At 73.1% G+C, this 57,671-nt stretch carries 48 protein-coding genes and 1 CRISPR repeat array (2 of these 49 cut by a window edge); of the genes, 14 read left to right on the top strand and 34 right to left on the bottom strand.

Annotated elements, in window-relative coordinates; all coding sequences use genetic code 11:
* From OOK41_RS13240 to OOK41_RS13200, 9 genes are all read right to left on the bottom strand, one after another.
* Positions 1–1,014: the 5' portion of a glycosyltransferase gene (locus OOK41_RS13240; protein WP_117669612.1), read on the bottom strand. It extends 270 nt beyond the left edge of the window; the window shows 1,014 of its 1,284 coding nt (coding positions 1–1,014); its start codon is at positions 1,012–1,014; its stop codon lies off the left edge, out of view.
* 503 nt (positions 1,015–1,517) lie between these two features.
* Positions 1,518–2,546, bottom strand: coding sequence for a phosphotransferase (locus OOK41_RS13235; protein ID WP_266264946.1), 1,029 nt, complete (start codon positions 2,544–2,546; stop codon positions 1,518–1,520).
* A gap of 98 nt (positions 2,547–2,644) precedes the next feature.
* Positions 2,645–3,238, bottom strand: a complete 594-nt coding sequence (locus OOK41_RS13230) for an NTP transferase domain-containing protein (RefSeq protein WP_117669615.1) — start codon at positions 3,236–3,238, stop codon at positions 2,645–2,647.
* Positions 3,239–3,674: 436 nt separating this feature from the next.
* The gene (locus tag OOK41_RS13225; protein WP_266267807.1) at positions 3,675–5,381 is read right to left on the bottom strand and encodes a bifunctional 3'-5' exonuclease/DNA polymerase; all 1,707 of its coding nucleotides are present in this window, start codon (positions 5,379–5,381) and stop codon (positions 3,675–3,677) included.
* Between the two features lie 123 nt (positions 5,382–5,504).
* Entirely contained in the window at positions 5,505–6,308 is an 804-nt protein-coding gene (locus tag OOK41_RS13220) for a carbohydrate ABC transporter permease (RefSeq protein WP_243639825.1), read from the bottom strand.
* Positions 6,309–6,476: 168 nt separating this feature from the next.
* Positions 6,477–7,418, bottom strand: coding sequence for a carbohydrate ABC transporter permease (locus OOK41_RS13215; protein ID WP_117669617.1), 942 nt, complete (start codon positions 7,416–7,418; stop codon positions 6,477–6,479).
* Between the two features lie 42 nt (positions 7,419–7,460).
* On the bottom strand, positions 7,461–8,873 hold the full coding sequence (ngcE, locus tag OOK41_RS13210; RefSeq protein ID WP_117669618.1) for an N-acetylglucosamine/diacetylchitobiose ABC transporter substrate-binding protein: 1,413 nt from the start codon (positions 8,871–8,873) through the stop codon (positions 7,461–7,463).
* A gap of 26 nt (positions 8,874–8,899) precedes the next feature.
* On the bottom strand, positions 8,900–9,649 hold the full coding sequence (locus OOK41_RS13205) for an SIS domain-containing protein (RefSeq protein ID WP_266264942.1): 750 nt from the start codon (positions 9,647–9,649) through the stop codon (positions 8,900–8,902).
* Positions 9,646–10,602 carry a MurR/RpiR family transcriptional regulator gene (locus OOK41_RS13200; RefSeq protein ID WP_266264940.1) on the bottom strand — a complete coding sequence of 319 codons (957 nt, stop codon included), beginning with the start codon at positions 10,600–10,602 and terminating at the stop codon, positions 9,646–9,648. Before OOK41_RS13200 ends, OOK41_RS13205 begins: the two co-directional genes overlap by 4 nt.
* Before the next feature lie 202 nt (positions 10,603–10,804).
* On the opposite strand from OOK41_RS13200, the gene OOK41_RS13195 reads away from it, so the two are divergent.
* Both OOK41_RS13195 and OOK41_RS13190 read left to right on the top strand, forming a co-directional pair.
* A complete protein-coding gene (locus OOK41_RS13195; protein WP_266264937.1) occupies positions 10,805–11,821 on the top strand; it encodes an N-acetylglucosamine kinase in 1,017 nt (338 codons plus the stop codon).
* A 398-nt stretch (positions 11,822–12,219) separates the two neighbouring features.
* A complete protein-coding gene (locus OOK41_RS13190; RefSeq protein ID WP_266264934.1) occupies positions 12,220–14,706 on the top strand; it encodes a tetratricopeptide repeat protein in 2,487 nt (828 codons plus the stop codon).
* Here OOK41_RS13190 and OOK41_RS13185 read toward each other — a convergent pair.
* The 3 genes from OOK41_RS13185 to ngcE (OOK41_RS13175) are packed head-to-tail and all read right to left on the bottom strand — an operon-like array spanning position 14,699 to position 17,921.
* Positions 14,699–15,604: a carbohydrate ABC transporter permease gene (locus tag OOK41_RS13185; RefSeq protein ID WP_266264932.1), complete on the bottom strand. Its 906-nt coding sequence runs from the start codon at positions 15,602–15,604 to the stop codon at positions 14,699–14,701. The two genes, OOK41_RS13190 and OOK41_RS13185, sit on opposite strands and share 8 nt — an antisense overlap.
* Positions 15,601–16,509: a carbohydrate ABC transporter permease gene (locus tag OOK41_RS13180; RefSeq protein WP_266264930.1), complete on the bottom strand. Its 909-nt coding sequence runs from the start codon at positions 16,507–16,509 to the stop codon at positions 15,601–15,603. Before OOK41_RS13180 ends, OOK41_RS13185 begins: the two co-directional genes overlap by 4 nt.
* The gene (ngcE, locus tag OOK41_RS13175) at positions 16,506–17,921 is read right to left on the bottom strand and encodes an N-acetylglucosamine/diacetylchitobiose ABC transporter substrate-binding protein (protein ID WP_266264928.1); all 1,416 of its coding nucleotides are present in this window, start codon (positions 17,919–17,921) and stop codon (positions 16,506–16,508) included. Before ngcE (OOK41_RS13175) ends, OOK41_RS13180 begins: the two co-directional genes overlap by 4 nt.
* Positions 17,922–18,076: 155 nt before the next feature.
* On the opposite strand from ngcE (OOK41_RS13175), the gene OOK41_RS13170 reads away from it, so the two are divergent.
* Positions 18,077–19,450: an acyltransferase gene (locus tag OOK41_RS13170; RefSeq protein WP_266264926.1), complete on the top strand. Its 1,374-nt coding sequence runs from the start codon at positions 18,077–18,079 to the stop codon at positions 19,448–19,450.
* Here OOK41_RS13170 and OOK41_RS13165 read toward each other — a convergent pair.
* Positions 19,422–20,918 carry a CoA-acylating methylmalonate-semialdehyde dehydrogenase gene (locus OOK41_RS13165; protein ID WP_266264924.1) on the bottom strand — a complete coding sequence of 499 codons (1,497 nt, stop codon included), beginning with the start codon at positions 20,916–20,918 and terminating at the stop codon, positions 19,422–19,424. The genes OOK41_RS13170 and OOK41_RS13165 overlap by 29 nt on opposite strands.
* Positions 20,915–22,222, bottom strand: coding sequence for an aspartate aminotransferase family protein (locus OOK41_RS13160; RefSeq protein WP_266264922.1), 1,308 nt, complete (start codon positions 22,220–22,222; stop codon positions 20,915–20,917). The genes OOK41_RS13165 and OOK41_RS13160 overlap by 4 nt, the downstream gene beginning before the upstream one ends.
* Positions 22,223–22,490: 268 nt before the next feature.
* Here OOK41_RS13160 and OOK41_RS13155 point away from each other — a divergent pair, with 268 nt between their 5' ends.
* Positions 22,491–23,510 carry a hypothetical protein gene (locus OOK41_RS13155; RefSeq protein WP_266264920.1) on the top strand — a complete coding sequence of 340 codons (1,020 nt, stop codon included), beginning with the start codon at positions 22,491–22,493 and terminating at the stop codon, positions 23,508–23,510.
* A 59-nt stretch (positions 23,511–23,569) separates the two neighbouring features.
* Here the strand turns inward: OOK41_RS13155 and OOK41_RS13150 are convergent, their stop codons facing one another.
* Positions 23,570–24,247 carry a Tat pathway signal sequence domain protein gene (locus OOK41_RS13150; protein WP_117669629.1) on the bottom strand — a complete coding sequence of 226 codons (678 nt, stop codon included), beginning with the start codon at positions 24,245–24,247 and terminating at the stop codon, positions 23,570–23,572.
* A gap of 448 nt (positions 24,248–24,695) precedes the next feature.
* Here OOK41_RS13150 and OOK41_RS13145 point away from each other — a divergent pair, with 448 nt between their 5' ends.
* The 4 genes from OOK41_RS13145 (at position 24,696) to OOK41_RS13130 (ending at position 27,970) form a co-directional block, all read left to right on the top strand.
* Positions 24,696–25,478 carry a TetR/AcrR family transcriptional regulator gene (locus tag OOK41_RS13145; protein WP_266264916.1) on the top strand — a complete coding sequence of 261 codons (783 nt, stop codon included), beginning with the start codon at positions 24,696–24,698 and terminating at the stop codon, positions 25,476–25,478.
* A gap of 229 nt (positions 25,479–25,707) precedes the next feature.
* Positions 25,708–26,337 carry a DUF6230 family protein gene (locus OOK41_RS13140; protein ID WP_266264913.1) on the top strand — a complete coding sequence of 210 codons (630 nt, stop codon included), beginning with the start codon at positions 25,708–25,710 and terminating at the stop codon, positions 26,335–26,337.
* A 1-nt stretch (position 26,338) separates the two neighbouring features.
* A complete protein-coding gene (locus tag OOK41_RS13135) occupies positions 26,339–26,857 on the top strand; it encodes a DUF6114 domain-containing protein (protein WP_266264911.1) in 519 nt (172 codons plus the stop codon).
* 162 nt (positions 26,858–27,019) lie between these two features.
* A complete protein-coding gene (locus OOK41_RS13130; RefSeq protein ID WP_207892796.1) occupies positions 27,020–27,970 on the top strand; it encodes an NAD(+)/NADH kinase in 951 nt (316 codons plus the stop codon).
* A gap of 17 nt (positions 27,971–27,987) precedes the next feature.
* Here the strand turns inward: OOK41_RS13130 and murD are convergent, their stop codons facing one another.
* Positions 27,988–29,337: a UDP-N-acetylmuramoyl-L-alanine--D-glutamate ligase gene (murD, locus tag OOK41_RS13125; RefSeq protein ID WP_266264909.1), complete on the bottom strand. Its 1,350-nt coding sequence runs from the start codon at positions 29,335–29,337 to the stop codon at positions 27,988–27,990.
* 87 nt (positions 29,338–29,424) lie between these two features.
* Here murD and OOK41_RS13120 point away from each other — a divergent pair, with 87 nt between their 5' ends.
* The gene (locus tag OOK41_RS13120; protein WP_117669634.1) at positions 29,425–30,774 is read left to right on the top strand and encodes a hypothetical protein; all 1,350 of its coding nucleotides are present in this window, start codon (positions 29,425–29,427) and stop codon (positions 30,772–30,774) included.
* 33 nt (positions 30,775–30,807) lie between these two features.
* Here the strand turns inward: OOK41_RS13120 and OOK41_RS13115 are convergent, their stop codons facing one another.
* From OOK41_RS13115 to OOK41_RS13105, 3 genes are read right to left on the bottom strand one after another with little or no spacing between them, the layout of a single operon-like run.
* Positions 30,808–32,676 (bottom strand): PucR family transcriptional regulator, encoded by a 1,869-nt coding sequence (locus OOK41_RS13115; protein ID WP_266264906.1) that lies wholly within the window; start codon positions 32,674–32,676, stop codon positions 30,808–30,810.
* Between the two features lie 42 nt (positions 32,677–32,718).
* Positions 32,719–32,967, bottom strand: a complete 249-nt coding sequence (locus OOK41_RS13110; protein ID WP_266264903.1) for a flavin reductase — start codon at positions 32,965–32,967, stop codon at positions 32,719–32,721.
* Positions 32,964–33,245 carry a hypothetical protein gene (locus OOK41_RS13105; RefSeq protein ID WP_266264901.1) on the bottom strand — a complete coding sequence of 94 codons (282 nt, stop codon included), beginning with the start codon at positions 33,243–33,245 and terminating at the stop codon, positions 32,964–32,966. The genes OOK41_RS13110 and OOK41_RS13105 overlap by 4 nt, the downstream gene beginning before the upstream one ends.
* 456 nt (positions 33,246–33,701) lie before the next feature.
* Between OOK41_RS13105 and OOK41_RS13100 the strand changes: the two genes are divergently transcribed.
* The 3 genes from OOK41_RS13100 to helR all read left to right on the top strand — a co-directional run bounded on the left by OOK41_RS13100 (position 33,702) and on the right by helR (position 37,914).
* A complete protein-coding gene (locus OOK41_RS13100; protein WP_117669637.1) occupies positions 33,702–34,508 on the top strand; it encodes a helix-turn-helix transcriptional regulator in 807 nt (268 codons plus the stop codon).
* A complete protein-coding gene (locus tag OOK41_RS13095) occupies positions 34,495–34,683 on the top strand; it encodes a DUF397 domain-containing protein (RefSeq protein WP_266264898.1) in 189 nt (62 codons plus the stop codon). The genes OOK41_RS13100 and OOK41_RS13095 overlap by 14 nt, the downstream gene beginning before the upstream one ends.
* A 204-nt stretch (positions 34,684–34,887) precedes the next feature.
* Positions 34,888–35,222: direct repeats of the CRISPR family, unit length 28 nt; unit sequence CTGCTCCCCGCGCACGCGGGGGTGATCC.
* 502 nt (positions 35,223–35,724) lie between these two features.
* Positions 35,725–37,914 carry an RNA polymerase recycling motor ATPase HelR gene (helR, locus tag OOK41_RS13090; RefSeq protein WP_266267806.1) on the top strand — a complete coding sequence of 730 codons (2,190 nt, stop codon included), beginning with the start codon at positions 35,725–35,727 and terminating at the stop codon, positions 37,912–37,914.
* A gap of 146 nt (positions 37,915–38,060) precedes the next feature.
* On the opposite strand, the gene OOK41_RS13085 is transcribed toward helR, so the two are convergent.
* The 10 genes from OOK41_RS13085 to OOK41_RS13040 all read right to left on the bottom strand — a co-directional run bounded on the left by OOK41_RS13085 (position 38,061) and on the right by OOK41_RS13040 (position 51,700).
* Complete coding sequence (locus tag OOK41_RS13085; protein WP_266264896.1) at positions 38,061–39,338, bottom strand: MFS transporter; 1,278 nt, start codon at positions 39,336–39,338, stop codon at positions 38,061–38,063.
* A complete protein-coding gene (locus tag OOK41_RS13080; RefSeq protein ID WP_353962215.1) occupies positions 39,335–40,966 on the bottom strand; it encodes an ATP-binding cassette domain-containing protein in 1,632 nt (543 codons plus the stop codon). Before OOK41_RS13080 ends, OOK41_RS13085 begins: the two co-directional genes overlap by 4 nt.
* Before the next feature lie 316 nt (positions 40,967–41,282).
* A complete protein-coding gene (locus OOK41_RS13075; protein WP_266264894.1) occupies positions 41,283–41,753 on the bottom strand; it encodes a dihydrofolate reductase family protein in 471 nt (156 codons plus the stop codon).
* A gap of 171 nt (positions 41,754–41,924) precedes the next feature.
* Complete coding sequence (locus OOK41_RS13070) at positions 41,925–43,454, bottom strand: RtcB family protein (RefSeq protein WP_266264892.1); 1,530 nt, start codon at positions 43,452–43,454, stop codon at positions 41,925–41,927.
* A gap of 846 nt (positions 43,455–44,300) precedes the next feature.
* Positions 44,301–45,752, bottom strand: a complete 1,452-nt coding sequence (gene argG, locus OOK41_RS13065) for an argininosuccinate synthase (RefSeq protein WP_266264890.1) — start codon at positions 45,750–45,752, stop codon at positions 44,301–44,303.
* 61 nt (positions 45,753–45,813) lie between these two features.
* Positions 45,814–46,665, bottom strand: a complete 852-nt coding sequence (locus OOK41_RS13060; protein WP_266264888.1) for an RNA methyltransferase — start codon at positions 46,663–46,665, stop codon at positions 45,814–45,816.
* A gap of 134 nt (positions 46,666–46,799) precedes the next feature.
* A complete protein-coding gene (locus tag OOK41_RS13055) occupies positions 46,800–49,067 on the bottom strand; it encodes a transglycosylase domain-containing protein (protein WP_266264886.1) in 2,268 nt (755 codons plus the stop codon).
* A 77-nt stretch (positions 49,068–49,144) separates the two neighbouring features.
* The gene (locus tag OOK41_RS13050; RefSeq protein WP_266264885.1) at positions 49,145–49,963 is read right to left on the bottom strand and encodes a hypothetical protein; all 819 of its coding nucleotides are present in this window, start codon (positions 49,961–49,963) and stop codon (positions 49,145–49,147) included.
* A gap of 151 nt (positions 49,964–50,114) precedes the next feature.
* The gene (locus tag OOK41_RS13045; RefSeq protein WP_266264883.1) at positions 50,115–51,221 is read right to left on the bottom strand and encodes an SPFH domain-containing protein; all 1,107 of its coding nucleotides are present in this window, start codon (positions 51,219–51,221) and stop codon (positions 50,115–50,117) included.
* A 5-nt stretch (positions 51,222–51,226) separates the two neighbouring features.
* Entirely contained in the window at positions 51,227–51,700 is a 474-nt protein-coding gene (locus tag OOK41_RS13040; RefSeq protein ID WP_117669651.1) for an NfeD family protein, read from the bottom strand.
* Positions 51,701–51,813: 113 nt separating this feature from the next.
* Between OOK41_RS13040 and OOK41_RS13035 the strand changes: the two genes are divergently transcribed.
* A complete protein-coding gene (locus OOK41_RS13035) occupies positions 51,814–53,130 on the top strand; it encodes a serine hydrolase (RefSeq protein ID WP_266264880.1) in 1,317 nt (438 codons plus the stop codon).
* Between the two features lie 112 nt (positions 53,131–53,242).
* On the opposite strand, the gene OOK41_RS13030 is transcribed toward OOK41_RS13035, so the two are convergent.
* Positions 53,243–54,058: a DUF3097 domain-containing protein gene (locus OOK41_RS13030; protein WP_117669653.1), complete on the bottom strand. Its 816-nt coding sequence runs from the start codon at positions 54,056–54,058 to the stop codon at positions 53,243–53,245.
* A 183-nt stretch (positions 54,059–54,241) separates the two neighbouring features.
* Here OOK41_RS13030 and OOK41_RS13025 point away from each other — a divergent pair, with 183 nt between their 5' ends.
* The gene (locus OOK41_RS13025) at positions 54,242–55,036 is read left to right on the top strand and encodes a hypothetical protein (protein WP_117669654.1); all 795 of its coding nucleotides are present in this window, start codon (positions 54,242–54,244) and stop codon (positions 55,034–55,036) included.
* Between the two features lie 82 nt (positions 55,037–55,118).
* Here the strand turns inward: OOK41_RS13025 and OOK41_RS13020 are convergent, their stop codons facing one another.
* From OOK41_RS13020 to fabI, 4 genes are all read right to left on the bottom strand, one after another.
* A complete protein-coding gene (locus OOK41_RS13020; RefSeq protein WP_266264877.1) occupies positions 55,119–55,289 on the bottom strand; it encodes a hypothetical protein in 171 nt (56 codons plus the stop codon).
* A gap of 272 nt (positions 55,290–55,561) precedes the next feature.
* Positions 55,562–56,341, bottom strand: coding sequence for an HAD-IIA family hydrolase (locus tag OOK41_RS13015; RefSeq protein WP_117669655.1), 780 nt, complete (start codon positions 56,339–56,341; stop codon positions 55,562–55,564).
* Between the two features lie 76 nt (positions 56,342–56,417).
* The gene (locus tag OOK41_RS13010) at positions 56,418–57,446 is read right to left on the bottom strand and encodes a ferrochelatase (RefSeq protein WP_266264874.1); all 1,029 of its coding nucleotides are present in this window, start codon (positions 57,444–57,446) and stop codon (positions 56,418–56,420) included.
* A gap of 123 nt (positions 57,447–57,569) precedes the next feature.
* Positions 57,570–57,671: the end of an enoyl-ACP reductase FabI gene (gene fabI, locus OOK41_RS13005; RefSeq protein ID WP_266264872.1), read on the bottom strand. The gene runs 666 nt beyond the window's last position; only the last 102 of its 768 coding nucleotides appear in the window; its start codon lies off the right edge, out of view — the gene reads right to left on this strand; its stop codon occupies positions 57,570–57,572.

Here is a 57,671-nt window from a genome sequence, read left to right as displayed (position 1 = left end):
CGGCAGTTCGCCGCCGCAGCCGAACACGGCGACCCGGGTGCCCGGCGGCAGGGTGTCGCGCAGGTGGGCCAGCTCCGCCGTCACGTCCAGGCTGCGGGCCCGGTTGACCGCCCGGCGGACGGCGGGCAGTTCCAGCCTGACGTGCCAGTCGCGGGTGTCCTCAAGCTGGGGCAGGTGCTTGGAGTACCAGGCCCAGAGCAGTTCCAGCACCGGCTCGGGATGCTTGTGCAGGAACGTGAGCATGTTGCTGCGGTTGTCGCTGAGGTCCGGGTCCGACCGACGCGGATGCGGCGAGTCCACCGCCCAGCCCTCGCGGCTGACCTCGAACGACAGGCCGTGCCGGTACAGGCGGAAGCCCAACTCCGTGTCCTCGGCGCCCCAGGAGCGGAAGTCCTCGTCGAAGCCGCCGACGGCCCAGAACTCCGCCGCCGGGACGGAACAGTTGCACGTCCAGAACAGCTGCCACGGCAGCGCCGTACGGGCGAGGTAGAAGCGGGCGGTCGCGAAGAGGGAGTGCCGGGAGTCCTGGAATGCCGGGACGGCGCCGTAGTCGCGCACGACCTCCTCGGGGGTGTGCGTCCGGAGGATCTCCTCCAGTCCTGGTGTCGGGTGCTCGGGACGGAACCCGTAGGTGTAGCCGACCACCGCCCGGGCCGGGCCGGGCTCGCGGTGCGCGGCCAGGTGCCCGGTGACGAAGTCGGGGCCGGGGAGGATGCCGCTGTCCACGAAGGCCAGGATCGCGCCACGGGCGAGCCGGGCACCGGCGTTGCGGGCGGCGCCGGCGCGGAAGCCCAGGTCCTCCTGGAAGTGGTACCGCAGGCGGAGCCGGTCGGTGAAGTCCTCCACCGTCTGGCGGGTGTCGTCGGTCGACCCGTCGTCGGCGACGACGACCTCGAAGACGTCCGTCGATGCATGCTGGTCGGCCAGTGCCGTCAGCGTGCTGCGCAACAGACGGGAGCGGTTGTAGGTGGGAATAATGACGGAGATCATCGGCGTTGCGGCGCCAGAGGACATTGTGGCGACTCCGTGTGGTCGGGGCGTAACAACGTAGCTGTCGCCGAATGCCGGGGACCATCATCCATGAGGGTCATTCGTATTCCTCCCCCGCGATCCGTCCCGACCGACTCCCGCCGAGCGGGCGATCACGCATCGTCGGGCGTGATCCGCGCGGGGCGGCCCGAGCACGCGGGGCGGCCCGATCACGCGGGTCGGGCCGGGCGGCGGGTCGCCGCAGCGCCGCTCACCGAGCGTGCCGCACCACCGGTGATCGAGGGGGCGGCCGGTCTGCCGAAACGCTTCGTCGAAGCGTTTCGACACAGCCCGCGAGGCTCGCCGGCCCACCGCTGGAGGAGGTGCGCGATGGCCACCATGCACGACGTCGCCCGCCTCGCGCGGGTCTCCGTCAGCACGGTGTCATGCTGCGCCGACTGCACGAGCGCGGCGCTCCTGACCGTCCCCACGCTGCGCAGCCGTCCGCGCGCTCCACAGCCGCCCCTCCGGGGCGGCGGCCGGCGCGCTCAGCGGAGCTGCTCGTCCGCCCAGCGGGCGAGCAGCTCCAGCACCGGCCGGCGGCCGGCGAACATCTCGATCTCGCCGCGCCGGTCGTAGCTCTGCACCGTGCCGCCCCCGGCCCGGCAGAGCATCAGCGGGGCCAGCCAGAGGTACTTCGCCGCCCCGGTGAGCCGGACCGCGCGGACGACCACGTCCGGGCTGACGGCCCCGGCCAGGCCGGCGGCGTACCGGTCGACGACCGTCGCCGCCACCTCGTCGAGCAGGGCGACGTCGACCAGCCCGTCGAGGAAGGTGTCCAGCACCAGGTTCGCGGCGTCCTCCCCGACCGGCCCGGGGCCGACGAACGACCAGTCCAGCAGCACCGGGCCGGCGTCGCCGAACACCAGGTTCATCGGCCAGCAGTCGTGGTGGCACAGGGTGCCCGGCAGCCCGTCGACGGCGGCCAGCAGCGCGTGCCGGTGGTCCCAGAGCCCGCGCAGGGCGGCGCGCAGCGGCGCGGGCCACGCGGCCACGGCGACCGGGTGGTCCCACGGCACCGGCTCGACGACCGGCCGGGTCAGGGTGTAGTCGCGCAGCCAGTCCCGGGCCAGCCAGTCGTAACCGGGCGACCGGCCGAGCCAGGCGGCGTGCCCGGCGCCGAGGCGGCGCGCGGCGTCACCGAGGTCGGCGACCGTGCCGGCGGTGCCGGGCCGCCCGCCGACGTCGGCCAGCCAGAGCGCCACGGTGCCGTCCGGACGCTCGTCGACCGCCAGCGTCTCGGGCGCGGCCAACCCGGCGTCGGCGAAGGCCCGGCCGGCCAGGCCGCTGCGGTACGCCTCGACCTCGCGCCGCCAGTAGTTCCAGTGCCCGGGGTCGGTGCTGCCGGCCCAGTGCGCCGGCCCCTCGCGGCCGGGCGGGGTGATCAGCTTCAGTACGGCCGGGCGGCCGTGCCGGCGGGTCCGCCAGATGCCACCGGTCACCGCGTTGAACGGGTTGTGGGTCAGTTCCTCGGCCGGCTCGTCGGCGGGCACCAGGTCGACGGGGGGACGGGGCACCCGTTCGACCCTACGTCCTGCCGACCCGCCCGTGGCACGGCACCCGTCGCCTTGATCACCCGGCCGGGGTGGTGGGGTGGGGTGGGGCGGGGTGGGGGTCAGGCGCCGATGCGTTGGGGTGGGACGGTCAGGCCGTACAGGGCCATCAGTTCGGGGGTGTCGACCCGGCTGCCGTCGGCCACCGAGTCGCAGGAGATGTCCACGATCTGGTCCTTGTGCGCCAGCAGGTAGGGCCGGGCGCCGACGTCCGCGCTGGCCAGGGTGGCGATACCGGCCCAGTGCCGGCGGCCGAAGATCATCGGGTACCCGCGCAGCCCGCTGTAGGTGGCGCAGGCCAGCACGTCGGGGTACGGCAGCGCGGCCACCCGCCGGACCGCTGCCGGCGTGAGCCCCGGCATGTCCACCGGCACCACCACCACCGCCTCGACCGCCTCGTCGGTCAGCGCGGCCAGGCCCGCCCGGATCGACGAGCCGACCCCGGTCCCCCACGCGCGGTTGACCACCACGGTGGCCCGGCTCAGGTCGGCGGTCTGCCGGACCTGGTCGGCCGCCGCGCCCAGCACCACCACGAGCTGTTCACAGCCCGCCTCGGTCATCGTGTCGATCATCCGGTCCACCAGGGATTGCTCGCCCTTGTGGAGCAATGCCTCGGGGCCGCCGAGACGGCGTCCCCCGCCCGCTGCGATGATCATTCCTGCGATTCGCACACCGAAAGCAACGAGCGCCCGACAGATCAGTGTCGGGGCGAAACGGATATTTGCCCACATTCGCCCCGGGGGTCGGCTCAGCGACGGTATCAGCGACCGTACTCGTCGGCCAGCGGCGGTTCGAGGACCGGGTGTCGGCGAGGAGCCGGAGCTGCTGGCCCAGTCGCAGGAGCAGGCCGGTGCCGCCGGGACGGCCGGCTGGCTGGCGGTCCCCGACCGCGCCGTCGCCCGGGGGCAGGCGCCGCCCGAGGCCCGACACCCCCGGGTGGCCACGGTGGCCCTCGCGCTGCTGCGCGGGCGCGTCCACCCGGGAACCCGCCTGACCGGCACAGCCCCACCGCGCCCGCCGGAGCCGGTCGCCGCTGCGGACGGGGCGGTGCGGCGGACCGGCGGCGGGGCGGGGCTGGCCGCAGGGCGGCGGTCAGGCGTCGGCGTAACAATCGACGACGGACAGGTCCAGCGGGAACCGGACCGGGGTGTCGCCGAACAGCAGCGCGGCGGCCCGCTCGCCGCTGGCCCGGACCGCCGCGGCCACCGCGTCGGCCTGCGCCGCCGGGCAGTGCACGATCACCTCGTCGTGCTGGAAGAAGACCAGCTCGGCGTCGGTGCCGGCGAGCGCCGTCCGCAGGGTGGCCAGCAGGGTCGAGGCCCACTCGGCGGCCGTCGCCTGGATGACGAAGTTGCGGGTGAACCGGCCCCGGGAGCGGGCCGCCCGGGCCCTCGGCCCCTGCGGGTCGGCCGCCGCGTCCGGGTCGCCCCCGCCGTCGTCGCCGTCGGCGAACCCGGCCGTGCCGGGCGGGCACGTCCGGCCCAGCCAGGACCGGACCAGCCCGCCAGCCTCGCCGGTACGGGCCGCCGCCTCGACGTACGCGAAGGCGGTCGGGTAGTTGCGCCGCAGCACCGCGAGGGCGGGGACGGCCATCCCGCCGGTCTGCCCGTACATCGCGCCGAGCAGGGCCAGCTTGGCCCGGGCACGGTCGCCACCGAAGGAGTCCCGGGCGAGGGCGGCGTAGAGGTCGCCGGCCCCGCCGGCGGCGGCGAGCCGGGCGTCGCCGGAGACCGCGGCGAGCACCCTCGGTTCGAGCTGTCCGGCGTCGGCGACGACGAGCCGCCAGCCCGGGTCGGCCAGCACCGCCCGCCGGATCACCTTCGGGATCTGCAACGCTCCACCGCCCCTGGTGGCCCACCGGCCGGAGACCACCCCGCCGGGGACGTACTCCGGGTGGAACCGGCCGCCGCGCACCCAGGCGTCCCGCCAGGCCCAGCCGTGCGCCGTCCAGATCCGGTAGAGCTCCTTGTGCTCCAGCACCAGCGGCACCGCGGGGTGGTCGACCCCGCGCAGCACCCAGGCCCGGGTGTTGGGCAGCTCCACCCCGGCCCGGGCGAACGCCTTGAGCAGCTCGGCCGGGGAGTCGGCGTGCAGCCGGCGCAGCCCGAACGCCTCGGCGATCCGGGCGGCCAGCTCGGCCAGCCGGCGGGGCGGGCCGCCGACCGGGGACGGCTCGCCGAGCAGCTCGGTGAGGATCTCGTCGTGCACCTCGGCCCGCCAGGGCAGGCCGGTCGCACCCATCTCGGCCGCGATCAGCGCGCCGGCCGACTCGGCGGCCACCAGTAGGCGGAACCGGCCGGGGTGCTCGGTGGCGGCGATCCGGGCGAGCTGGTCGGCGTACACCCGGGTCAGGGCCTCGACGCCGGGGCCCGGCGGCCCTGGCAGCGCGTCGAAGAGCGCGCCCTGGCCGTGGCCCGGCGGCTCGGCCGGGCGGGGCGGCGGGTCGGGCGGCACCGGTGCCCCGCTGAACCGGGCCCAGGCTGCGGCGAACGAGCGGGGCTCGCCCCAGCGGCCGGCGTGCCCGAGCAGCAGCGACTCGGTCAGCTCCACGTCGTGGCAGCGGTCGAGCCGGACCCCGGCGCGCAGCAGCGCCGGGTAACCGGCGGCGCCGCAGGCCCAGACCCAGCGCGGGTGCTCGGCGGCCTCCCGGGCGGCCACCGCGGCGGCGAGGTCGGCCACCGGCTCGGCGGGGGCGGTGGGCCGGCCGGCGGGGTCGAGGGGTTGCAGGACTCCCCCGCCCCGGTCATCCGACACCACCGCCACCAGCACGAACGTGATTCTGCCTCGCCCCTGTGACAGTCCGCGCCCCACCACCCGCGCTCCGGACGCCGTCGGGCTGGCCGCGCTCTTTCCCGGAAAGAGTGGCCATTCCGCGTCGAATGGCCACTCTTTCCGTGAATTTGCGCCCGCAGTGGGGGTGGGTTACTTGCCTACGCCGGCGGTTAGGCCGGACTGGACCTGGCGTTGGAAGACGATGTAGACGATGAGCACCGGCAGCATCGCCATGGTCACCCCGGCGAACAGGCCGGACCAGTCGGACTTGTAGCCCTGGTTGACCGACAGCTCGATCAGCCCCTGGGAGATCACCTGGTTCTTGGGCTCGCCCGCCACCGACTGCATCAGCAGCGTCGGCAGGTACCACTGGTTCCACTGGCCCAGCACGTTGAAGATGCCGATGCTGATCAAACCGGGCTTGGACATCGGCAGCATGACGCTGAAGAACAGCCGGCTGTGCGAGGCCCCGTCGACCATCGCCGCCTCGGCGATCGAGTTCGGCAGCGTCCGGAAGAACGAGTGCATGAAGAAGATCGTGAACGACAGCGACCAGGCCACGTACACGAAGATCAGCATGAGGTGCTTGTTCGGGCCCAGCAGCGGGAACGCGATCCCCAGGTTGTAGACGCCCTTGAACAGCGGCACCGCGGCGAGGTAGATGGGCAGCGTCAGGCCCGACAGGAACATGTAGTAGATCAGCCGGTTGCCGGGGAACTCGTAGCGGGCCAGCACGTACGCGGCCATCGAGCCGAGCAGCATGGTCAGGAAGACGCTGCCGACCAGGACCAGCAGGGTGTTCAGGAAGAACGCCCCGAGGTGGCCCTCGCCCCAGGCCCGGCTGAAGTTGTCCCAGTGCAGCTCGTCCGGGATCAGCGACAGCGGCTCGCGGATGACCTGCGAGTCGTCCTTGAGCGCCGACATCACCACCCACAGCAGCGGGTAGATCACCATGACGGCCCAGACCGCCAGGAACACGTGCGAGAAACCGTTGAAGATGCGTCCGCCCAGCTCGCGGCCACGGCTCAGGACGCCGTCGGGCGTGGCGGGCGGCGGGGTGTGCCGCTTCGGGCTGGTCCGGTCACCGGACGGGTGGGTCACCGTGCTCATCGTCCAGCCTCCTCAGTACTCGATCCGCTCACGGCGGGTGATCCGGAGCTGGAGCGCGGCCAGCAGGATCGTGAAGATGGCCAGCGAGACACCCATCGCGCAGGCGTAACCGAACTGGCCCTTCTGGAACGCGGTGAAGTTGAGCACCGACGCGAAGATCTCACTGGCGTGGTTGGGCCCGCCCTGGCTGGGCGTCATGACGAAGACCAGGGCATACATGTCCAGCGCGATGAAGCCCAGGTAGACCCAGGCCACGGAGATGGTGTCCCGCAGCAGCGGCAGGGTGATCCGGAAGAAGGTGTGGAACCGGCCCGCGCCGTCGAGGATGGCCGCCTCGTAGATGTCCTTCGGGATCGACTGCATCGCGGCGGAGAAGAGCACCATGTAGAAGCCGGCGCCGCTCCACACCGCGATCAACAGCAGCCACCAGAGCACCGCGGGCACGCCGAGGAAGGGCTCGGGGTCGGCGGTGAAGGCGATCGGGTTGTCCGCGTCGACCAGCCCGACCTTTATCAGCAGGCCGTTGATCAGGCCCTGCCCGTCGGACCGGTAGATCTGCTGCCACATCACGGCGATGACCACGAGTGACAGGACCTGCGGGAAGAAGAAGATGACCTTGTAGATCCCGGAGCCGAAGATGCCCCGGATGCCGGCCCTGTCCTCGCGTCCGCCCACGTTGAGCAGGAACGCGAGGAACAGGGCCAGCGCGATCGTGAACAGCGGCACGGTCACCAGGAAGAACACGTTGTGCCAGAACGCCTTCCTGATCAGTTCGTCGGAGAACAGCCGGACGTAGTTGTCCAACCCGACGAACTCCTGCTTGTCGGAGTAGCCTCCCCAACTGGTCAGCGAGTATCCGGCTGCCTGGGCGAAGGGCCACACCACGTAGAAGAGGTACAGCGCGACGGGGAGGGCCAGGAAGCCCGTGACGAAGCGCGCGACACCGTGCCGCATTCCACTCACTCTCTCGTTCGGATCAGTGGTCCGTCGCCGCCATCAGGCGCGGGTCTGCTTCTTGATCGACGAGTCCTTGGCGACCTTGTCGGCGGCCGCCTGCATCTTGTCGACGAACTGCTGCGCGTTGAGCCGGCCGGCCATCAGCTCCTCGGAGAGGTTCTGGCTCTCCTTGTCCAGGTCGGCGTAGAAGTCGAAGAACTTGGCCTTGATCAGGTCCTTGGGCGCGTTCTTCATCAGCTCGTTGGCGGTGGACAGCGCCGAGTCCTGCACCCCGTCGCCGGAGCCCTTGGTGGAGGCGAGCGACTTGGTCAGCTCCGCGAACTTGGTGGAGCCGGACTTGGACAGCACGGCCCGCAGGAACTCCTTCGCCGCCGCCTTGTTCGGGGCCTTGCTCGGCACCACCAGGCCCTCGCCGGCACCGGCGAAGACGTCCTTGGGCGCCTTGTCGGTGGCGCCCAGGCCCCAGTAGTCCGACAGCTTCATCTCGAAGCCCGGCGGGATCGTCGCCGCCATCTCGTTCTTCAGCCAGGTGCCGACCTGGATGAACGCCGCCTTGCCGTCGAGCCACGCCTGCTGCGACTGGGTGTGGTTGAGGTTGCCCGGCAGGAGCAGCTTGTCCTTGACCAGCTTCTCCCACGCCTGCAGGGCGGGCAGGACGCCGTCCGCCTTCCAGGCGTTCTCCTTCAGGTTGTCGATGTCGATGACGACCTGCCGACCGGCCGACTTCCAGATCGTCGCCATCAGCGCCCAGCGCGGGTAGTAGCCGTGCACCGCGTCGTGCACGTACGGGGCGATGCCCTTGGCCTTGATCTTCGGCGCCAGGGCGAAGAACTCGTCGAACGTCTTCGGCGGCTCCCAGCCCTCCTTGGTGAACAGCGCGCCGTTGTACCAGTTGCCCCAGACGGTGTAGGCCACGTTGACCACGAAGAACTTGCCCTGGAAGGTGCCGTCCTCGACGGTGCCCGGCAGCAGCGTGTCGGCGACGGTGCCCTCGCCGTCCCAGGCCGGGGCGGCGAGCAGGTCGTCCAGCGGCTCGATGGCGCCCTCGTTGACCAGGGTGCTGATGTCCATCATGTCCGCGCCCGAGTTCATCACGAGGTCGCTCGGCTGCGTCGACATCTTCGGCTGTTCTTCGGTCTTGATCTTCTGGGTGGAGCTCATGTTGACCGTCACGCCCGCGTGCTTGGCGTTGAAGACGGTCTTGTCCTCCTTGGCCCACTGGTCGCCGAGGCCGCCGTTGAAGATGACCACCTTGACGGCGCTGCCGTCCTTCAGGCCGAACGGGTTGTCCTTGCTCTTGGCGGCCCCGGAGTCGTCGGACTTGCTCGGCTCGCTGCCGGCGCAGGCGCTGAGCAGACCGGCGGCGGGAGTGACGAGCAGGCCCGCGGCGGCGGCGCGCCGCAGCAGGGTCCGGCGGCTCAGGTCGGCCGGGTGCTCGGGGGTAACCGACATCTTTTGTCTCTCCTTGTGGTGTCGAATCAGGCGGTACGCCGGAGACGCCCGGCGTACCTCGACTCGAGGGCGAGGTTGTGCTCGTCCCCACCGGGGACGTTGGCGGAGAGGTAGATAGGGGGTACCTCTCCGGCCTGGTGGAACCGTCGTACGACCTCGGCGGTCAGTAGCTGCGCCAGCAGCGCGGCGGTGACCGAGGAGACCGCACAGACCGCGCCGCCGCCCTCGAGCGGCAGCAGTGCGTCGCCGTACGGCGCGCCGTTGTCCAGCACGACGTCGGCGAGGTCGGCGAGCCGGTGCCCCGACGGGTGCCGAGGGGCGACCCGCGCGGTGTGCTCGACGGACGTGACCGCGATCAGCGGGTGGCCGTTGCCCCTGACCAGCGTCGCCAGCTCGACCACCGAGCCGTTGATGCCGGACTGGGACGCGATCAGGAAGACGTCCCGCGGGTGCGGGGCGGCCAGGGCGTAGAGCTGGTGGGCGACGGCCGGGTCGCGTTCCAGCTTCGGATCGGCGAGCACGTCGCGGGGCGCGTCGCCGTGCAGCACGAGGTCGTGCAGGGTGAGCCGGTTGGTCGGGACCAGCCCGCCGGCCCGGGCCACCAGTTCGGCGGCGAACGCCTCGGAGTGGCCGGCGCCGAACGCCTGGAGCACCCCGCCGGCGCGCAGGCTGGCGACGATCAGGTCGGCGGCCCGGCCGACCGCCTCCGCCTGCGAGTCGACGACCCGGTCGAGGACGGGACGGACGGCGTCGGCGTACCCCTGTGCGCTGATCATGCGGTGGCCCCCTTCGCGGCCTTGTGCCCGTCGACGGCCTGGGCGGTGCGCCGGAAGGCCGCGTGGGCGCGGGCGTGGGTGCGCTGCGCCACCGCGATGTAGAGCAGGTCGAGCACGACGAGTTGCGGGTGCCGGGCGGACAGCGCGTCCGGCCGGAAGGTGGTGGCCTGGCTCGCGGTGAGCAGCACGATGTCCGCCAGTTCGGCCAGCGGCGAGCGGGGGAAGCCGGTGAGGGCGACGGTGCTCGCGCCCCGGCTGCCCGCCTCGGCGAGCATCTCGATGGTCTCCCGGGTCTGCCCGGTGTGCGAGATGCCCAGCGCCACGTCACCGGGGCCCAGCAGCGCGGCGCTGGCCAGCCCCTCGTGCACGTCGCTCCAGGCCCAGGCGGCCACCCCGATGCGGTGCAGACTGAACTGCATCTCCGCGCCGACGAGGGCGCTGCCGGAGGCGCCGAAGATGTTGACCCGGCTGGCGCCGGCGATGGCCACCGCCGCCCGCTCGACCTCGGTCAGGTCGAGCAGCGCCGCGGTGTCGTGCATGGCCCGGGTGTCGGCCGCCATGATCTGGCCGAGCACCCGCTCCAGGGGGTCGCCGGGCTGGATCTCCCGGCCGATGTCGACGGTCCAGCCGGCGGAGCGGGCCCGGCCGGTCTCGGCGGCGATGCCGAGGCGCAGGTCCGCGTACCCCTCGAAGCCCATCGCCCGGCAGAACCGGGTGATGGTGGCCGGGGAGGTGCCGCTGCGCTCGGCCAGCTCGACGATGGTCGCCCGGGCGGCGGCCTCCGGGTCGCTGAGCACGTGCTCGGCGACCCGGCGGAGCGCCCCCGTCAGCTCCCCGACGCCGGCCCGGACCCGGACCAGCACACCGTCGGCGGGGAGCCCACCCCGCCGGTCGGCCGTGTCGGCGTCGACCACGGCGGCCCCCGCGGGGGTGTCCACCTCGTGATCCACCATGGGACGCCTTTCGAGAAAGAGTGTTAACTGTTAGTGGTAAAAGTTCTTACTGAAGGGCCCTCCCTGTCAAGACCGTGGTCGAAGTTTTCAAACTGTTACCTGGCGCACAGCGCCGCCCGGGCCGGGAATCTTGCCTCGCGCAGCCGGGCCGACCAGCATGAACCCGCCCGCTCCACCCCGCAGCGCCCAGGAGGCCCAACGGATGTCCGACACCGTCGTGGTCGGTCTCGACGTCGGGGGTACGTCCACCCGGGCGCTCGCCGTCACCCTGTCCGGGAACCGCCTCGGCACGGGCCGGGCCGGCGGGGGCAACCCCACCAGCCACGGCGCCGAGCGGGCCGCCGGCGAACTGCTGGCCGCCCTGCGCGGCGCGCTGGCCGGCGTGGACCCGGCCCGGGTCCGGGCCGGCACGATCGGGCTGGCCGGGGCGGGCCGGCTGCTCGCCGACCCGGCCGGGCGGGCCGCGTTCGACCGGGCCTGGCGGGACGCCGGGCTACGCTGCCCGTACGCGGTGCACGGCGACGCCCTCGTCGCATACGCCTCGGGCACCGCCAGCACCGCCGGGACGGTGCTGATCGCCGGCACCGGGGCGATCGCGGCACAGGTCCGCGACCTGCGCCTGGACCGGATCGCGGACGGCCACGGCTGGCTGCTCGGCGACGCCGGCTCGGGCTTCTGGCTGGGCCGCGAGGCGGTCCGCCGGCTCCTGGCCGACCTGGACGCCGGCCGGGAGCCGGGCCCGCTGGGCCGGCGGGCGCTCGGCGAGCTGCTGGGCGGCGACGAGGTGGCCGACCGCCCCCGGGACACGGTGGACGCGGTGGTCCAGGCCGTCACCCGCCGTCCGCCGGTGGAGCTGGCCCGGCTCGCGCCGCTGGTGGTGACCTCCGCCGACGAGGGCGAACCGGTCGCCGCGGAGCTGATCGCGGAGGCCGCCGCGCACCTCGCGGAGAGCGTCGCGCGGATCCGGCCGGCCGGCGCGCAGGACCCGGTGGTCCTCGGGGGCGGCCTGCTCACGGCGGACACCCCGCTGGCCGGCGCGGTCCGGCGGGAGTTGGCCCGGCGGTGGCCGGGCGCGCCGCTGCGCGCGGCCGGCGACGGGGCCGCGGGGGCGGCCTGGCTCGCCGCCCGGGACCTGTCCGAGGTCACCGACCCGACGGCCCTTCATCCGCTGCTGGTGCCGCCGACGACATACGACGCCGGCGCGGGCCGACGCACCTGACGGCGCAGCCGACCCGGGCCGGCGGTCGGCGCGGACCACGCCGCGACGGCGGTGCCGGCCGGCTCCGGCCGGTCCCGCGGGCGCGCGCCGGCCGCCGCCGAGCACGACCCACGTCCGCCGGCGCTCCCGCTGCTCCCCCGTCTCTGCGAGCAGCCGGAGCGACTCACCCACCACCGCAGGGGCTCACCCACCAGCGGACGCGGGCCGTCGATCACGCCCGGGTGCTGGTGATCGACGGCCAGCACCGCCGATCCGAATCGGGACTGTCGCAGACCCCGAGCTTGACCAACCTGTCGGGTGAGTGCGGCGATCCGTCGATGGTGACATCCGGGCGCGGCAGCGCCCCGATTGTTGGACGTGCGTGGACGACCGTGGACGGCGCCTGGCAGGATGCGCGGGTGAGCGACAAGTCCCGTGACCGGTCCAGATTGGACAGCCGTGGGACGGAGCGGGAGTTGTTGGCGGAGCTGAACTCGCTACGGGTCCGCGCGGCCCGCCGACGCGGCAAGGCCAGGCTGTCGCTCCAGGATCTGACGGCGGCCACCGGCGTGCCCAAGAGCAGCCTGGCGAACTACCTGACCGGGCGCACCGCCATGCCCCTCGATGTCCTCGACCGGCTGCTGCTCGCCCTCGGGGTGGATCCGGTCGACGCGGGGGCCTGGGCAACGCGGTGGGAACGGCTCACCGGGGAGCGGCTGGGCAACCGGACAGCCGACAGCGGCCTGAGCCGCGCCGGGACCACCGAGGGCCAGCGGGACGACGAGCCGGCGCACGGCCCGGACCCGACAGCCCCCGGAACCCCGGACCGGCCCGGTCCGGCGCTGCCGGTGCCCGCCCAGCTCCCACCCGCCTCGACCGCGTTCACCGGTCGGCAGCACGCCCTGGCGGGCCTCGACGAGCTGCTCGCCGAGGTCGACGGGAAGCCGGGCACCCCGGTGATCGCGGTCGTCACCGGGACCGCCGGGGTGGGCAAGACCACCCTGGTGACCCACTGGGCACAGCGGGTCCGCGACCGTTTTCCGGACGGTCAGCTCCACGTCAACCTGCGGGGTTTCGATCCGGCGCGGGATCCGGTCCCGCCCGCCGAGGCGGTACGCGGCTTCCTGGACGCCTTCGACGTCCCCCGGCACCGGGTCCCGACCGGCATCGACGCGCAGATCAACCTGTTCCGCAGCCTGCTGACCGGCCGGCGGATGCTGCTGGTCCTCGACAACGCCCGGGACGCCGACCAGGTCCGCCCGCTGCTGCCGGGCTGCTCCGGCTGCATGGCGCTGATCACCAGCCGCAGCCAGCTACCCGGCCTGATCGCGGTCCAGGGCGCCCGGCCGATCGCCCTGGAACTGCTCGCCACCGAGGAGTCGACCGCGCTGCTGGCCCGCCGGCTCGGCGCCGGCCGGGTGGCGGCGGAACCGGCGGCGGTCGACGAGATCGTGCGGCACTGCGCCGGGCTGCCACTGGCCCTGGCGGTCGTCGCCGCCCGCGCCACCACCCGGCCGAGATTCCCGCTGGCGGCCATCGCCGCCGAGCTGCGCGAGGCCCCCCGGCGCCTCGACCCGCTCGCCGGCACCGAGCCCGGCATCGACGTCCGGGCCGTCCTCTCCTGGTCGTACGCCCAGGTCGGCGCGCCGGCCGCCCGGCTGTTCCGGCAGTTCGGGCTGGTCCCGGGGCCGGACATCGGGGTCGCCGCGCTGGCCAGCCTCGCCGGCGCGTCGGTGCCCGAGGTCCGGCCGCCGCTCGCCGAGTTGGTCGACGCGCACCTGGTCACCGAGCACCGGCCCGGCCGGTTCACCTGTCACGACCTGCTGCGCGCGTACGCCCGGGAGCTGGCCGACGCGGACCCGGAGCCCGACCGGCGGGCGGCGACCCGCCGGGTGCTCGACCACTACCTGCACGCCGCGCACGGCGCCGAACGGCCGTTGCAGCCGCCCCGGGGTCCGATCGCGCTCGCCGAGCCGGCGCCCGGGGTGACCCCGGAACGTCTCGACGACCGGGCCGCCGCGCTGGTCTGGTTCGCCGCGGAGCACCGGGCGCTCGTCGCCGCCGTCGAGCACGCGGCCGACACCGGCCACGACGGGCACGCCTGGCAGCTCGCCGCCGCCTGCGTCAGCTTCTTCGACCTGCGCGGGCACTGGCACGACTGGACCGGCACCCAGGAGATCGCGCTGGGCGCCGCCCGCCGGCTCGGCGACCGGGCCGCCGAGGCACACGCGCACCGTTTTCTCGGCGGCGCCGCCACCCGGCTCGGCCGGTTCGTGGCCGCCCACGCCCACCAGTCGCGCGCGCTGGAGCTGTTCGGCGAGCTGGGCGACCAGCTCAACCAGGCGTTCACGCACCGCAGCCTGGGCTGGATCGCCGAGCGGTCGGGCCAGCACGCCACCGCGCTGCGGCACGACCTGCGGGCCCTGGAGCTGTTCCGGCGCACCGGCCACCGCGTCCAGGAGGCGAGGACCCTCAACTCGGTCGGCTGGTGCCACGCCCAGCTCGGCGACCACCGGCAGGCGATCGCGGACTGCGAGCGGGCGCTGGCCCTGCTCGACGAGAAGGGCGACCTGGACGGCGTCGCCATGACCCTGGACAGCCTCGGCTACGTCCACCGGCTGCTCGGCGAGCACGCCCGGGCCGCCGAGCTGTACCGCCGGGCCCAGGAGCTGTTCGTGGCGCTCGGTGACCGGCACGGCGAGGCCGAGGCCGGGGCGAACCTCGGCGACACCCTGCGCGAGGCCGGCGACCCCGAGCGGGCCGCCGCCGCGTGGCGGCACGCGCTGGCCATCCTCGACGACGTCGACGACCCGAAGGCCGCCCGGGTCCGGGCCAGCCTCGACGAGCTGGTCTGCGCCGAGCTGGACCCGGACGGCCCCCGAACCGGCTGGCGGTCGGCTATTTGAGCTGGCCGGCGGTGAGGCCGGTCTGCACCTGACGCTGGAAGATCAGGTACACCAGCAGCACCGGGACCACGGCGATGGTGAGGCCGGCGAAGAGCTGGGCGTAGTCGCCGGCGTACCCCTGGCTGATCGACAGGGCGGCCAGGCCCTGGGCCAGCATCCACTTCGAGTCGTCGCCCTGGAGCAGCACCTGCGGCAGCAGGAACTGGTTCCAGTGGCTGAGGAAGTTGAAGAGCGCGACGCTGACCAGCCCCGGGCGGGCCATCGGCAGCATCACCCGGAAGAACAGCCGGAAGTGGCCGCACCCGTCGACCAGCGCCGCCTCCGCGACTGAGGTCGGCAGGGTGCGGAAGAACGCGGTGAGGAAGAAGACCGTGAACGGCAGCGAGTACGCCGCGTAGACCAGCACCAGCCCGGTCCAGGTGCCGAAGAGCCCGGCGTTGCGGACTACGAAGAACAGCGGCACCAGGGCCAGGAAGACCGGGAACATCAGCCCGCCGACGAACAGGTAGTAGGCGAGCTGGCGGCCCCGGAACTCGTACCGGGCGAAGACGTACGCGGCGGTGGCCCCCATCAGCATGGTGAGGGCGACCGAGCCGGTGACCACGACCGCGCTGTTGAGGAAGTACCGGCCGATGTGCGCCTCGCCCCAGGCGCGGGCCCAGTTGTCGAACCGCAGTGCGCCGGGCAGCCCCCACGGGTCGGCGATGATCTCGGCGTTGCTCTTGAACGAGCTGAGGAACATCCACAGCAGCGGCAGCACGGTCAGCGCGCCCCAGAACAGCAGGAAGCCGTGCGAGAGGAAATTCACGACCCCCCGCTCGCGGCGCACCGGCCGGGATCCCCGGGCGTCCCGGTCACCGTCGACGGCCACGCCGGCGGGCCTGTCCAGAGCGGTCATGACAGCTCGATCCGTTCCCGCCGGCTGGCCCGCAGCGCCAGCACGGCCACCGACAGGGTCAGGAAGAACATCACCACGCCGATCGCCGACGCGTAGCCGAACTTGTTCTCGGTGCCGAACGCCGTGTCGTACATCCGCACCCCGATCACGTCCGAGGAGAAGTTGGGGCCGCCGTTGGTCATGAGCTGCACCAGGATGAACCCGTCCAGGGCGGCGACGGCCAGGTAGATCCAGGCGACCTGCACGGTGTCCCAGAGCAGCGGGATGGTGATCCGGAACAGGGTCACCCACCGGGGCGCCCCGTCGAGCAGCACCGCCTCGTAGATCTCCCTCGGGATGGCCGACATGGCGGCCCCGAAGAGCACCACGTAGAAGCCGACGTTGGACCACACCATCACCGCCAGCACGCACCAGAAGGCGGTGCCCGGGTCGCCGAGCCAGGCCGGCCCGGACACCCCCACCACCCTGAGGATGCCGTTGAGCAGACCGCTCGTCGGGTGGTAGGCCTCCTTCCACAGCGCCGCGATGATCACCACGGAGAGCACCTGGGGGAAGAAGTACACGGTGCGGTAGAACGCGCCGCCGCGTACCCCGGTGACCCCGGCCCGGCCCCGGCGCCCGCCCATGCTGAGCATGGTGGCGAAGAACAGCCCGAACGCGATGGTGAACACCGGCACCAGGGCGAGCAGGATCGCGTTGTTCTTCAGCGCGTTCCACACGTAGTCGTCGTGCCACAGGGCCCGGAAGTTGGCCAGGCCCACCGGGTTGGCCTCGGCCGAGTAGCCGAGCCAGTCGGTGGTGGAGATCTGGAACGCCTGGAGGTACGGCGACACGACGAAGACGACGTAGAGCAGCAGGGGCGGTACCAGGAAGGTGACGATCAGCGGGATCTTGCCGTGCTTCACGCCGACCGCTTGTACTTCTTGATCGAGGTGTCGGCGGCGATCGAGTCGGCGCCCTTCTGGCACTGGTCGAGGAACTCCGCCGGGCCGATCCGCCCGCTGAAGAACTCGCCGCAGGCGGCGTCGACGAGGTTGCGCTCCAGCTTGCGGTAGTAGTTGTTGTAGACCCAGTTGAAGCCGTTGTCGCCGGACGCCTCCAGGGCCTTGACCACGGTGGTCAGCCCGTACGGCAGCTCGACGCCCTCGGTGGCCCCGGCCACCACGGTCAGGCTGGCGACCTTCTTCGTGAAGTCCTGGGCGCCCTGCTTCGACAGCATGGTGCGGAAGAACTCCAGGCCGCCGGCGACGTTCTTCGCCTTGGCCGGCACCATGAACGGCTCCCCGGCGGTGCCCCGGACCGCCTCGAACGGCAGCTTGTCGCCGGCGCCCAGGCTCGGCGTCGGCGCGACGGTCATGTTGAACCCGGCCGGGGTGACCGACTTCTGCTCGCTCTCCAGCCAGGAGCCGCAGGAGATGAACGCGGCCTTGCCCTGGCACCACGCGGTCTGCGACTGGACGTGGTCCAGGCCGGGCGTGCCGTCGAGGATGAACTTGTCCTTGACGATCTGGTGCCAGGCGTCGGCCGCGGCCTTCATGGCGTCGGACTTCCAGGCGTTCGGCTCCAGGTTGTCGATCGCGGTGGCGACCGAGGTGCCGCCGAACTTGATCGCGGTGGAGATCAGCGGCCAGCTCATGTAGCGGGGGTGCTTGCCGGCGTACGTCCAGGGGGCGATGCCCGCCGCCTTGATCTTCTTGCACAGGGCGATGTGCTCGTCCCAGGTCTTCGCGTACTCCCAGCCCCGGTCGGCGAAGAGCTTGGTGGAGTGCCAGATGCCGTAGGCGGTGTAGGTGTAGTTCATCACCAGGAACCGACCGTCGTACGAGCCGACCTCCACCGCGCCGGGCAGCAGGGTGTCCTTGACGGTCTTGCCGGGGATGTCGAGGCTCGGCGCGGCGAGCAGCTCGCCCAGGTCGGCGAGGGCGTTCTGGGAGACCAGGCCGTTGAAGTCGATCTGCCCGGCGCCGGAGTTGTTCACCACGTCCGGCGGGGTGCCGTCGACGAAACGGGGCTGGAGCGTCTTGCTGATCTCCGCGGTGGCCGAGTGCTTGATCTTGGCCTTCGGGTGGTTCGCGGTGTACATGGCCTCGTGGGCCTTGGCGTAGTCCTCACCGAAGCCACCGTTGAAGATCACCACCTCCAGCGGGGCGTCCTCGGCGACCCCGAGCGGGTTCTGCGCGGACTTGGTGCCCTGGTACGTCTTGGTGTCACCGGAGTCGCCGCCGCCACCGGTGGCGCAGCCGGCGAGCAGGCCGGCGGCGGGGGTGGCCAGCAGGCCGGCGGCGGCGCTGCGCCGCAGGATGTCACGCCTGTCCATCGTCGCTCCTCGGATCGTCCCGGCGGATCTGTCGTTTCTCTTCATTTCATTGATCTTTGCTGAAGAATTTCTACGGCAGGAGCGCGTCGACTTCAAGACCTGGCCGCCGAACCGTTATCACCACCGGGCCGGCCGGGCTGGCATAGCCTGAGCCCATGCGCCGCCTCCGGCAGCTCGCCGAGCGCACGCCGGCAGGGCGCGAGCGCTACGTCGACCTGCTCCGGGCGGTCGCGATCGGGATGGTCGTCGTCGGTCACTGGGGCGTCACCGTGGTCGGCCGGGACGCGGCCGGGCGGCCCACCGGGCACTCGGCGCTCAGCGACCTGACGTGGGCGTACCCGCTGACCTGGGTCGCCCAGGTGCTGCCGGTGTTCTTCCTGGTCGGCGGGTTCGCCAACGCCGCCTCGCTGACCGCGCGCCGCAGCCGGGGCGGCGACGCCACCGGCTGGCTGCTCGACCGCAGCGCCCGGCTGGTGCCGCCGACCACCGTCCTGCTGCTGGCCCTGGCCGTCGGCGCGGCGGGTGCCCACCTCTTCGGCGTCGGGGCGGCCCAGACCCGCCAGGTGGCCTGGTTCGCCACCATCCCACTGTGGTTCCTCGTGCCCTACCTGGCCGTCGTGGCCCTCACCCCGCCGATGCACGCGCTGCACCGTCGCTTCGGCCTGGCCGTGCCGGTGGCGCTGGCCGGGCTGGTGGCCCTCGGCGACCTGGGTCGGCTGACCGGCCCGGCGGCGCTGGCCACCGGCAACCAGCTCGCCGGCTGGCTCGCCATGCACCAGGTCGGCTTCGCCTGGTACGACGCCCGCGCCCGCCCCGCCGGGGACCCGGGACCCGACCGCGCCCGACACCCCCTGCCCACCTCGCGGCGGGCGGCGACGACCCTGCTGGCCGGCGGGTTCGGCGCGCTGCTGCTGCTCACCACGATCGGGCCGTACCCGGTCGCCATGCTGCACGTGCCCGGCGAGCGGCTGGAGAACGACGGCCCGCCCAGCCTGGCGCTGCTCGCCCTGGCCACCGCCCAGCTCGGGCTGATCCTGCTGCTGCGGCAACCGGCGCAGCCGTGGCTGCGCCGGCCCGGGCCGTGGCAGGCGGTGATCGCGGTCAACTCCGTGGTGCTGACCGTGTTCCTCTGGCACCTCACCGCCGCCCTGCTGCTGATCGGGCTGCTGGACGCGGTCGGCCTGCTGCCCACCCCGGCGGCGGGGACCGCGGCCTGGTACGCCTGGCGGGTGCCGTGGCTGCTGCTGCTCGCCGTGGTGCTGGCCGGCCTGGTCGCCGTCGTCGGGCCGGTCGAGGCCCGGGCCGGCCGGCACCGGCCGGCCGAGGGCCGGTTGACGGCCGCCCGGCCGGCCCGGTCGGCGCTGGTGGTCGCCGGGTACGCCGCGGTGATCGCGGGGCTGCTGGTCAACACCGTCACCCCGCAGAAGGCGCCCGCGCCGCTGGGGCTGCCCGCCCCGGCGCTGGTGGCGTACCTGGCCGGGGCGGGGCTGCTGCGGCTACTCAGGTCTGGGTGGGGAACCCGAGGTTGACCCCGCCGTGGCGGGGATCCAGCCACCGGCTGGTGACCACCTTGCCGCGGGTGAAGAACGCCACCCCGTCGGCGCCGTGGGCGTGCAGGTCGCCGAAGAGGGACGCCTTCCAGCCGCCGAACGAGTAGTACGCCATCGGCACCGGGATCGGCACGTTGATCCCGACCATGCCGACCTCCACCTCGTGCTGGTAGCGCCGGGCCGCGCCGCCGTCGTTGGTGAAGATCGCCGTGCCGTTGCCGTACGGGTTGGCGTTGACCAGCTCCACCGCCTCGTCGTACGAGCCGACCCGCAGGACGCCGAGCACCGGGCCGAAGATCTCGTCGGTGTAGATCGACATGTCCGGGGTGACCCGGTCGAACAGCGTCGGGCCGAGCCAGAACCCGCCGGGGTCCCCGTCCTGGGCGACGTCCCGCCCGTCGACCACCGGGACCGCCCCGGCGGCCACCCCGGCCTCGACGTACCCGCGCACCTTCGCCGCGTGCGCGGCGGTCACCAGGGGACCCATGTCGCAGCCCCGCCGGCCGTCGCCGGTGCGCAGCCGGGCCATCCGCTCGGCGATCCGCGCCACCAGGGCGTCGGCGACCGGCTCCACCGCGACCAGCGCGGAGATCGCCATGCACCGCTCCCCCGCCGAGCCGAACCCGGCGTTGACCGCCGCGTCGGCGGCCAGGTCCAGGTCGGCGTCCGGGAGCACCACCATGTGGTTCTTCGCCCCGCCGAGGGCCTGCACCCGCTTGCCGGCGGCGGTGCCGCGCTGGTGCACGTGCCGGGCGACCGGGGTGGAGCCGACGAACGACACCGCCCGCACGTCGGGGTGGTCGAGCAGGGCGTCGACCGCCTCCGCGTCGCCGTTGACCACGTTGAGCACCCCGTCGGGCAGGCCGGCCTCGGCGAACCACTCGGCCAGCAGCAGCGCCGCGCCCGGGTCCTTCTCGCTCGGCTTGAGCACCACCGCGTTGCCGCAGGCCACCGCGATCGGGACGAACCACAGCGGCACCATCACCGGGAAGTTGAACGGGGAGATCACCGCGACCACGCCGAGCGGCTGGCGCAGGCTGTACGAGTCGACCTCGGTGGAGACGTTCTCGCTGAACCCGCCGCGCAGCGCCGAGGGGATGCCGCAGGCGTACTCGATGACCTCCAGGCCGCGCTGCACCTCGCCGGCGGCGTCGGCGAGCACCTTGCCGTGCTCGGCGGTGATCACCTCGGCGAGCCGGTCCCGGCGGGCGTTCACCAGCTCGCGGAAGGCGAACAGCACCGACGTGCGCCTGGCCAGGGAGGTGTCCCGCCAGCTCCGCGCGGCCCGCCCGGCGGCCTGCACCGCAGCCGCCACGTCCGCGGCGCAGGCCAGCGCCACCTGCCCGGTACGCCGGCCGGTGGCCGGGTCGAAGACGTCCCCGAACCGGGTGGCCGTGCCGTCGACCCGCTTGCCGTCGACGAAGTGCCCGATCACCGTCGCGCTCACGCCGCCGTCTCCGCCGCCGCCACCGAGGCGCGGATCGCGTCGACCAGGATGGCCAGCCCCTCGCGGGCCTCGTCCTCGGTGAGGGTCAGCGGCGGGCCCATCCGCAGCACGTTGCCGTACAGGCCGCCCTTGCCGACCAGCAGGCCGCCGGCCCGGCACGCCTCGAACACGTGCGCGGTCAGCGTCGGGTCGGGCTCGACGCCGCCGGGGTGGACGAACTCGATGCCGAGCATCAGGCCCTTGCCGCGCACCTCCGCGACGCGGTCGAGGTCGCCCACGGCGGCGCGCAGGCCGTCGGCGAGGATCGCCCCGGTACGGGCGGCGTTGGCCTGAAGGTCGTGGTCGAGCAGGTAGTCCACGACGGCGTTGCCGGCGGCCGTGGAGACCGGGTTGCCGCCGAAGGTGGAGAAGCTGATCGCCGGCATCGCCTCCATGATCTCGGCCCGGCCGACCACCCCGGCCAGGGCGAAGCCGTTGCCGATGCCCTTGGCGAAGGTGAGCAGGTCCGGGGTGACGCCGTGCGCCTGGTACCCCCAGAAGTGTTCGCCGGTGCGCCCCCAGCCGGTCTGCACCTCGTCGGAGATCAGCAGGATGCCGTGGGCGTCGAGCTCCTTCTTCCACGCGGCGAACAGGCCGTCCGGGCCGTGCACGAAGCCGCCGACGCCCTGGATCGGCTCGGCGATCAGGCAGGCCACGTCGCCGGCGGTCTGGGTGGCGAGCACCTCGCGCAGGTCCTCCACCGCCGCGTCCACCCGGTCGGCCGGGTCGAGCCGGGACAGCAGGCCGCGCAGCCGCTCACCGGAGTGCAGCCAGGCCACCTGGAGGGGGTTGAGCGCGCTGGCCGACCAGTTCCGGTTCCCGGTGATACCCATCGCCGCGTACGACCGGCCGTGGTAGCTGTTGCGCACCGCGAGGATCTGGTGCGAGCGGCGGTGGTTGGTGGCGGCCAGCAGGGCGGCCTCGTTGGCCTCGGTGCCGGAGTTGGTGAAGAACACCCGCGCGTCGGGGATGCCGGAGAGCCGGGCGACCTTCTCGGCCAGCTCGACCTGCTGGCGGATCAGGTAGAGCGTGGAGCTGTGCACGACGCCCGTGCGGAGCTGCCGCTCGACGGCCTCCCGGATCTCCGGGATGTCGTAGCCGATCATGTTGGTCAGTACGCCACCGAAGAAGTCCAGGTAGCTGCGCCCCCGCGCGTCGGTGACCCGGCGACCGGAGCCGGCGACCAGCTCGATCGGCTCGGCGTAGTAGAGCGGCATCCAGGACGGCAGCACGGCCCGGTGCCGGGCCAGCAGGTCGTCAGTCATTCGTCGCACCCTCCAAGACGTTGGCGGTCACCGCACGCTCCCATCCGGACGGCGCGGGGACAACTGCCACTGTGTAGCGCAGCGCCGACCGCCGCCTGACACCACGTCAACCACACACCACGATTTCCGGCGGCCTGCGGGCATCGGAGCTGCGTTTCCGGTGGTCAGAGCCGACCGAGGCGACTCTTTCCGCAGCAGGTGGCCGGGCGGCACGCCGACGGAATCGGGTCGCCCGGGCGGGCGGCCGGGTGCCGGTACGATCCGGCGGGTGCCGATCATCCCGGACGACCCGTCGGCGCCGCGCCCGCGGCCCGTCGACGCCCACGTGGCGCTGCCCGGCGGCGGGGCGGGCACGAGCCCGCGGGAGATCGTCGACGGCGTGCGGTCCTGGGTGACCTCGCCGCCGCTGCGGGAGTTGGTGGCGCGCTTCGGCGGGGACTGGCCGGCCGGGGACCTGGCGGCGGTGCTGGCCTGGCTGGACGACTTCTCCGCCCGGCACTGGGACTTCCGGGGCGGCCGGGAACGCCCCGAGGCCCGGGAGCCGGCCCTCGACCCGCGCACCGCCGCGCTGGTGCTCGCCGCGGCGTCCGCCCTCGGCCTGGTCCGCCCGGTCCCGCCGGCCCGCCCCGGGTACGCCCACCTGGTCGTCCTCGGCGGGCTGGCGCACGCCTGCCTGCGCCGGGTCGGGTACGCCGCGCATCTGTTGCGCCACGGCACCCAGGTGGCCGGCGAGGTGGCCGTGCTGGGCAGCTTCCGTCCGCTGTCCGGGGCCGAACTGCGGGCGCTGGCCGAGGCGGGCGTGGCGGGCGGCGGCACCGAGGTGGACGCCCTGGACGCGGCGGTCCGGCTGGCGTTCCGGGTGGCCGGGCCGGCCGCGTCCGAGGGGGTGGACGCCGGGCACCCGGACCACTCCTGGTCCTCGCGGACCTACCGGCCGGCGGGGCTGCCCCCGGTGCGGGTGCTCGCCGCCCCGTCCAGCGAGCCGGACCGGCGGCGGGCGCACACGGCCGACACCCAGCGGTTCTGGGCCGAGCACGTGCGGCTCTCGCCGGGCGATCCGGTGCTGGTGGTCACCGCGCCGATCTACGTGCCGTTCCAGCACTGCGACGCGCTGCGCACCCTCACCGTGCCGTACGGGTGCGCGATCGAGACCGTCGGCGTCGACCCGGACGTGCCCGACCTGGCCCGGCTGCCCGAGCCGGCGCTCACCCCGGGCCGCCACCTCCAGGAGATCCGCTCGGCGATCCGGTCGATGCGCGCCCTGCACGCGAGTCTCACCGGCGGCTGAGGCGGCGCGGGCCGGCGCCCGACGGGGGTGTCGGACGCCGACCCGGACCGGGCGCGCGGTCAGTTCACGTAGACGACCGGGCTGCCCGCCTGGGTGGTGTCCCGGACCGGGGAGTACGTCGCGCTGAAGTACGCGGTCCCGAAGCAGGTGCCCGGCCCGGCGGACTTGGTGAAGGGCTGGTTGACGAAGGCGATCGAGGTGGTGGCGTTGGACGCCGTCCCCTTCACGGTGTTGCCGTTGGCCTTATAGACGCAGGTGATGTTGCCGAGCAGGGTGCGCAGCGAGACGGTGCTCTGGATCGACCCGGTGAGGGTGACCGCGCCGGCGCTGGTGACGGAGACGGAGTACGGCAGGTTGTCGACGACCACGCTGTTCACCCCGAGCGTGCCGGCCACGTTGGTGGTGCAACTGGTGAAGCTCTGCGCGGTGAGGCTCTCGGTGGCGGTCCCCGGCGCGGCCGGGTTGGTCAGCACCTTGGCGCTGAAGCTGGACGCGGCGCACTTCACGCCGGTGGTGCCGGTGGCGGACGAGTAGAAGTTGGCGGTGGTGGTGGCCTTCAGGCTGGCCTGGAGGACGTCCCCGACCGCGACGGCGGTGCCGGCCGCGCTGCCGGTGGTGAGCACCGTGTTGGCGAGGGGGGCGGGCGGGGCGGCGGCAGCAGCGGGGGCCGCCGCGACGAGGGAGCCGAGCAGCGCGACGGCGGCGAGGCCGATGGCGGCGCGTCCGTACCTGGGCATGATGGGTCCTTTCGACGGTGGTGGTGCGACGGTGGCGGCCGGCCGGGGTCGACCGTGCCCGGCGTGGACCGGGCCCGACCGGACGGCCGCCCGGGGACGGCCGCGGGGGGACGCCTCGCCGCCGGTGGACCCGCCGCCGGGGCGGCGCGACGTGCGCGGATCGGTGGCCGGGCGACCGGTGCACCACCGGGCCTGGAGCCTTCCGACCGGTCAGCGGGCGGTGCGGGCTGGTGCACTGCGGCGCAGCCGCGTCACCTGCACCCTTCCGGCCTTGGGGGCGCGGGTGCGGTCAGCGATAATGGCGAACATCGAGCCCTCCCTCGGCGCTGCTCGGTGCGACCATCCGGCAAGAGATGACCATGAGTGACACGACCGGAACTCAACGTGGTGAAGTTATAAACCCCGGAGGGTCGCAAAGTCAATCGTCGAGCCAGAGAGGTCGATGTCAATGTCGCTGGCACCCCACCCGGCAGCCGGGGCGACCCCCCTGCCCGGCGCCCGCCCCGGCCGCGACCCCGAACGGGCGATCAAACGCGGCCCGCGCCGCCTGTCCGCCGAGGTGGTGGCGGCGACCCAGCGAGACCGACTGTTCGACGGGCTCGTCCACGAGGTGGCGGCCAGGGGCTACGACAACGCCCGGGTCACCGACATCTGCCACGCGGCCGGGGTGACCCGCCCCGCCTTCTACGCCCTCTTCGCCGGCAAGGAGGACGCCTTCCTGGCCACCTACCGGCACGGCACCGCCGTCCTGCTGCGCCTGATGGACGACGCCTACGCCGCCGCCGGGCCGGACTGGGCGGGCGCCGCCCGGGCCGCCCTGCGGACCCTGCTGGAGGTGCTGGCCAGCGTGCCCGCGTTCGCCCGGATGGCGCTGGTGGAGATCGACGCCGCCGGCCCGGCCGCCCGGGGCGAGCGGGACCTGCTGCTGGCGGAGTTCCACCGGTTCTTCCGCCCACCCCGCCCCCGCTCGCCGCTGACCGAAAGGGACGACGAACTGCTGGTCACCGCCGTGGTCGGCGGCATCCACACCACCGTCCGACAGCGGGTCGCCCAGGGGCGCACGGCGGAACTGCCCCAGCTCCTGCCGGCGCTGACGTACGCCATGACCGCGCCGTTCCTCGGCCCGGCCGCCGGCGGGCGGGCCGCCCGGACCGCCGGCGCGGACGCCAGCCCCGGCGTCACCGCCCCCTGCGCCGCCGACCCGGGCCGCCCGGACCGCCGGGACGCCTGACCGATCCGCCGACCACGATCAGAAACCGCTGCGGTTTCTCACTATTGGCCGCATTTCGCAGATCGACCGTTTCCCCCGGGCGTCAATCTTGACCACCCCTTTACCCGGCGGTAACTTCGCGGTGCAGCGACCCGAACAGCACAACGCGCAGCCAATTCAGATCATCCCCATGATCCGCGGTGCGTTCTTCGCATTGTCGCGGACGAATCGATCTCGAAGAGGAGCCGTCATGTCGGACGACACCGCACCCATCGAGCCGGTCCCGCCCCAGGGCGGCGTGCGCTGGCGGCGGTTCGCGGCCAGCCTGGCCGTCGTCGGCGCCGGTGCCGCCGGCATGGTGGTGCTGACCGCCCAGGGGGTGCTCGGCGCGCAGTTCGCGATCTCCGGAATGCCCTTCGTGGTCACGGCCGACAAGCTGAGCGGGACCGGGTTCGAGCAGTTCGCCACCCTCGACCAGATGATCGAGGACAGCCCCAACGAGGGCGACACGGGCGGCCAGATCGTCGTGATCGTTTCGGCGGTCGACAGGGCCGAACTCACCAACCTGTGCCAGAGCATCAACCTCGGCGGCATGTACATGAAGCTCACCGCCGGCAACGACGGCAAGCCGGTCAGCGCCCGCACCCTGGTCGTGGACTCGGACGAACTCTCCGGCAACGCCTCGTTCAAAAAGATCGACATCGGGCAGGACGCCAGCACCCTGGACCAGGTGCCCGGGGTGCGGGGCAACCCGGGAGTCTTCGGCCAGCAGGCCGACACGGTGACCATCACCGACCTGCGGCAGAACAACTACGCCACCACGGCGGCGGTCTTCACCCTGCCGAACCTGCGGATGCGGTTCACCTCCGAAGGTTGCTGAGATGGCCGACGGGGACGCCCCGGCACACGCCGGCCGGGCGACGGGGCCACCGGCGCGGCTGACCGGCGCGGCGCCGGGGGCGACGCGGCGGCGGTGGCGGGCCTGGCGGCGCAGCCGCCCCTTCTGGGGCGGGCTGCTGGTCGCCCTCGGCGGCGCCGAGATCCTGGTGACCCTGCGCGCCCCGCTGCCGGTGATCCTGCACATCGGGCCCCAGGGGCTGGCCGGCTACCTCGGGCCGGTCATCCTGCTGCTGTGCGGCGTGCTGCTGGTGGCCCACCCGCCCCAGCGGGTCTTCTACGCGCTGGTCTCCCTGGTGCTCGCCCTGGTCTCCTGGCTGACCTCCAACCTGGGCGGGTTCTTCGTCGGGATGCTGCTCGCGCTGGTGGGCGGCTGCCTGGCGTTCGCCTGGACCCCGGTCAGGAAGCCCCGCCCCGGCACCACCCCGGCGACCCACCCCGCCACGACGCTGCCCATCCCCGTGGCCGACGGGCGGCACCGGCGGGAGGTCGACCAGACGTAGTCGCGCCGCCGGGCGGCCGGCAGAACACCGGCGAGCGGGCCGGCCGGGACGGCTTTCCCGGGGATGCGGCCCTCCGCGCCGTCCGGTGCGTAACCTGTGCCCTGATCGGGGTGGCCCTGCGGAACAGACCGGCCCCGCCGGGACGGGAGAAGCATGACCGACGTGCCCACACCAGGACGGGAGCCGTACGTACTGGGCCTGGTGGCTCATCCGCGCAACGACGTCAGCGAGTCGGTCGCGACGGTGACGCGGGCCGCCGCGCGTCACGGCTCACCCGTCGTGGCCCGCCCGAGCGACGCCGCCCGGCTGGGCGACGGCGTGCTGGCCATGGACGACCACGAGTTCGTCGAACGCGTTGACGCCGTGATCAGCCTCGGCGGGGACGGCACCATGCTCGGCGCCATGCGCCTGATGGCGGGGCGGCAGACCCCCGTGCTCGGCGTCAACCACGGCAACCTCGGGTTCCTCATCGAGGTCTCCCCGGCGCAACTGCCCGCGGCACTCGACGAGATGGTCAACGGCCGGTTCAGCCTCGAACCACACTGCTGCCTGGAGGTCGAGGGCGACGCGGGACCGACGACCGCGTTCAACGACATCGTGCTCGCCGGCGAACACCCGGGGACGACGGCGAACCTGGACTTGGAGATCAACGACGTCCGCCACGGCTACTACCGCTGCGACGCGGTGGTCGCGTGCACACCCACCGGTTCGACCGCCTACAACTACGCCGCCGGGGGCCCGATCATCTCCCCGTCGACCCCGGCGATCGGGCTGACCCCGGTCGCGCCCATGTCGGGCATCAGCCGCACCATCGTCCTCGGCGGCGAGGACGTCGTCACGCTCCGCAACCCCTCCGAGCGGGCGGCCCTGCGGATGTCCCTCGACGGCGCGGCCGTCCGCCGGGTCGAGCCCCGGGGCCACGTGACCCTGCGACTACGGCCGGACGTCGTCAACGTGGTCCGGTTCGACCCCGCCGCCCTCGGCCAGCGCAACCGCGTCAAGCTCAGCCTCCTCGACCTGCCACTGCGCCCGGACCAACTGCTCGAACTCGTGCCCGAGCACCTGCGCGAGCGGGCCAGGCAGCTACGGCGCGAGGGAACTCTCCTGAGCTAACCGGCGGCGGGGGTGGACTACCCGGCGGCGGTGTCCCGGACCGCCTCGGCGAAGACCTCGGAGCGGTGCTCGAAGTTGCGGAACCGCCCGTAGCTGGGCGCGGCCGGGGAGAGCAGCACCACCCCGTCGGCCGGGGTCAGCTCCCGGGCCCGGCGCACGGCGGCGACCAGGTCCTCGACCACCTCGGTACGCACCTGCGGCAGCCCGGCAAGGGCGCCCACGATCCGCTCCCCGCTGTCCGGGATGCCGAGCACGGTCAGCTCCCGCTCGGCCAGGTGATCGCGCAGCGGCGTGTAGTCCAGCCCCCGGTCGGTGCCCCCGACGATCACCGTCAACGGCCGCCCCTCGTACGCGTCGATCGCGTGCATCGCCGCGTACGGGCTGGTGGCCAGGGTGTCGTCGACGAAGGTCAACCCGGACGGGTCGGCGATCTCGGTGAGCCGGTGGGCCAGCCCCTGGAACCCGGCGACCGCCACCGCGAGGGTGTCCTTGCGGGCCACCACGTCCACGCCGAGGGCGTCGAGCACGGCCAGGGCGACGCACAGGTTGCCCTCGTTGTGCCGGCCCACCAGGGGCAGCACGGCGCGCGGGAACAGCGGCCGGTCGGCGAGGTGGAACCAGGGCGCGCCGTCCGGGCCGGGGGCCACCTGGGTGGTGTCCGGGAAGCCCGCCCGCACGGCCGGCCGGTCGCCCAGCTCGGCGAGGAGCCGCGGGTCGGCGCCGTTGACCACCACGGTCTCCGGGCCGTGCGCCAGCAGGTTGAGCTTGTCCCGGTAGTACTCCCGCTCGCCGCCGTGCGCGTCCAGGTGCTCGGGGAAGAGCGCGGTGACCACCGCCACCCGGGGCGAGTCGGTCAGGTCGGTGCACTGGTAGCTGGACAGCTCCAGCACGTACCGGTCGGCCTCGGGCAGGTCGAGCAGCGGCACCCCGATGTTGCCGCCGAAGACGTTCGGCCGGTCGACCGCGGTGAGCAGGTGGCTGATCAGGCTGGACGTGGTGGACTTGCCCTTGCTGCCGGTCACCCCGACGGTGCGCCGGGCGTGGTCGGCCATCCACAGCGCGCTGCCCTGGGTGACGGTGGCCCCCCGGCGGCGCAGCTCGACCATCCACGGGTGGGTGTTCGGCACCCCGGGCGAGCGGACCACCACGTCGGCGGCGGCCAGCCGGGCGAAGCCCTCCTCGCCGGTGACCAGCGGGGCCGCCTCGGCCAGCGGGCCGTCCCACGGCAGGGCGAGGAAGTTGGCGCTGTCGTCCACGGCGACCAGGCCGGCCGGGCCGTGCGCGGCGATCGCGGTCACCGCCGCCCGGCCCTCCCGACCGGTCCCCCAGACGGCGACGGTACGTCCGCGCAGGTCAGACAGTCGCACAGGTGTTCTCCTCGGGCTGGGGGTCGGTCGGCGGCCCGGTCCGGCGCAGCCGGACACGGCCGGACGAACCAGGGCCTAGTATGGCGTGTGCCCAACGAGCAGCTCCGGCGGATGGACGCCTTCACCTTCCCGTCCTACTCGATCGACCTCGCCACCGGCGAGGCGTTGTTCGACTACGCTCTGACCGGTCCGCGCGGCGAGCAGCGGTTCACCGAAGTGATCACCCTGCCGCTGCCGGCCGAACCGCCCTCGGACGAGACGGTGGCCACCCTGGGGCGCGTCCTGGAGCTGCTGCACGTCGTCGCCGGGGTCAGCTACTACAAGGCCGCCGCGCCGCCCCGGCTGGTGCTGCCGGCGCCGCTCGGCCCGGCCGCCGCCGAGCTGGTCACCGCCGTCTACACCAAGGGCCTCGCCGAGTACGCGTACCGCAACCAGCTCCCGCACGTGCTGGAGCTGGCCCCGGAGGTCCCGCCGGGCTCGGTGTCACCCGCCCGCGAGTACGACAACTCCGACCTGCGCCCGCTGTCGGCCGTCGGCGGCGGCAAGGACTCCATCGTCAGCCTGGAGGCGCTGCGCCGGGCCGGACTCGACCCGGTGCCGTTCTCGGTGAACCCGAACCACGTCATCGTCTCGGTCAACGAGGCGTCCGGGCTGGCCCCCCTGGCCGCCCGGCGGCGGCTCGACCCGGTGCTGTTCGACCTCAACGCGGCCGGCGCGCGCAACGGCCACATCCCGGTCACCGCGATCAACTCGCTGATCGCGGTCGCCACGGCGGTGCTCAACGGCCTCGGCCCGGTGGTGATGTCCAACGAGCGGTCCGCGTCCGACCCGAACCTGGTCTGGAACGGGCACGAGATCAACCACCAGTGGTCCAAGGGGGTCGAGGCGGAGGCGCTGCTGCGGGCGGCGCTGGCCGAGCACGCGGGGCTCACCGAGCCGTACTTCTCGCTGCTGCGGTCACTGTCCGAGCTGCACATCGCCCGGCTGTTCGCCGCGATCGACCGGTACGACGACGTGGTGACGAGCTGCAACGCCGCGTTCAAGCTGCGCGACGCGAGCGAGCGGTGGTGCCGCGACTGCCCGAAGTGCCGGTTCGTGTTCCTGGCCATGGCGCCGTTCATGCCGCGCGAGCGGATCATCCACATCTTCGGCGGGGACCTGCTGGCCGACGAGGCCCAGATCCCCGGGTACCGGGAGCTGCTGGGCGTGGACGGGCACAAGCCGTTCGAGTGCGTCGGCGAGGTCGAGGAGTCGGTGGTGGCGCTCAGCCTGCTGGCCGAGCAGGACCAGTGGCGCGCCGCCCCGGTGGTCCGCGCCCTGGTCGACGCGGTCCCGGAGACCGCCTGGTCGGCGGCGGCCAACTCGGACGTCTTCACCCCCGGCGGCCCCAACCACATCCCCCCGCCCTACGCCAAGTCCCTAACCGCCCTAACCTGACCACCCCAACCCCCGGGCCCCGGCCCTGGCGGGTCAGGGGGTGCGGACGGCGTCCAGGGCGAGCAGGGCGACGTGCAGCGAGAGGCACGCCTCCACGGAGTCGAGGTCGACGTCGAGGACGCGGGCGATGCGGGCCAGCCGCTCGTAGAAGGCGGGCCGGGACAGGTGCGCCGCGGCGGCCCCGGCCGACTTGTTCCGGCCCTGCTCCAGGTACGCCCGCAGGGTGCCGAGCAACTGCTCCCGGGGGTGCCGGGCGTCGTACGCCAGCAGGGCGCCCAGCTCGCGCTCCACGAACGTCTGCAACCGCGGCTCGTCCCGCAGCAGGTGCAGCAGACCGGCCAGCCCGACGTGCGGCAGCCGGAAGATCGGCAGGTCCCGGCGGTCCCGGCGGGCCGCGTCGGCGACCTGCCGCGCCTCGACCAGCGAGCGACGGGCCTCCCGCAGGCTGCCCACCCCGGATCCGGCGGCGACGATCACCGCAGCCGGGCCGGCCGCGGTCCGGGCCGCCGGAGTCGGGCCGGGCCACGCCGGGGCGGGGGGACCGCCCGACCGGCCGGACCCGCCCCCGGCGGCGCTGCGGGCCGACGCGGAGTCGGGCGGCCGGGGCGGGCCGGCGTCCACCCGGTTGCGCCGCAGCGCGGCGGCGAACGCGTTCAGCGCCCGCTCCTCGGCCGCCGGGTCGGGCAGGGCCAGCAGCACGCCGACGGCCTGGTCGTCGACGGCGCTGCTCAGCCCGGTCAGCTTCGCCTCGCGCAGGGCCTGCCCGACCGCCTCGGACAGGTCCCGCAGCCGGGCCGGGCCGGCCTCCGGGTCCACCGGGCCGGGCTCGCCCGGCGCGCCCCCTTCGGCGGCCGGCTCGTCGGCCCGGTACCGCACCACCACGCCGACCAGGTGCCGGCGTTCCAGCGCCACCCCGAGCGCCCGGGCCCGCAGGGCCACCTCGTCGACCGGGCGGGAGTGGTCCAGCAGGGCGGTGAGCAGGGTCCGGTGGATCTGCCGCTCCAGCCCCTCGGCGTCGCGCCGGATCAGCCGGCCCAGCGCGAGCGCGGAGGCGGCCCGCTCGACGAGGATGGTCAGCCGGGTCGGCAGCGCGCCCGGCGGCGGGGCGGGGTGCGCCGGGTCCGGGTCCGACACCCCGTCGGGGACCAGCGTGGGGGTGGCCAGCTCGCCGCCGCCGGGCCAGCGCAGCAGCAGCCGACCCCAGTCCTGCCCCCGGGCCCCGACGGTGGTCACCAGCCAGCCGCTGTCCGGGTCGTACGCGGTGCGCCCGGCCGGGCTGATCCGCCGCGAGTGCTGCTCCCAGCCGTCCAGCAGCAGCTCGGCGCTCTCCCCCGCCGGGTCGTACGCGAGCACCTGGCGGGACAGGTTCTCCAGCACCACCGGGCAGCCGGACAGCTCGGCGGCCTGCCGGACCACCTCCGCCGGGCCGGCGCCCTCGACCGACAGCTCGGTGAACCGCTGGTGGATCTCCTCGGTCGCCCGCAGCTCGGTGAGCTGGGCGTCGACGATCAGCGCGTGCACGGCCTCGGTCACCCGGACGAACGGGGTGGCCCGGCGCAGCTCCACCAGCGGCAGACCGCGCCGCTCGGCGGCGGCGGCCATCACCCGGGGCACGCCGCTGACGTACCGGCGGCCCAGCTCGACCACCAGACCGGAGACCCCGACGTCGGCCAGCGCGCCGATGAACGCGCGCAGGCCGACGTCGTCGGCGGGCAGCCCGATGCCGGTGGTGAGCACCAACTCGCCGCCGCGCAGCAGGGTGGCGATGTCCGGCACCTCGGCCACGTGCACCCAGCGCACCGGCCGGTCCAGGCCGGCCTCCCCGGCGACCAGGCGGGGCGCGCCATGGCGGACCGGGTCCAGCGCGAGGACCTCACGGACGGTGGGGAACACGGGCGACACGCTACCGTCCGTGACGTCAATTCCGCACCGGCCCGCGCCGGCTCAGTCTCGGGCCCGCGCCCAGTTGAGGAAGCGCTCGTGCAGGTTGACGACGCGTTCGGGGTTGAGCTGGACGAGCTGGGCACGGGCCTCGGCCATCAGCCCGCTCAGGTAGATCAGCAGGCCGGTGCGGTCGCCCCGGTACTCCACCAGCAGGCCGAGCCGGGCCGGCTGGCAGGGCCACTCCGCGCCGCAGTTGCGGCACCGCCAGAGCGGGCGCATCGGTACGTGCGGGATCATCCGGTGCGTCATCGGCTCATCCGCAGGGCGATGGCGCGAGCCTCCTCGTGGCTCAGCGGCAGCCACCAGAGGAACCGCCGCACCACGTCGATCGGGTCGGGGCCGCCCGGCCGGCCGCGAAGGTCGCGGATCGCGGTGGTGATCAGGGTCGAGACCACCGGAAGCAGGTCGCGCGTCGCGAGGTTCGGCATCGCCCGCAGCTCAAGGCAGGGCCAGGGCTCCGCGCATCCCCGGCACCGCCAGTCGGGCGAGCCCGCCGCGTGGCCGGCGACCTGGACTGTCGTCGTCATGAGAGACGGCCCCTGTTCGCCCGCCACTACGGGGTCAGACCCCCGCCATGCCCTGGGGTTCCGCGCCGCCATCGGCCGGCTCGGCGGGAGCGACGACTCCGGCGGGAGCGACGACTCCGGCGGCCGGCGCATCGGCTCCGGCGGGCGTATCCGCTCCCGGTGGCGCGCGCCCGGCACGCGTCTGGGCAGGATGGGCAGCACCGCGAACACCCGCTGGTACCAGGGAACACACACGTCGGCCTCCATCGGCAGGGACGGGCCGCACGGAAGCGGGGCGGCCCGGAGGGCAGGACCCGCCCGAGCCCTCTCTGGCGACGGGCGGGTCCGCCTGCGTGACAGTCTGGTGAGTACGCGACTACCGTCGGAAGGCATTCAGCCCGGTCGTGGCCACACGTCGACGGCGGTGCGCCAAGCCGGAATCCCGAGTGGATCTCACGTGACCTTTGTGGAGGAACTGTGGAGGAAGCGACCACCGACCTGATTCGCACCCAGCTTCGCCGGCTGCGGATGAACGCCGGCCTGAGCCAGGAGGAGTTCGGCCGACTGGTGCACTACTCGGCGTCGCTGGTGTCCGCCGTGGAGACCGGCACCCGCCCGCTCGACCGGGTGTTCCTCGCCCGCGCGGACGAGGCGCTCAAGTCCGGCGACCTGCTCGTGGCGCTGCTGCGGATCGCCGAACGGGACCGGGAGCCCTCGTGGTTCAAGCCGTGGCTGGAGGCCGAACGCGCCGCCAGGCAGCTCCGGTACTTCAACCCAGCTCTGATTCCCGGCCTGTTCCAGACGGAGAACTACGCCCGCGCCGTGCTGCGCTTCAACGACACCTTCTCCGAGGCCGAGGTCGAGCGGAAGTTGGCCGCGCGGCTGGCCCGGCAGGACGTCCTGACCCGGGAGGACCCGCCGCAGCTCGTCGTGGTCCTGGACGAGTCGGTGCTGAGCCGGACGGCCGAGGGGCTGAGCGGGATCATGGTGGAGCAGATCGGCCGGCTGATCGAGCTGGCCGAGCTGCCGCACGTCCACATCCACCTTGTCCCCAGGACCACCGGCCTGCACATCGGGTCGTCGGGCCCGTTCGCGCTGGCCCGCTCCGCCGACGGCGGGTGGGTCGGGCACCTGGAGCACCAGCTCGGCGGGGCCGTGGTCGACGACGAGGACGGGGTGGCTGCCCTCCTGGCGAGGTGGGAGAATGTCCGGACCGAGGCGCTGCCCCGCCGGCAGTCCATCGACCTGATGAAGGAAGTGCAGGCTCACCATGAACCTCAGTGACGCCACGTGGCGCAAGTCCACCCGCAGCGGGTCGAGCGGCGGCGAATGCGTCGAGGTCGCCGACAACCTGCCCGGCGTCGTCGCCGTCCGCGACAGCAAGGACCCGGCAGGCCCGGCGCTCACCTTCGACCCGGCCGCCTGGACGGCGTTCCTCGGCCTCGCCAAGCGCGCCTGACCGACACCGACCCGAAGACCCTCGCGCCGAAGGTCTTCGTCGTCTTTCCGTACGGCGGCCTGGATCCTGTTCAACGACCCCAGTCCCGCTTGCCCTCTGCACGACCCTCGAACCGTCAAGCGAGTAGCCGCCCAGGAGACGATCTTGCACAGCAAAGTGAAGGAAAACTCGACTGTTGATCTTTAGAGCCCCAGGTCAGCAAGTCTGCTCCCCGCGCACGCGGGGGTGATCCGGTGCCGCTCTGGCCGTACCTGGTCACCCCGATCTGCTCCCCGCGCACGCGGGGGTGATCCTGGTCCACGGGGTCCTGATGCCGGCCCACATCGCTGCTCCCCGCGCACGCGGGGGTGATCCGGTGGGCCCCGCCGTGCCCAGAAAACCCGTGTACTGCTCCCCGCGCACGCGGGGGTGATCCGCAGGAAGACGGGGAAGTCGATGCGGTGTTGGGCCTGCTCCCCGCGCACGCGGGGGTGATCCTCAAGGCAGGCATGACGCCGCCGAGCGATGGAGGCTGCTCCCCGAGTCGGTGGAGAAGAAGCTGGAACGGCCATGGTCGCCACAGCAGGTTTAGGGATGGCTGCAAAGACGGCACCCGCCGTGCTGTCCGACGTGTTTGCGGCGGCCTCGTGACCTGACTTCCTCACTGTGGCTGAAAGCCTGGCCGTGGCCGCCGACGATGCCAGAAGGAGAGCACTCACTCCTTCCACTCCTAACGTATAGCGCACCGGGGGGCTTGCGGCAAGACCCGGGGCGTGCCGCAGAATCGCTGGCCGAGGCCAGGAACTGGGGAAATGGGAGCCGCGAAATGCGAGTGTTGTTGTCGACGTATGACTCGCGCGGGTGGGTCGAACCGCTGGCGGGACTCGCGGTGCGGTTGCGGGCAGCCGGCGCGGAGGTGCTGGTGTGCGCGCCGCCCGGCGGGGAGTTCACAAAACGGCTGGCCGGCGTCGGCGTGGCGGTCGGCCGAGAAAGGCCGCCGGTGACCGCGTGAACCACGCGGAATCGTCGGGCCAGGACCCGGAACAAGAGAACCGGCGCGCAATGGGTTGCGAGCGACCCCAGATCGGAGCGGATGACGTGAACTCCCCGACTACCAGCGTGTTCGACATTCCTGACCGCCTCTCCCCCAAGGCCGACCCGACGCTGATCGCGCGCGACGAGCACCATTTCGCGGCCATCGCGGAGAGCCTCGAACGGTTGTCCGCCGACCTGTCCGACCGCCTCGACGCCGCGCGCAGGGCACCCGGCGGCAAAGGCCGGCAGGCGGTGGACCGGGACACGGAGGTCCGCCGGCTGACGGCTCGCCTCCGCACGCTGGGTCGCTTCGGTGTGGACCTGTGCCTCGGTCGCATGGTCAGCGCGGACAACCCCGAGCCCGTGTACGTCGGGCGACGTGGCCTCACCGACAGCGCGGGTCGTCGGTTGTTGCTCGACTGGCGCTCTCCTGCGGCTGAGCCGTTCTTCGGAGCGACCCATGCCAATCCGATGGGTCTGGCGAGTCGCCGCAGGTATCGCTGGACCCTCGGGCGGATCAGCGACTACTGGGATGAGGTGTTCGCCTCGGACGGGCTTGAGGGGCACGCCGCGCTCGACGACCAGTCCGCCTTCATCGCCAGCCTGGGCGGCAGCCGGTCGGCCCGGATGCGGGACGTGCTAGGCACGATCCAGGCCGACCAGGATGCCATCATCCGCGCGGGATCCCGCGGCGCTCTCGTCGTGGACGGTGGCCCGGGTACGGGGAAGACCGTCGTCGCCCTGCACCGCACCGCCTACCTCCTCTACTCCGATCCTCGCCTCGGTCAACGCCAGGGCGGCGTGCTGTTCGTCGGTCCGCACCAGCCCTACCTGGCCTACGTAGCCGACGTCCTGCCCAGCCTCGGAGAGGAGGAGGTGCAGACCTGCACCCTGCGGGACCTCGTCGCCGAGGGAGCTGCGGCAACCGTCGAGACCGACCCGACCGTGGCCCTCCTGAAGTCGTCCGCGGGCCTGGTGGAGGCGATCGAGGCGGCCGTCAGGTTCTACGAGGAGCCGCCGGCCGAACCGATGACGGTCACGACCGACGCGTCCGACATCTGGCTGAGCGCCGATGACTGGGCCGAGGCGTTCGGGGCGCCGGGGCCCGGTGCCCCGCACAACGAGGCGCGCGACGAGGTCTGGGAGGAACTGCTCACGATCCTGACAGACAAGTACGACGGCGACGAGCCGGATGACCTGGTCCGCAGGTCGCTGCTGCGAAACAGGGAGCTGCGCACGGCCTTCAACCGCGCCTGGCCGCTGCTCGACCCGGCCGACCTTGTCGGGGACCTGTGGTCGGTGCCCGCCTACCTGCGCAGGTGCGCTCCCTGGCTCAGCCCCGACGAGGTCCGCAAGCTACAGCGCGGCGACGCCCGGGCATGGACGGTGTCCGACCTGCCGCTCCTGGACGCGGCACGGCAGCGGCTCGGCGATCCGGAGGCGTCAGGGCGTAAGCGTCGACATGATGCCGCTATCGCCACCGAACGCGCGCGGATGGCCACGGTCGTCGACGAGCTGATCGAGGCCCACGCCTATGACGACGGTGAAGGTGTGCTGTCGAGCCTGCGCCAACTGGATCTCCAGGATGCCCTTGTCGACGAGGCCGCGCTGCCCGGCACCGATCCGGACCTGCTCGCCGGCCCGTTCGCGCACATCGTCGTGGACGAGGCTCAGGAACTGACCGACGCCGAGTGGCAGATGCTGCTGCTCCGCTGCCCGTCCCGGAGCTTCACCATCGTCGGGGACCGCGCCCAGGCCAGGCACGGGTTCACGGAGTCGTGGCAGGAACGGCTCGAACGGATCGGGCTCGCCCGGATCAACCTGGCCTCCCTGAGCGTCAACTACCGGACGCCGGAGGAGGTCATGGCGGAAGCCGAGCCGGTGATCCGGGCCGCGCTGCCGGACGCCAACGTGCCGACCTCCATCCGCAGCGGCGGCGTCCCCGTCGTACACGGATCGGTCGCGAATCTGGGGTCGGTCCTGGACGCCTGGCTCGCCGCGCATGCCGACGGGATCGCCTGCGTCATCGGCGCTCCCACGTTCCGGGCGACGTCCCGGGTCCGGTCGCTGACCCCGGAACTGTCGAAGGGGCTCGAATTCGACCTGGTCGTCCTCGTCGACCCCGCGACGTTCGGCGACGGCATCGAAGGAGCGGTCGACCGCTATGTCGCGATGACCCGGGCGACCCAGCAACTCGTCGTCCTCACGAGCTGCTGACGCCGGGATGCCCGTACCGGGAGGGCGACCGGCGGACGCGTACGGCCGGTCGGCGACGACGGCCGCGTTCGGGGCACGGCGATGGGCACGTGCCTGCCCGGCGAGCGTGGGGTTGCGGGGCAGGCCGCCCCGCAACCCCGCGGCTCTCAGTGTGCGGGTTGGTGTTCCGGCGTCGAGTCGCCGAGCGGGTGGGCGATCTCGTCCCGATGCAGGCCGGCGGCGACGATGGCGACGGCTGCCAGCGCGAGGGGCGCAAGCCCAGCGACGGAGAACAGAACGCCGGCCGACAGGTGCTCGGACAGGACACCGACGAGGGCGATCGACAGGGGCATGAAGGCGATGGAGATGAGGAAGTCCAGGCTCGCGATCCGGCCGATCAAGTCGAGGGGGACGCGTTGCTGGAGCAGCGTCCCCCAGATGACCATACCGACGCCGGTGAGTGCTCCGTTGACGAACAGGGCGGCACCGATGGCCCAGAGCGAGCCCGTGACGGCCAGTGCGAGGATCGGAAGGCAGCCGAGTGCCCAACTTCCGATCATCGTGGTGAGGTAGCGGCGTGGCATGGTGATCGAGCCGGCGACGAGGGGGCCCACGAGGCCACCGACGCCCAGCGCGGCGACGAGGAGTCCGTAGGCGGAAGCGCCGTCGGCGTGCTGATTGCGGAGGGTGGTCGGGAGAATCACCTGGACAGGTCCGCTGACGACGAGTCCCATGACAGACGCGAAGGCGACGCTGGCGAGGATCCACGGGGTGCGGACGGCGTAGCGGAACCCGCTGACGAAGTCGTGGAGAGGATGTGCGCGTCCCGCGCCGCGGGTGACGGCGTCGGTGGGGAGGGCGAGCGAGCACAGCAGGGCGAGGCCGCACGCGGCGGCGATGAGGGCGGCACCGGCGCCGGGGACGACGGCGCCGATGACGGCGCCGACGGCAGCGGGGGCCAGTGCCTGCTGGACGGTGGGCCGGGTGGCGCCCTCCAGTCCGTTGACGGCCATCAGGTCCCCGGTAGGCACGACGTGGGGCACCAGGGCGGTGTAGGCGGGGAAGAGGAAGGCGGCCGTCGCGCCCATGACGAAGGCGGAGACGCTGAGCTGCCACAGGTGGACGTTCCCGGTGAACGAGAGGATCGCGATCACGAGGGCTGTCGCCAGGTTGACGGTCAGCACGCCGACCAGGATCAGCTTCTTGGGCATGCGGTCCGCGACGACACCGCCGACGAGGGACATGGCGAGGAGCCCGATGCCGGTCCAGGTCACCACCGAGGACAGTGCGGAGGCGGTGGCGTCGAGAGCCAGTGCTTCCAGGACGAGGTAGATGCTCCAGGCCCCGCTGGCGAACAGTTCGAGCACCATGGCCGCGAACAGGAGCCGGTAGTTGCGGTGTCGCAGCGGGGCGAGGACGGAGACGCGAGGGCGCGTGGTGGTCATGACAGGTCCTTGCCGTCGGCGGAGAGCGGCAGGGTGGGCCATGCCGCGAGGTCGGTGAGCAGCTGACGGTCGTGGGTGGCGACGACGACCGCCGCTGGCGTCCTGAGCAGGGCGACGGTCAGCTCGTCGACCAGGGGCGCCGACAGGTGGTTGGTGGGTTCGTCGAGGATCAGCAGGTCAGGCAGCTCGGCCAGCCGCAGCGCGAGGGCCAGCCTGCGTTGCTGCCCCTGGGACATTCGCCCGACGGGGGTACGAAGGGCCTCCCTGTCGAGCAGGTTGGTCGCGGTCAGGGGCAGGACGTCCCGGTCGCCGAGCTGTCCCGCGGACCGGAGCCGGCCGACGTGCTGGTCGTACAACTCGTGGGCGAGCACGGTCGCCGGCCAGTCCGGGACTTCCTGCCCGAGATAGGCCACGCGTGCCCGGGAGAGGTGCCGGACCTCCCCCATCGACGGTTCGAGGTCTTCCGCCAGCACCGCGAGCAGCGTCGACTTGCCCGCCCCGTTCGGGCCGGTCACCAGCAGGCGGTCCCCGCCATCGAGGGTGTACGTGACGGGTCGGTGGAGACGCCCGGTCACGGTGACGTCATGGCAGCGCAGGATGGGCAGTCCGGGACGGGTGCCGACGTCTGGCCAGCGCAGTGGCAGTGGCGGCTCCGGCACGGTTATCCGGTGCGCGTCGAGCGCCTCCTGCCGGCGGCGGAGCGCCTGGACGAGACCAGGGGCGCGGGACTGGCGCTGGTGTTTGCCGTGTCCCTTCTCCGGGCGCCAACCAGTGCTGAGTCGGCCCTGTGCCTCGTGCACCGCGCCGGCCAGCCGCTGTTGTTCGGCCTGTTGCGCCTCGTAGTCCCGGACCCAGCGCCCGCGGTCACGCAGACGCCCGTCCTGCCAGCCGGCGTACCCGCCGGCGAACAGGCGCGGTCGTCCGTCCGCACTCGGGTCGAGGTCCAGGAACTCCGCGGCCACGTCCCTGAGCAGGGCACGGTCGTGGGTCACGAGCACCACCCCGCCCGGGTGCTCACGCAGCCGTGCGGTGAGGAACGCCAGGCCGTCGGCGTCGAGATGATTGGTCGGCTCGTCCAGCATCAGCAGGTCGTAGCGCGCCCCCAGGAGGCACGCCAGGCGGACCCGGTAGCGCTGACCGACCGACAACGTCGACAGCGCACGCCCCCGGTCGGCACAGGCATCGAGTCCGGCCAACGCCATGTCGACCCGGCGCTCGGCATCCCAGGCGTCCAGCCGGGTCGCCGCGTCGAGCGCGGTGGAGTACGCGGTGTCCGCGCCCTGCCTGCCCTCGGTCATCGCGGTCGCGGCGTCGTCGAGCGCCCGCAGGGCGCGCCGGGACTCCTGGGTCGCACCCGCGAGGAGGGTGCCCACCGTCTCGCCGCCGCGCGCTTCCAGGACCTGCCGGGCAACGCCGATCGTGCCGATCCGTTCCACCGTGCCCTGGTCGGGCGGGAGTATGCCGGCCAGCACGTGGAGCAACGTCGTCTTGCCGCGGCCGTTCTCGCCGACGAAGGCCAGGCGTGCGCCGGCGGAGACGGTCACGCTGACATCGGACAGCACCACCCGTCCGCCCAGCACGACGCGTACGCCGTCAGCCCGGACATGTGCCCGGTCCCCGGCCGGCAGCCGGCCGTTCCAGGTGAGGTCAGGCCCCGCAGTCAGGTTCTGCGATGACGCTTGTTCAAGATTTTTCACTCTGCGCTCTTCGGCTCGTCATGGAGCCGGGCAGCACAAGGAGACCGCCCGGCGGGAACGCCAGGACGGCGGAGCAGAGCTACATCAGAGGAAGTCGGTCAACCCTGCCGCCGTCAGCGGAGGGACCAGGGCTTCATCATGCCGATACCTGAGTACATGCCGAGAACCATATCCGACGAGCCGGGTGCTCAAGAGCCGCGAGCCAGGGTTCCATGATGCGGCCGGCTCGGGCTGGCCAGCCCGATGGCTACCTTCTCGGCTCGTACCGCATCGCCACCGCCCCCGAGCCGAACTCCAGCCGGCTCACGAGCTTCAAGTCGGCATGTTTCGATAGCCCCGCGAACAACGTCGGCCCGTGGCCCGCGAGCCTGGGCTGCACCACGAACTCGTACTCATCGATCAATCCCAGCTCCGTCAACGCCAGCGGGAGCTTCACGCCTCCCACGAACAGTCCCTTGCCCGACTCCCGCTTGAGCTTTTGAACGGCCTTGCCCAGATCCCCGCGCACGAGTTCCGCGTTCCAATCGACCCGCTCCAGGGTGCTCGACACGACGTACTTCTTTGCCGCGTTGATCGTCCGGGCGAAGGGTTCCGTCCAATCAGGTCTCGCTCCCGTCGGGGCTGACGGCCGCCACGCTGATTCCATCATTTTGTAAGTCACCCGGCCAAAGAGAAGCGCATCGGCCTGGTCGAGGTTCCCGACGTGGTGACGATGCAAGTCTTCGTCCGCGGGAATCGCACGATGAGGGCCTGTTCCCCTCCACCTCGGGCGAGGTGGAGGCGAACAGGCCCGGGCAGGACTACCGCCAATGTCAGCGCTCCGGTGCGGCGGCCGTCCGCACGGTGGGGCTGTCCGGCCGACCCCGGCCGGGTCGCCGGTACGGCACGGTCAGCCCTTCACCGTCAGGATGGGCTGGAGTTCGGCGACGGGCCGGGCGACGTCCGCTCGATGGAGGCTGTTGACGACCGGGCCGACGTCCTTGTACGCCCACGGCGCTTCCTGTTTGAGGTCACGGCGCCAGGCATCGATGATGTCCCGGCGGGCGGCCACGGCCGGGTCGCGGTGGTTGAGCGGGGTGACGACCCGGAACTCCCGGAGGAAGGCGTCCAGTTCGGCGTCGCTGCCACGGGCCGCCGCGCCGCGGGGAACCCGACGGCCAGCGCCGTGGCAGGCGCTACTCAGTGCGCGGGGTTCGCCGAGCCCGCGGAGCAGGTAGCTGGGTGCGCCCATGGAGCCGGGCACGATGACCGGCTCGCCCCACAGCTCGGGGCCCCGGTGCGCATGGCCGATGATTCCTCCCGCCGGGGTGGCACCCTTGCGGTGCAAGACGGTGCCGTCGTCGCCGGGCCAGAGCAGGTTATGCGGCGCGTCGTAGATCAGCCGAGCACCGGTCTCGCCGACCAAATCGGCAAGGCCGGCGCGCAGCATCAACGCCAGGAAGAACCGATTGCCGATGGCGAAGTTGGCCGCGTTGGCGAACGCGGTCAGGTACCGTTCCCGCCGCGACGCGCTCGGTTCGTCGAGCAGCAACGGCAGGATCCGGTTGTTCGGCATCGGTACACCGCGCGGCCAGGCTGCACGGGCCTGGTCCTGGCCGGTGGCGTTGGCCTGGTGCCCCAGCGACAGCGAGCCGCTGTGCACCATCAGCACCACCCGGCCGGGTACCAGGCCCCAGGCGTGCGCGGCTGCACCGTCATGGATGGCCGACACGTACTGCACTTCGGCGAAGTGATTGCCGCCGCCGACACTGCCGATCACGCTGTCGTAGCTCGTCCCGCCACCGCTGCTGATCCAGTCACGGAACCCGGACGCGGACGTGACCGGGAAGCCTGTCGCGTGGAGCCGTCCGCTGAGGTCGGTCGTGTCATCCGGCCGGACCTGCCGCCACGCGCCGTCGGCATCGGTCGGGACACCACTGTCGAGCAACCCAGGCAGCCCGTCGCGGAGCAATCCTTCGCGTTGCGTCGCGGTCAGGCCGATGCGGCGCCCGCCTTCGAAGAACAGGTGACGCAGCCGCCGCTCGAGTGTGTCCAGGTGTGGGCGCAGCCGGTCGACGGTGACCTCGGTGACCTCGACCCGCATCCCGCAGTTGATGTCGTTGCCGACCGCCTGCGGGATGAGCGCGCCGACCGTGTGCAGCACGGTGCCGATCGGGATACCGGTGCCCTTGTGGAAGTCCGGGGTGCACACCACCCGGTCGATGCGGGGTTCCACATCGAGGCCGGGCGTGGCCTTGGCCAACGCCCGCAACGTACTGGCGGTGTCCAGCACGGTGAGCAGTTCGTCGATCGCTGCGGATTCCAGCGGCACCTCGGGACCGGCGCAGATCTCCACCGGTACGTTCGCGGGGTTGGGCAGGGTGAGCCAGGAGTCGTCGGTGCGGACTAGACGGGGGTCTGGCCGCTGCGCAACGGGCATGGGGAAACCTTTCACATGCTGCCGAAAAAGGGGACGGGACACCGCCACGCGATCGTGGTCGCGTGGATCCGAGTCGAGCCGGAAGGTATCTGGTTGTGTGCCTGACGGTTCAGCAGCCGCGAGGGCGTGATCAGCATAGGCGGCAGCGGCCGCGACCCGCGAACCCTTTGTCAGCGCTGGCACCGCGGCGCTCGTCGGCCGTTTCGTCCGCACGCCCAGGGCGGAGTGCTGATCGAGGAGCCTGACTTCCAGGCGGAGAAATGTGGCCTGGCTGGAGGGTGACGCGGGGCAAGGCCTTGCGTTGTCGTGGGTGCGGTTTCCGGTCGGCGGGGAACGGTGGCCCAGGCGGAACTGTGGGCGGCTGCCGACGACGTGGGGGGGCGGCGCCTATGGAGCTGAGTCGTTCACGTCATCACCGTCGGTCGGGCCACCACCGTTCGCGGTTACCACCACCCCGTCGGGTCGTGGCTGGCGGTCGCCGATGGCGGCGGGCGTGGCCGATGTCGTATTCGACTCAGCTCCATAGGCGCCGGAAGACACACCTGCTGTACAGCAGCGCCCACGTCCAGGAACCCCAGACTCCCTGACCGAAGCACTCCCGCCCGAAATTCGCCACCACTGCGGGTGCCGAGAACGTGTCGGGCAGACTGTCTCCCCACGCATAGGGCTGTGGGGGCGGTAGCCGGTGAGTAGAAGGATCCGGCAAAGCGCTGCGGCGGGCGATCGTGGCGCTGTTCTCGTCGAGTTCGGTCACGTCACGGCGGTCAGCATCGAGACGATCCGACGTGTCCCGCACGAACGTGGGATGTCGTGGCAGGCTCTACTGATCCCTTCCCGAGGCGTCGCTCAGTCGACGCCGAGCTCCATCGCGGCGCGGTCGAGTGCCTCGTCGTCGGCGGAGGAGACGCCCCGGGAGGCGATGGCTTCCGCGCCGCCCTGTGGCATCGCACCGATCAGCCCGGTCGACGCTGCCTGTGCAGCGCCGACCATCCGCGCAGGGGTCGGGCCGCCGACCATGCCAAGGGTGGCGTACTGCTCCAGCTTCGCCCGCGAGTCGGCGATGTCCAGGTTGCGCATGGTGAGCTGGCCGATCCGGTCCGACGGGCCGAACGCCGAGTCCTCGGTACGCTCCATCGACAGCTTGTCCGGGTGGTAGCTGAACGCCGGGCCGGTAGTGTCCAGGATCGAGTAGTCCTCGCCCCGGCGCAGCCGCAACGTCACCTCGCCGGTGACCGCCGTGCCGACCCAGCGCTGCAACGACTCGCGCAGCATCAGCGCCTGCGGGTCCAGCCAGCGCCCCTCGTACATCAGCCGACCGAGGCGGCGGCCCTCGTTGTGGTAGTTCGCCAGGGTGTCCTCGTTGTGGATGGCGTTGACCAGCCGTTCGTACGCGGCGTGCAGCAGCGCCATGCCGGGCGCCTCGTAGATGCCCCGGCTCTTGGCCTCGATGATCCGGTTCTCGATCTGGTCCGACATGCCCAGGCCGTGCCGGCCGCCGATGGCGTTGGCCTCCAGCACCAGATCGACGGGGCTGCCGAACTCCTTACCGTTGATCGTCACCGGACGACCCTGGTCGAAGCCGATCGTGACATCCTCGGTCGGGATCTCCACCGACGGGTCCCAGAACCGGACTCCCATGATCGGGTTGACCGTCTCGATGCCGGTGTCGAGGTGCTCCAGGGTCTTCGCCTCGTGCGTGGCGCCCCAGATGTTGGCGTCGGTGGAGTACGCCTTCTCGGTGCTGTCCCGGTACGGCAGGCCGCGTTCGAGCAGCCACTCCGACATCTCCTTACGCCCGCCCAGTTCGGTGACGAAGTCGGTGTCGAGCCACGGCTTGTAGATGCGTAGCTGCGGGTTGGCCAGCAGGCCGTACCGGTAGAACCGCTCGATGTCGTTGCCCTTGAAGGTCGAGCCGTCGCCCCAGATCTGGACGTCGTCCGAGATCATCGCCCGCACCAGCAGGGTCCCCGTCACGGCCCGGCCCAGCGGGGTGGTGTTGAAGTACGCCCGCCCGCCCGAGCGGATGTGGAAGGCCCCGCAGGTCAACGCTGCCAGGCCCTCCTCGACCAGGGCGGCGCGGCAGTCGACCAGGCGGGCGACCTCGGCGCCGTAGCTGAGCGCGCGACCGGGCACCGAGACGATGTCGGGCTCGTCGTATTGGCCGATGTCAGCGGTGTAGGCGCAGGGAACGGCGCCCTTGTCGCGCATCCAGGCGACCGCGACCGAGGTGTCGAGGCCGCCGGAGAAGGCGATGCCGACACGCTCGCCGGTGGGCAGGGAGGTGAGAACCTTGGACACGAGGAAAATTATGCACTAGGCCGCATCATCATGCAAACCGAAGTGCTCGGCTGGACCGGCGTCAGCCCGGTGGGTCGTCGCGACCCAGTTCCCAGAACGCCACCGCCGCGGCGGCGGCGACGTTCAACGAGTCCACTCCGCGCCGCATCGGGATGACCACCCGTACGTCGCTGGCGGACTGGGCCGCCGCGGTGAGGCCGGGACCCTCGGCTCCCAGCAGCAGCGCTGCCCGCTCGCGCTGCGCCGGAGTCAACCGCTGGATCGGTACGGCGTCCGGAGCCGGCGTCATGGCAAGCACGGTGAAGCCCGCTTCCCGCACCTGGTCCAAACCCGCAGGCCAGCGATCGAGCTTGGCGTACGGAACCGCGAAGACCTCCCCCATGCTGACCCGCACGCTGCGCCGGTAGAGCGGGTCGGCGCAGGACGGCGACAGCAGCACCGCGTCGATGCCGAGCGCGGCGGCCCCCCGGAAAACCGCGCCGAGGTTGGTGTGGTTGTTGACGTCCTCCAGGATCACCACCCGCCGGGCGGCGGCGAGCACCCCGGCGGCGGCTGGCAGCGGCTTGCGCCGGAACGAGGCGAGCACCCCCCGGTGCACGTGGAAGCCGGTGGCCCGCTCCAGCACGTCCGGGGTGGCCGCGTACACCGGGGCGTCGCCGGTGTCGAGGTCGGCGAGCTGGTCGGCCCGCTTGGCGTCGACCAGGAACGACCGGGCGGGGTACCCGGCCCGCAGCGCCCGGCGCAGCACCAGCTCCCCCTCGGCGATGAACAGGCCGTGCGGCGGCTCCCACCGGGTGCGCAGCTCCACGTCGGTCAGGGCGCGGTAGTCGGCGATCCGGTCGTCGTCGGGGTCGGTGATCTGGTGGACGGGCACCCGGCGATTCTGCCGGACCGCGCCGCCGGCACCGCACACCGGTAGGGTGCCGGCCGGTCGTGGTGCCCGGCGACGGCGACCCCGACGAGGTGGCCGCCGCGCTCGACCGGGCGGTCGCGCCACTGCTCGCCGGACGGGCCGGGCGGCGCTGACGGCGGGCCGGGCGGTGCGCCTCAGCCTCGGCCGCGGTTGAGCCAGCGGAGCACGTCCGGCGGGAGGTTCTGGTCCTGCTGCCGGCGCTGCTGCTGCGGGGGGCTCGGCTGCGGCGCCGGGCGGTGCACCTCGCCGGCCAGCGCCCGGCTGGGCGGGGTGAAGTCGCGCACCGGCTGGCCGACGACGGCGGTGCGGATGGTCCGGGCCACCGCGTCGATCACCCTCGCCTGCACGGCCGAGCCGACCGGGTCGCTCGGGTCGTCCGGGTTGGCGGCGATGCCGGCCACCGCGACCTGCGGGGTGAAGCCGACGAACGTCTCGGTGGCGTTCTTCTCCGAGCTACCGGTCTTGCCGGCCACCGGGCGGCCGACGATCCGGTCCACCGAGGTCGCCGTGCCGCCGTCGCACTGGCCGAACGTGGTCTGCTGGCCGACCGGGCAACGCGCCGCGTCGGTGGCCGCCCGGGCCACGTCGGCGTCGAGCACCTGGCGGCAGGACGGCTCGCCGACCGGGACCGGGTCCCCGTCGGCGGTGGTCACCGAGACCACCGGCAGCGGGGCGCAGTACGTCCCCTCGGCGGCCACGGTCGCGTACGCGTTCGCGAGGTCGAGCGGGGTGGTGGCGGCCACGCCGAGGGTGAACGAGCCCCAGTTGGCCACGTTGTCCTTCGCGAAGGCGGCGTCGGCGTCGGCCCGGAACGTGATGCCGAGGCGCTGGGCCATCTCCACCACCTTCGCCGGGCCGACCTGTTCGGCGAGCCAGACGAAGTACGTGTTCACCGAGCGGCCGAAGCCGTCCCACATGGTGCGGTAGCCGTCCATCCACTGCGGGTTGGCGTTCGCCGGGCACCATTTGCCGCCGCAGCTCGCCTCGCCCTCGGCGGCGTACCGGGTGGGCAGCCGGCTGGGCGCGTCGAAGCCGGTGGCGAGCTGCCTGCCGGACTCCAGGGCGGCGAGCATGGTGAACAGCTTGAACGTCGACCCGGCCTGGTACCCGTCGACGCCACCGCCACCGGAGACCAGCGGGTTGACGGTGTTGGGGCGGTTGACCTTCCCGTCCGGGTTGGGGTCCAGGCTGTAGTGCCGGTTGACCGCCATGGCCAGCACCCGGCCGGTGCCGGGCTGCACGGCCGCGATCGGCAGCGCGCGCTTGTTGTCGTACCCGTACACGGCGGTGGCCTGCTGCTGCGCCGTGGCCTGGAGCTTCGGGTCCAGGGAGGTGACCACGGTGTAGCCACCCCGGCGCAGCGCCTGCTCGCGCTCGGGGACGGTATCGCCGAAGGCGGGCTGGGTGAGCCACCACTGGCGCAGGTAGTCGCAGAAGAAGCCCCAGTCGTCGTGCCCCTGCGCCACGGCGGTACAGCCGTTGGGCTGCCGGGTGGGGCTCAGCGCCAGCTTCTCCGCCTTCGCCGCCGCGGCCTGCTCGGCGGTGACCGCGCCGGTGCCGGCCATCGCGTCGAGCACGTAGCCGCGCCGGGCCAGCGCCGCGTCGGCGTCACCGTCGATCGGGCTGTACGCGTCCGGCGACTGGACCAGGCCGGCGAGCAGGGCCGCCTCGGGCAGGGTCAGCTCGGCCGGGGACTTGGCGAAGTAGCGCTGGCTGGCCGCCGCGATGCCGTACGCGCCGGAGCCGAAGTACGCGATGTTGAGGTAGCGGTTGAGGATCTCGTCCTTGCTGAGCCGCTGCTCCAGCGCCGTGGCGTACCGGATCTCCTGGAGCTTGCGCCCGACGGTCTGCTCGGTGGCCGCCTGCCGCTCCTCGGCGGTGCGGTTCGGGTCGGTCTTGAGCACGTTGCGGACGTACTGCATGGTCAGCGTGGAGCCGCCCTGCTCGGTGCCGCCGCCGGTGACGTTGGCGACCAGGGCGCGGGCGAGGCCGCGCAGGTCGGCACCCCCGTGCGAGTAGAACCGCCGGTCCTCGGCCGCCACGATGGCCTGGCGCATCACCGGGGCGATCTCGGCCAGCGGCACGTCGGTGCGGTTGACGTCGTAGAACGTCGTGATCAGCGTCTCGCCGTCGTTGGCGTACAGGTACGACCGCTGTGGGGTGGTCGGGGTGCGCAGCGCCTCGGGCAGCGCGGCGTACGACCCGATCGCCGACTTCGCGGCGAACCCGAGCAGCAGGTTGCCCGGCAGCGCCGCGACCGCCAGGACCAGGCCGGCGAGCACGCCGGCGAGCAGCACGGTGAACAGCCGCGACAGCGGCGACCGGGGTGGCGGCATGAAGCCAAGGATTGCCATGAAAGCCGCGATCCGGCCAGCCCCGGGGCCGATTGTCAGGTAATTCACCGCGTCCTGCCAGGCGTTTCCCCACCTGGGCGGCAGGTTGCGGGACGAACCTCGCGACCGGCCCACGGGAGACCGGGTCAGCCGGCGGCGAGCGGCCCGCCGCCGGGCCCCGGGGTCGCGCCGCCGCCCGGGGAGGTGGCGGTGGCGACGCTGGCGCTGGCCGCGTCCCGGGCGATCGCGGCGGGTACCAGGCGGCCGGAGCGGTACCCGATGCCGATGCCGGCGATCAGCACGAAGATCGCCCCGAAGGTCTGCAACGACCCGATCAGCGCGCCGCCGATGCCGACCAGCGGGGCGGCGATCATCAGCATCGTTCCGTCGGCGATGCTGAACATGCCGGAGCGGGCCACCGCCCATCCGGTGAGGAACCAGCCGATCGTGTAGCAGGTGGCCCCGACCAGCACGAGCGTGCGGGCCGTGGTGCCGAAGACGGGCGCCTGCTCGGTCAGCCCGGCAAAGGGCAGCATGAGCACGGTGCCGGCGATGCTGACCAGCAGCCCGGCGGCGGCCACCCGACGGCTTCGGGTGGCGGCGAGCAGGCCGGTCAGGGCCAGCAGGGCGAGCAGCCCGAGCCAGACGGCGGCGACCCAGCCGATCAGGTAGAGCTGCCCGCCGTCGGCCGGGTACGGGTCGTTGCCCACCCCGCCGTCGCTGGCCATCGCGACCACGCCGTACAGCACCGCGTACGCCGGCAGCAGCCACACGGCGGCGCGGCCGAAGCGGCGCAGCGACCAGGCCCAGGTGGCGTCGGTCGCGGGACGGGCGGGCGTCGGCTCGCCGACGAACGGCAGCACCCCGAACCCGCCCCCGGTGCGCCGGGTGCCGAGCGGCCCGGCCGGGTCGTGCGCCCCGGGCACCGGGGCACTGGAGAAAAGCCTGTCCGCAGGATCCTTCATGCGTCACCTCGCTGCGCTGGTCGGCGGAGCGGGACGCGCCGCGGCGCCCCGGCTCCTGGTCACCACCCGTCCTTCGGACCGATCGTGTCAGGTGCCGGAGCGCCGCATGAGGGTTATTCGCATTCCGGCCCGGGCCTCGCCCGGGCGGCCGTCAGCCCCGCTCGCGCTGGTCGGCCGGGTCGTTCAGCAGGCTCCCCGGGGACACCGGCTCGGGGGCCGGCAGCCCCTGCGGGCCCTTCCCGCCGGTGGCCTGCGCCTCGGCGACGCGTACCTCGTCGTGGATCTGCTGGGCGGCGGCGGCCGCGGCCCGGGCGGCCTCGGCGGCCTCCCGCTCCACCGCGCTCGCCCCGTCGGCGGCCTCCGGCGACGGCGCGTCGCCGACCATCTGGCTCAGCCCGCCCAGCGCGCCACCCATCCCCTCCAGGGCCTTGGTCAGCTCCGCCGGGACGATCCAGACCTTGTTGGCCGTGCCGTTGGCGATCTGCGGCAGCGCCTGGAGGTACTGGTAGGCGAGCACCTTCTGGCTCGGGTTGGCCTGGTGGATCGCGTCGAAGACCGTACGGATCGCCTTCGCCTGGCCCTCGGCCTGGAGGATCCGGGCCTGCCGGTCACCGTCGGCGCGCAGCACCGCGGACTGCTTCTCGCCCTCGGCGGTGAGGATCTGCGACTGCTTGTGCCCCTCGGCGTTCAGGATCGCCGCCCGGCGGTCCCGCTCGGCGCGCATCTGCTTCTCCATCGAGTCGCGGATGCTGGCCGGCGGCTCGATCGCCTTGATCTCCACGCGGGTGACCTTGATGCCCCACCGGCCGGTGGTCTCGTCCAACACGCCCGAGAGGTGCCGGTTGATCTCCTCCCGGCTGGTCAGCGCCCGCTCCAGGTCCAGCGAGCCGATCACGTTACGCAGGGTGGTGACGGTGAGCTGCTCGATGGCCTGGAGGAAGTTCGAGATCTCGTACGTGGCCCGGACCGAGTCGACGACCTTGAAGTAGAGCACCGTGTCGATCGACACCACCAGGTTGTCCGAGGTGATCACCGGCTGCGGCGGGAAGCTGACCACCTGCTCCCGCATGTCGACCTTGGTGCGGACCGCGTCGATGAACGGGACCAGCAGGTTCAGACCCGGGTTCAGGGTGCGCTTGTACCTGCCCAGCCGTTCCACCACGTCCTGGCGCTGCTGCGGCACGATCCGCACCGCCTTGACCAGGGTCACCACGACGATCAACGCCACGGCGACCAACAGCACCGTCACAAATTCCATACCCTTCACCCTCTCGCTTCGGGCAGTTCGCCCGAGGTGGAAACGTCGTCATCCCACACCAGGGCCGTCGCGCCCTGGACCTTTATCACCCGCACCCGCCGGCCGGGGACGAAGCTCTGCGTCGCGTCGTACGACCGGGCGCTCCACAGCTCTCCGTCGATCTTGACCAGGCCCTGCTCGGCGTCGACCCGCTCCAGCACCAGGGCGGTGGACCCCTCGATCGCCTCCACCCCGAACGGCTGCTCGCCGCTGTCCCGGGCGGAACGGGCGTGCCGGCGGATCGCCGGCCGGGCCACCGCCACGCTGAGCGCCGAGACCGCGGCGAACACCAGCGCCTGCACGGCGGTCGGCGCGCCCAGGGCCGCGGCTCCGGCGGCGGCGAACGCGCCGACCGCGAACATGATCAGGAACAGCGTCGTCGTGAAGATCTCGGCGACCGCCAACACCACACCCAGTACGACCCAGAACACCGCGTCCACCCCCTAAGGGTGACACGTCGGAGCACGCGCGGCCCGCAGGCAAGATCAGTAAGCTCGGCGGCAGCCGTTTCCGCGAGGGCGCCGCCGGCGTCCCGAGAGCCAGTGGAGGAGCCGTGTCGCTGCCATCCGAGACCGCCCGAGGGGTCGACGCCGTGGTCGCCCGGGCGCAGTCCGCCGGGCGTACCCCGTCGCTCGTGCTCGGCGTGGTGCGCGAGGGTGAGTTGGCCCACGTCGCCGCCGCCGGGGAGCATCCCCGCCCGGACGCCGACCGGCAGTACCGGCTCGGCTCGATCACCAAGACGATGACCGCGGTGCTGGTCATGCAGCAGCGTGACGCCGGGACACTGGCCCTGCACGACCCCCTCGACGCGCACCTGCCCGGCACCGGGGTCGGCGCGCTCACCCTGCACCAGCTCCTCGGCCACGCCAGCGGCCTCCAGCGCGAACCGGACGGCCCCTGGTGGGAGCGGGCCGAGGTCGGCGACCTGGCGTCCGTGCTGGCCGGCGTGGGCGAACACAAGATCGCCTACCCGCCGCACCGGGTCTACCACTACTCCAACCTGGCGTACGGGCTGCTCGGCGGGGTGCTGGAGGCGGTCACCGGGACGGGCTGGTTCGACCTGCTCCGGCAGCGGATCCTGGCACCGCTGGGCATGACCCGCACCACCTACCAGGCCGCCGAGCCGTTCGCCCGAGGGTACGTGGTGCACCCGTGGCACGACACGCTGCGGGAGGAGCCGCGCACCGACACCGGGGCGATGGCCCCGGCCGGGCAGCTCTGGTCGACGATCACCGACCTCGGCCGGTGGGCGGCGTTCCTGGCCGACCCGGACCCGGCCGTTCTCGCCCCGGAGACGCTCGCCGAGATGTGCGCGCCGGTGGCGATCAGCGACCTCGACTCGTGGACCAGCGGGCACGGCCTCGGCGTCGAGCTGTACCGGGCCGGGGACCGGGTGTACGTCGGCCACGGCGGGTCGATGCCCGGGTACGTCGCCGGGCTGGCCGTGCACCGCCCCACCCGCACCGCCGTGGTCGGCTTCGCCAACTCGTACGGCCTCCGGGTCGGCCACGTCGGCGGCCTCGGGCGGGAGGTGCTGACCACCGTCCTGGACGCGCTGCCGGACCCGGTCGCGCCGTGGCGTCCGGCCGACGCCGCGCCCCCGGCCGAGCTGGCCGAGCTGACCGGCCGCTGGTGGTGGATGGGCACGGAGATCGAGTTCCGCGCCGACGCCGCCGCCGGCGATCTGCGGGCCGGCCCGATCGGGAACCCGGTCATGCGGTTCACCCGGGAGGGCCCGGACCGCTGGCGGGGCCGCTCCGGTCCGGAGGACGGCGAGATCCTCACCGTGCTCCGCGACGACGCGGGCCACCCGGTCGCCCTCGACGTGGCCACCTTCGTCTTCACCCGCACCCCCGACGAGGAACCCTAACCACCCCTGGGATGGCGGGTGCCGGCAAATTCACGGAAGGCGTGGTCATTCCTCGGCGAATAGCCACGCTTTCCGTGAATTTGCGCGGCCGGGGCGAGGCGGTGGGGTGGGGTTAGGGTGCCGGATCGGTGACGAAGTCGATCAGCCGTTCCATGGCGTTGATCAGCGGGGTCTCCACGTCGGCGAAGCTGTCCACCCGGGACAGGACGTGCCGCCACATGTCGGCCGGCTCGGCCACCCCGAGGGCCGCGCAGACCCCCTCCTTCCACGGCCGCCCCGGCGGCACCACCGGCCACGCCGCGATGCCCAGCGCGGCCGGCCTGACGGCCTGCCACACGTCGACGTAGGGGTGGCCGGTGACCAGCACGTGCGGGGAGTTCACCCGGGCCACGATCCGGCTCTCCTTCGAGCCGGGCACCAAGTGGTCGACCAGCACGCCGAGCCGCCGGCCCGGGCCGGGGGCGAAGTCGCGCACCTGCGCGGCGAGTTCGTCGATGCCGTCCAGCGGCTCCACCACCACGCCCTCGACGCGCAGGTCGTCGCCCCAGATCCGCTCCACCAGGGCCGCGTCGTGCACGCCCTCGACCCAGATCCGGCTGGCCTTGGCCACCTGCGCCCGCACGTCGCCGACCGCGATCGAGCCGGACGCGGTGCGCCGGCGGGCCGCCGGCACGGGCGCGCGGGCCGGCCGGCGCAGCGTGACCGGCCGGCCGTCGAGCAGGAACGCCGCCGGCAACAGCGGGAAGTTGCGCCGCCGGCCGTGCCGGTCCTCCAGCACCACCGCGCCGGACTCGAAGCCGACCACCGCGCCGCAGAACCCGGAGTCGGCGTCCTCGACCACGAGATCGGCTTCGGCGTCCACCTCGGGGATCACCTTCCGCCGCCGCCAGTCGCCCGCCAACACGTCCTCGCCGTACCGCCCCACCATCCCGCCACGCTAACCCCCGCCCGCCCCGGGGCGCGCCAGCCGCGCCGATCATGGAGTCGGGTGCCCCGCGAAAAGGTGCACGAACGGAATATCCGGTCACCACGAGTCCATGATCGACGCTAACCGGGGCGGGGCAAGCGGCAGTCGAGACAGGGGTGGGGCGCAGCACGTACCCTCTCTTGCATGTCCTCCCCCGCAACGGGCGCGGTCACGCTCGCGCCCCGCCGGTCGAGCCGGTTCGTTGCCTGGGTGCGCGCGTGGCGCGCCGGGCTCGTGCCGTACGACGAAGTCGCCGAGGAGATCGCCGGCGACGAGGAGCACCTCGTCGCGGACGCCCCCGGCACCTGGACCGACGTCCCACTGCGGGACGCGCTGCCCACCCTCGCGAAGCTCTCCCCGGACGAGATCCGGCTGGTGCTGCCCGCACCCGGCGACCCACGGGGGCTGCCCGGTCCGGGCGACTTCGCGGGCACCGCGCTGGTCACCGGCGAGGCGGTGGTGGCCGGCGGGCTCGGGCTGATCCCGCAGGTGCGCACGCACACCTCCGGCTCGGGGATGACCTTCGAGACGGTGCTCTGGCGCTGCTACCCGCTGCCAGCCGACGCCCCGGCCGCCTCGCTGGCCTCGCCCGGCGCCGCCGAGGCGGAGGCGGAGCTGGCCATCGCGCTCGCCGAGACCACCGCCGCCCTGACCCGGCTCGACGTGGCCCAGTGGCGACCCGAGCTGGCCGGCGCGCTGGCCGCGCTGCGCCGCCCCGACGGGACCACCGACCTGCCGCCGGGCTTCGACCCCCGGGCGCGGCGGCTGTTCGCCCGCGCGGCCGTGCTCGACCGGGTGCTGGCCCTGGCCGGGCACAGCGCGCCGGGCGGCGCGATCAACAACCACGAGGCCCAGCAGCGCGACGCCGCGCTCCGGCCGCTCACCACCGCCTGCCGGCAGGCCCTCGTCGCCGCCTGCAACGCCCCGCTACGCCCCTGACCCGCCCGCCGCAGCCGGGTCAGGGGCCACGAGCCCAGTCCGTACCCGGCGGCGGAACGGACCGGCCCGATCCGCGCGCGGGTCAACCGGTCCGGGCGAACCGCCGGGCCGCAACCACGAGGGCAAGCAGGCTCGTGACCAGCAGCGCGGAAAGCTCCACCGCGACCGGGGGCGTCCAGCCGGCCACCTGGAGACCGGGCGGCATCTGCTCCGGCGGTAACGCCAGGGCCGCGGTGCGGCGCAGCGCGTCCACCCGTGGCACCGCCGAGACAGGCGTCGGGCCGCCTCCGCCTGCTGCCGGGCCAACAACGCCGCGAGACCGACCTCCGGATCGACCAACCGGACCGGCGCGGGGTAGGCCACCGGATGGTGCAGCAACGACATTCGGGCGGGAGTGAACAAGGCTCGCAGGCGTTCGGAACTGTTCCGAACGCCTGCCCGCATCAGGGCTGCCACCACCTCCTCTGCTGGCAGCGAAAGCCGGTCGAGCACGTTCACGGGGGGCGCTGCCCGGCGGAGCCGGGGTCAGATCTCGTCCATCAGGTCGGCCACGGAGTCGACGATCCGGGACGGGCGGTACGGGTACCGCTCCGCCTCGGTCCTGGTGCTGATCCCGGTCAGCACCAGGATGGTCTCCAGCCCGGCCTCCAGGCCGCACAGCACGTCGGTGTCCATCCGGTCGCCGATCATCGCGGTCGTCTCGGAGTGCGCGTCGATGGTGTTCAGCGCCGAGCGCATCATCATCGGGTTGGGCTTGCCGACGAAATAGGGCTCCACCCCGGTCGCCTTCGAGATCATCGCCGCGACCGAACCGGCGGCCGGCAGCGCGCCCTCGACCGACGGGCCGGTGACGTCCGGGTTGGTGCAGATGAACCGGGCCCCCTCGTTGATCAGCCGGACCGCCTTGGTGATCGCCTCGAAGCTGTACGTCCGGGTCTCCCCCAGCACCACGTAGTCGGGGGCGAAGTCGGTGAGCACGTAGCCGACCGCGTGCAGCGCGGTGGTCAGCCCGGCCTCCCCGATCGCGTACGCGGTGCCGCCCGGCCGCTGGTCGGCCAGGAACTGGGCGGTGGCCAGCGCCGCCGTCCAGATGGCGTGCTCGGGCACCTCGAAGCCCATCCGGGTCAGCCGGGCCTGCAGGTCGCGCGGGGTGTAGATGGAGTTGTTGGTCAGCACCAGGAACGGCTTGCCGGAGGCCCGCAGCTTGTTGATGAACTCCGGCGCGCCGGGCACCGGCTGGCCCTCGTGCACCAGCACGCCGTCCATGTCGGTCAGCCAGCTCTGCACCGGCTTTCGCTCGTACATTCGTCGTCCCAGGGGGTGTCGGGGCGGGGCCGCCGGACGGCGACCCGCACGGGTGTCGGAGGTGGCGGGCGGCGGGTCAGGGCCGGCGGGCCGGCACGCAGCACACCGTCGGGCAGGTGTCCCACAGCGCCAGCTCGCCGAGACGGCGGCGCAGCCGCTGCCCGCCCGGCTCGGTGCGCTCGGCGACCAGTTCGCGCACCATGGCCACGAACCGCGGGTCGGTGCCCGGGGTGCCGGCCCGCACGTAGTCCAGGCCGAGCTGCTTGGCGGTCTCCAGCGCCTCGGTGTCCAGGTCCCACACCACCTCCAGGTGGTCGGAGACGAACCCGATCGGGCTGACCACCACGGCGGTGGTGCCGGCCTCGGCGACGGCGGCCAGGTGGTCGTTGACGTCCGGTTCCAGCCACGGCACCTGCGGCGGGCCGGAGCGGCTCTGCCACACCAGGTCGTACGGCAGGTCGGGGGCGGCGGTCGCGTGCACCAGCCGGGCCACCTCGGCGAGCTGGGCGGTGTACCGGCCGCCGTGCGGGCCGGCGTTGGCGGCCATCGAGACGGGCACGGAGTGGGCGGTGAAGACGAGCCGGGTGCTGGCCCGCCGCGCCGGGTCGAGCTGGGCCAGGGCCGTCCTGACCGCGTCGACGTGCGGCTCGACGAAGCCCGGGTGGTCCCAGAACTGGCGCAGCTTGTCGATCACCGGGGCGTCCGGGCCGACCGCCGCGCGGGCCTTCGCGATGTCCTCCTGGTACTGCCGGCAGGAGGAGTAGCCGCCGTACGCGCTGGTCACGAACGCCAGGGCGGTGGTGATTCCGTCGTCGCGCATCCGCGCCACGGTGTCGGCGAGCATCGGGTCCCAGTTCCGGTTGCCCCAGTAGACCGGCAGGTCGATGCCGTGGGCGGCGAAGTCCGCCCGGACGGCGGCGAGCAGGTCCCGGCACTGCTGGTTGATCGGGGAGACCCCGCCGAAGTGCTGGTAGTGCTCGACGACCTCCGCCAGCCGCTCCGGGGGCACGCCCCGCCCCCGGGTCACGTTCTGGAGGAAGGGCAGCACGTCCTCGGGCCGCTCGGGGCCGCCGAAGGAGACCAGCACCAACGCGTCGTACGCCATGGGTCCATTCTTCCCCGCCCGCCGGTCGGCCGGGCGACGGCCCCTGGTCAGCTCGTTGAGCCGGGTGTCACGAGGTGGCCCCCGCCACACCTCGGAAGGTGGCCGGGGGCCGGTGGTCACACCTCAGGAGCCGATGGCGTGGTAGCCGCCGTCGACGTGCACGATCTCGCCGGTGGTCGCCGGGAACCAGTCCGACAGCAGCGCCAGGCAGGCCCGGGCGGCGGG

The sequence above is a fragment of the Micromonospora sp. NBC_01655 genome (genome assembly GCF_026339755.1).
Lineage (GTDB): Bacteria > Actinomycetota > Actinomycetes > Mycobacteriales > Micromonosporaceae > Micromonospora.
This window is presented reverse-complemented; position numbering and strand designations above follow the sequence as displayed.

Excerpts from the sequence above, each read along its gene's own strand:
- OOK41_RS13110 (WP_266264903.1), bottom strand. The coding sequence starts at position 32,967 with ATGACGCACCGGATGATCCCGCACGTACCGATGCGCCCGCTCTGGCGG.
- OOK41_RS13170 (WP_266264926.1), top strand. The coding sequence starts at position 18,077 with ATGCGCCGCCTCCGGCAGCTCGCCGAGCGCACGCCGGCAGGGCGCGAG.
- OOK41_RS13045 (WP_266264883.1), bottom strand. The coding sequence starts at position 51,221 with ATGGAATTTGTGACGGTGCTGTTGGTCGCCGTGGCGTTGATCGTCGTG.
- OOK41_RS13030 (WP_117669653.1), bottom strand. The coding sequence starts at position 54,058 with ATGGTGGGGCGGTACGGCGAGGACGTGTTGGCGGGCGACTGGCGGCGG.
- OOK41_RS13140 (WP_266264913.1), top strand. The coding sequence starts at position 25,708 with ATGTCGGACGACACCGCACCCATCGAGCCGGTCCCGCCCCAGGGCGGC.
- OOK41_RS13010 (WP_266264874.1), bottom strand. The coding sequence starts at position 57,446 with ATGGCGTACGACGCGTTGGTGCTGGTCTCCTTCGGCGGCCCCGAGCGG.
- OOK41_RS13095 (WP_266264898.1), top strand. The coding sequence starts at position 34,495 with ATGAACCTCAGTGACGCCACGTGGCGCAAGTCCACCCGCAGCGGGTCG.
- OOK41_RS13105 (WP_266264901.1), bottom strand. The coding sequence starts at position 33,245 with ATGACGACGACAGTCCAGGTCGCCGGCCACGCGGCGGGCTCGCCCGAC.
- OOK41_RS13050 (WP_266264885.1), bottom strand. The coding sequence starts at position 49,963 with ATGAAGGATCCTGCGGACAGGCTTTTCTCCAGTGCCCCGGTGCCCGGG.
- OOK41_RS13145 (WP_266264916.1), top strand. The coding sequence starts at position 24,696 with ATGTCGCTGGCACCCCACCCGGCAGCCGGGGCGACCCCCCTGCCCGGC.
- ngcE (WP_266264928.1), bottom strand. The coding sequence starts at position 17,921 with ATGGACAGGCGTGACATCCTGCGGCGCAGCGCCGCCGCCGGCCTGCTG.
- OOK41_RS13085 (WP_266264896.1), bottom strand. The coding sequence starts at position 39,338 with ATGACCACCACGCGCCCTCGCGTCTCCGTCCTCGCCCCGCTGCGACAC.
- OOK41_RS13200 (WP_266264940.1), bottom strand. The coding sequence starts at position 10,602 with ATGGTGGATCACGAGGTGGACACCCCCGCGGGGGCCGCCGTGGTCGAC.
- OOK41_RS13025 (WP_117669654.1), top strand. The coding sequence starts at position 54,242 with ATGTCCTCCCCCGCAACGGGCGCGGTCACGCTCGCGCCCCGCCGGTCG.
- OOK41_RS13070 (WP_266264892.1), bottom strand. The coding sequence starts at position 43,454 with ATGCCCGTTGCGCAGCGGCCAGACCCCCGTCTAGTCCGCACCGACGAC.
- ngcE (WP_117669618.1), bottom strand. The coding sequence starts at position 8,873 with ATGTCGGTTACCCCCGAGCACCCGGCCGACCTGAGCCGCCGGACCCTG.
- OOK41_RS13230 (WP_117669615.1), bottom strand. The coding sequence starts at position 3,238 with ATGATCATCGCAGCGGGCGGGGGACGCCGTCTCGGCGGCCCCGAGGCA.
- OOK41_RS13185 (WP_266264932.1), bottom strand. The coding sequence starts at position 15,604 with ATGACCGCTCTGGACAGGCCCGCCGGCGTGGCCGTCGACGGTGACCGG.
- helR (WP_266267806.1), top strand. The coding sequence starts at position 35,725 with ATGGGTTGCGAGCGACCCCAGATCGGAGCGGATGACGTGAACTCCCCG.
- OOK41_RS13220 (WP_243639825.1), bottom strand. The coding sequence starts at position 6,308 with ATGGTGATCTACCCGCTGCTGTGGGTGGTGATGTCGGCGCTCAAGGAC.
- OOK41_RS13215 (WP_117669617.1), bottom strand. The coding sequence starts at position 7,418 with ATGCGGCACGGTGTCGCGCGCTTCGTCACGGGCTTCCTGGCCCTCCCC.
- OOK41_RS13150 (WP_117669629.1), bottom strand. The coding sequence starts at position 24,247 with ATGCCCAGGTACGGACGCGCCGCCATCGGCCTCGCCGCCGTCGCGCTG.
- OOK41_RS13205 (WP_266264942.1), bottom strand. The coding sequence starts at position 9,649 with ATGATCAGCGCACAGGGGTACGCCGACGCCGTCCGTCCCGTCCTCGAC.
- OOK41_RS13015 (WP_117669655.1), bottom strand. The coding sequence starts at position 56,341 with ATGTACGAGCGAAAGCCGGTGCAGAGCTGGCTGACCGACATGGACGGC.
- OOK41_RS13135 (WP_266264911.1), top strand. The coding sequence starts at position 26,339 with ATGGCCGACGGGGACGCCCCGGCACACGCCGGCCGGGCGACGGGGCCA.
- OOK41_RS13160 (WP_266264922.1), bottom strand. The coding sequence starts at position 22,222 with ATGACTGACGACCTGCTGGCCCGGCACCGGGCCGTGCTGCCGTCCTGG.
- OOK41_RS13195 (WP_266264937.1), top strand. The coding sequence starts at position 10,805 with ATGTCCGACACCGTCGTGGTCGGTCTCGACGTCGGGGGTACGTCCACC.